Source organism: Spirillospora sp. NPDC029432 (assembly GCF_040703975.1).
Taxonomy (GTDB): domain Bacteria; phylum Actinomycetota; class Actinomycetes; order Streptosporangiales; family Streptosporangiaceae; genus Spirillospora.
Genome location: NZ_JBEZWH010000007.1, coordinates 109,633 through 164,635, shown reverse-complemented (window position 1 = coordinate 164,635; position 55,003 = coordinate 109,633). Strand labels below are relative to the sequence as shown.

The 55,003-nt window shown below is 73.0% G+C and carries 54 protein-coding genes and 1 pseudogene (1 of these 55 cut by a window edge); 22 read left to right on the top strand and 33 right to left on the bottom strand.

Going from position 1 to position 55,003, the window contains the following annotated elements; genetic code table 11:
• Positions 1-11: 11 nt before the first annotated feature.
• The 5 genes and pseudogenes from AB0881_RS08200 to AB0881_RS08180 form a co-directional block, all read right to left on the bottom strand.
• A pseudogene (locus tag AB0881_RS08200) lies at positions 12-293 on the bottom strand (NUDIX domain-containing protein); the annotation flags it as partial.
• Between the two features lie 47 nt (positions 294-340).
• Entirely contained in the window at positions 341-778 is a 438-nt protein-coding gene (locus AB0881_RS08195) for a hypothetical protein (RefSeq protein WP_366615291.1), read from the bottom strand.
• 463 nt (positions 779-1,241) lie between these two features.
• Complete coding sequence (locus AB0881_RS08190) at positions 1,242-1,436, bottom strand: DUF397 domain-containing protein (protein WP_366615289.1); 195 nt, start codon at positions 1,434-1,436, stop codon at positions 1,242-1,244.
• A gap of 95 nt (positions 1,437-1,531) precedes the next feature.
• Positions 1,532-1,666, bottom strand: coding sequence for a DUF397 domain-containing protein (locus tag AB0881_RS08185; RefSeq protein WP_366615288.1), 135 nt, complete (start codon positions 1,664-1,666; stop codon positions 1,532-1,534).
• Between the two features lie 40 nt (positions 1,667-1,706).
• A complete protein-coding gene (locus AB0881_RS08180; protein WP_366615287.1) occupies positions 1,707-2,543 on the bottom strand; it encodes a helix-turn-helix transcriptional regulator in 837 nt (278 codons plus the stop codon).
• A gap of 82 nt (positions 2,544-2,625) precedes the next feature.
• On the opposite strand from AB0881_RS08180, the gene AB0881_RS08175 reads away from it, so the two are divergent.
• From AB0881_RS08175 to AB0881_RS08160, 4 genes are all read left to right on the top strand, one after another.
• Complete coding sequence (locus AB0881_RS08175; RefSeq protein ID WP_366615285.1) at positions 2,626-3,072, top strand: ATP-binding protein; 447 nt, start codon at positions 2,626-2,628, stop codon at positions 3,070-3,072.
• Positions 3,073-3,729: 657 nt separating this feature from the next.
• The gene (locus AB0881_RS08170) at positions 3,730-3,888 is read left to right on the top strand and encodes a hypothetical protein (protein ID WP_366615283.1); all 159 of its coding nucleotides are present in this window, start codon (positions 3,730-3,732) and stop codon (positions 3,886-3,888) included.
• Positions 3,889-3,940: 52 nt separating this feature from the next.
• On the top strand, positions 3,941-4,354 hold the full coding sequence (locus tag AB0881_RS08165; protein ID WP_366615281.1) for a thioesterase family protein: 414 nt from the start codon (positions 3,941-3,943) through the stop codon (positions 4,352-4,354).
• 106 nt (positions 4,355-4,460) lie between these two features.
• Positions 4,461-5,585 (top strand): zinc-dependent alcohol dehydrogenase family protein, encoded by a 1,125-nt coding sequence (locus AB0881_RS08160; RefSeq protein ID WP_366615280.1) that lies wholly within the window; start codon positions 4,461-4,463, stop codon positions 5,583-5,585.
• On the opposite strand, the gene AB0881_RS08155 is transcribed toward AB0881_RS08160, so the two are convergent.
• From AB0881_RS08155 to AB0881_RS08120, 8 genes are all read right to left on the bottom strand, one after another.
• On the bottom strand, positions 5,572-6,987 hold the full coding sequence (locus AB0881_RS08155; RefSeq protein WP_366615278.1) for an amino acid permease: 1,416 nt from the start codon (positions 6,985-6,987) through the stop codon (positions 5,572-5,574). The two genes, AB0881_RS08160 and AB0881_RS08155, sit on opposite strands and share 14 nt — an antisense overlap.
• Positions 6,988-7,075: 88 nt before the next feature.
• On the bottom strand, positions 7,076-8,590 hold the full coding sequence (locus tag AB0881_RS08150) for an ATP/GTP-binding protein (RefSeq protein ID WP_366615277.1): 1,515 nt from the start codon (positions 8,588-8,590) through the stop codon (positions 7,076-7,078).
• Positions 8,591-8,604: 14 nt separating this feature from the next.
• Complete coding sequence (locus tag AB0881_RS08145; RefSeq protein ID WP_366615276.1) at positions 8,605-9,873, bottom strand: hypothetical protein; 1,269 nt, start codon at positions 9,871-9,873, stop codon at positions 8,605-8,607.
• Positions 9,870-11,351, bottom strand: coding sequence for an SCO6880 family protein (locus AB0881_RS08140; protein ID WP_366615274.1), 1,482 nt, complete (start codon positions 11,349-11,351; stop codon positions 9,870-9,872). Before AB0881_RS08140 ends, AB0881_RS08145 begins: the two co-directional genes overlap by 4 nt.
• The gene (locus AB0881_RS08135) at positions 11,335-12,906 is read right to left on the bottom strand and encodes a hypothetical protein (RefSeq protein ID WP_366615273.1); all 1,572 of its coding nucleotides are present in this window, start codon (positions 12,904-12,906) and stop codon (positions 11,335-11,337) included. The genes AB0881_RS08140 and AB0881_RS08135 overlap by 17 nt, the downstream gene beginning before the upstream one ends.
• Complete coding sequence (locus tag AB0881_RS08130) at positions 12,906-13,568, bottom strand: hypothetical protein (protein ID WP_366615271.1); 663 nt, start codon at positions 13,566-13,568, stop codon at positions 12,906-12,908. Before AB0881_RS08130 ends, AB0881_RS08135 begins: the two co-directional genes overlap by 1 nt.
• A gap of 86 nt (positions 13,569-13,654) precedes the next feature.
• The gene (locus AB0881_RS08125) at positions 13,655-13,963 is read right to left on the bottom strand and encodes a hypothetical protein (RefSeq protein ID WP_366615270.1); all 309 of its coding nucleotides are present in this window, start codon (positions 13,961-13,963) and stop codon (positions 13,655-13,657) included.
• Positions 13,956-14,477: a DUF6668 family protein gene (locus tag AB0881_RS08120; RefSeq protein WP_366615269.1), complete on the bottom strand. Its 522-nt coding sequence runs from the start codon at positions 14,475-14,477 to the stop codon at positions 13,956-13,958. The genes AB0881_RS08125 and AB0881_RS08120 overlap by 8 nt, the downstream gene beginning before the upstream one ends.
• A 343-nt stretch (positions 14,478-14,820) precedes the next feature.
• Here AB0881_RS08120 and AB0881_RS08115 point away from each other — a divergent pair, with 343 nt between their 5' ends.
• From AB0881_RS08115 to AB0881_RS08105, 3 genes are all read left to right on the top strand, one after another.
• Complete coding sequence (locus AB0881_RS08115) at positions 14,821-15,774, top strand: bifunctional lytic transglycosylase/C40 family peptidase (RefSeq protein WP_366615268.1); 954 nt, start codon at positions 14,821-14,823, stop codon at positions 15,772-15,774.
• Positions 15,771-16,454, top strand: coding sequence for a hypothetical protein (locus tag AB0881_RS08110; RefSeq protein WP_366615266.1), 684 nt, complete (start codon positions 15,771-15,773; stop codon positions 16,452-16,454). Before AB0881_RS08115 ends, AB0881_RS08110 begins: the two co-directional genes overlap by 4 nt.
• A 135-nt stretch (positions 16,455-16,589) precedes the next feature.
• Positions 16,590-17,090, top strand: coding sequence for a hypothetical protein (locus AB0881_RS08105; RefSeq protein ID WP_366615264.1), 501 nt, complete (start codon positions 16,590-16,592; stop codon positions 17,088-17,090).
• Here the strand turns inward: AB0881_RS08105 and AB0881_RS08100 are convergent.
• The 8 genes from AB0881_RS08100 to AB0881_RS08065 form a co-directional block, all read right to left on the bottom strand.
• Complete coding sequence (locus tag AB0881_RS08100; protein WP_366615262.1) at positions 17,071-19,929, bottom strand: HAD-IIIC family phosphatase; 2,859 nt, start codon at positions 19,927-19,929, stop codon at positions 17,071-17,073. The two genes, AB0881_RS08105 and AB0881_RS08100, sit on opposite strands and share 20 nt — an antisense overlap.
• Positions 19,919-20,764 (bottom strand): TauD/TfdA family dioxygenase, encoded by an 846-nt coding sequence (locus tag AB0881_RS08095; RefSeq protein WP_366615261.1) that lies wholly within the window; start codon positions 20,762-20,764, stop codon positions 19,919-19,921. The genes AB0881_RS08100 and AB0881_RS08095 overlap by 11 nt, the downstream gene beginning before the upstream one ends.
• The gene (locus tag AB0881_RS08090; protein ID WP_366615259.1) at positions 20,761-21,714 is read right to left on the bottom strand and encodes a 2OG-Fe(II) oxygenase family protein; all 954 of its coding nucleotides are present in this window, start codon (positions 21,712-21,714) and stop codon (positions 20,761-20,763) included. Before AB0881_RS08090 ends, AB0881_RS08095 begins: the two co-directional genes overlap by 4 nt.
• Before the next feature lie 31 nt (positions 21,715-21,745).
• Entirely contained in the window at positions 21,746-22,597 is an 852-nt protein-coding gene (locus AB0881_RS08085; RefSeq protein WP_366615257.1) for a radical SAM protein, read from the bottom strand.
• A 52-nt stretch (positions 22,598-22,649) separates the two neighbouring features.
• Positions 22,650-23,945 (bottom strand): radical SAM protein, encoded by a 1,296-nt coding sequence (locus tag AB0881_RS08080; RefSeq protein ID WP_366615255.1) that lies wholly within the window; start codon positions 23,943-23,945, stop codon positions 22,650-22,652.
• Positions 23,945-25,438, bottom strand: a complete 1,494-nt coding sequence (locus AB0881_RS08075; RefSeq protein ID WP_366615254.1) for a radical SAM protein — start codon at positions 25,436-25,438, stop codon at positions 23,945-23,947. The genes AB0881_RS08080 and AB0881_RS08075 overlap by 1 nt, the downstream gene beginning before the upstream one ends.
• Before the next feature lie 27 nt (positions 25,439-25,465).
• A complete protein-coding gene (locus tag AB0881_RS08070) occupies positions 25,466-26,563 on the bottom strand; it encodes an asparagine synthase-related protein (RefSeq protein ID WP_366615252.1) in 1,098 nt (365 codons plus the stop codon).
• 190 nt (positions 26,564-26,753) lie between these two features.
• Positions 26,754-26,906: a hypothetical protein gene (locus tag AB0881_RS08065; protein ID WP_366615250.1), complete on the bottom strand. Its 153-nt coding sequence runs from the start codon at positions 26,904-26,906 to the stop codon at positions 26,754-26,756.
• 299 nt (positions 26,907-27,205) lie between these two features.
• Between AB0881_RS08065 and serS the strand changes: the two genes are divergently transcribed.
• Together serS and AB0881_RS08055 are read left to right on the top strand one after the other, a co-directional pair.
• The gene (gene serS / locus AB0881_RS08060; RefSeq protein ID WP_366615248.1) at positions 27,206-28,486 is read left to right on the top strand and encodes a serine--tRNA ligase; all 1,281 of its coding nucleotides are present in this window, start codon (positions 27,206-27,208) and stop codon (positions 28,484-28,486) included.
• 41 nt (positions 28,487-28,527) lie between these two features.
• Entirely contained in the window at positions 28,528-29,568 is a 1,041-nt protein-coding gene (locus tag AB0881_RS08055; protein ID WP_366615247.1) for an alcohol dehydrogenase catalytic domain-containing protein, read from the top strand.
• A gap of 6 nt (positions 29,569-29,574) precedes the next feature.
• Here AB0881_RS08055 and AB0881_RS08050 read toward each other — a convergent pair whose 3' ends face one another.
• Positions 29,575-31,398 (bottom strand): TraM recognition domain-containing protein, encoded by a 1,824-nt coding sequence (locus AB0881_RS08050; RefSeq protein ID WP_366615246.1) that lies wholly within the window; start codon positions 31,396-31,398, stop codon positions 29,575-29,577.
• A gap of 144 nt (positions 31,399-31,542) precedes the next feature.
• Positions 31,543-32,289 carry a PaaX family transcriptional regulator C-terminal domain-containing protein gene (locus AB0881_RS08045; protein WP_366615244.1) on the bottom strand — a complete coding sequence of 249 codons (747 nt, stop codon included), beginning with the start codon at positions 32,287-32,289 and terminating at the stop codon, positions 31,543-31,545.
• 70 nt (positions 32,290-32,359) lie between these two features.
• On the opposite strand from AB0881_RS08045, the gene AB0881_RS08040 reads away from it, so the two are divergent.
• The 5 genes from AB0881_RS08040 to AB0881_RS08020 all read left to right on the top strand — a co-directional run bounded on the left by AB0881_RS08040 (position 32,360) and on the right by AB0881_RS08020 (position 37,703).
• A complete protein-coding gene (locus tag AB0881_RS08040) occupies positions 32,360-32,872 on the top strand; it encodes a VOC family protein (protein WP_366615242.1) in 513 nt (170 codons plus the stop codon).
• A 55-nt stretch (positions 32,873-32,927) separates the two neighbouring features.
• The gene (locus tag AB0881_RS08035; protein ID WP_366615241.1) at positions 32,928-34,709 is read left to right on the top strand and encodes an acyl-CoA dehydrogenase family protein; all 1,782 of its coding nucleotides are present in this window, start codon (positions 32,928-32,930) and stop codon (positions 34,707-34,709) included.
• A gap of 161 nt (positions 34,710-34,870) precedes the next feature.
• Positions 34,871-36,121: a cytochrome P450 gene (locus tag AB0881_RS08030; protein ID WP_366615239.1), complete on the top strand. Its 1,251-nt coding sequence runs from the start codon at positions 34,871-34,873 to the stop codon at positions 36,119-36,121.
• A gap of 6 nt (positions 36,122-36,127) precedes the next feature.
• Positions 36,128-37,219 (top strand): NAD(P)-dependent alcohol dehydrogenase, encoded by a 1,092-nt coding sequence (locus tag AB0881_RS08025; RefSeq protein ID WP_366615238.1) that lies wholly within the window; start codon positions 36,128-36,130, stop codon positions 37,217-37,219.
• Between the two features lie 13 nt (positions 37,220-37,232).
• Positions 37,233-37,703 (top strand): DUF4334 domain-containing protein, encoded by a 471-nt coding sequence (locus AB0881_RS08020; protein ID WP_366615237.1) that lies wholly within the window; start codon positions 37,233-37,235, stop codon positions 37,701-37,703.
• A 29-nt stretch (positions 37,704-37,732) separates the two neighbouring features.
• On the opposite strand, the gene AB0881_RS08015 is transcribed toward AB0881_RS08020, so the two are convergent.
• The gene (locus tag AB0881_RS08015) at positions 37,733-38,641 is read right to left on the bottom strand and encodes a 2-hydroxyacid dehydrogenase (protein ID WP_366615235.1); all 909 of its coding nucleotides are present in this window, start codon (positions 38,639-38,641) and stop codon (positions 37,733-37,735) included.
• Positions 38,642-38,685: 44 nt separating this feature from the next.
• Here AB0881_RS08015 and AB0881_RS08010 point away from each other — a divergent pair, with 44 nt between their 5' ends.
• The gene (locus AB0881_RS08010) at positions 38,686-39,693 is read left to right on the top strand and encodes a nitronate monooxygenase (protein WP_366615233.1); all 1,008 of its coding nucleotides are present in this window, start codon (positions 38,686-38,688) and stop codon (positions 39,691-39,693) included.
• A 26-nt stretch (positions 39,694-39,719) separates the two neighbouring features.
• On the opposite strand, the gene AB0881_RS08005 is transcribed toward AB0881_RS08010, so the two are convergent.
• Positions 39,720-40,070, bottom strand: coding sequence for a nuclear transport factor 2 family protein (locus AB0881_RS08005; protein WP_366615232.1), 351 nt, complete (start codon positions 40,068-40,070; stop codon positions 39,720-39,722).
• An 85-nt stretch (positions 40,071-40,155) separates the two neighbouring features.
• Between AB0881_RS08005 and AB0881_RS08000 the strand changes: the two genes are divergently transcribed.
• The 4 genes from AB0881_RS08000 to AB0881_RS07985 all read left to right on the top strand — a co-directional run bounded on the left by AB0881_RS08000 (position 40,156) and on the right by AB0881_RS07985 (position 43,568).
• A complete protein-coding gene (locus AB0881_RS08000) occupies positions 40,156-40,770 on the top strand; it encodes a helix-turn-helix domain-containing protein (RefSeq protein ID WP_366615231.1) in 615 nt (204 codons plus the stop codon).
• 106 nt (positions 40,771-40,876) lie between these two features.
• Positions 40,877-42,973, top strand: a complete 2,097-nt coding sequence (locus tag AB0881_RS07995; RefSeq protein WP_366615229.1) for a catalase — start codon at positions 40,877-40,879, stop codon at positions 42,971-42,973.
• Between the two features lie 36 nt (positions 42,974-43,009).
• Positions 43,010-43,348 (top strand): DUF3140 domain-containing protein, encoded by a 339-nt coding sequence (locus AB0881_RS07990; RefSeq protein ID WP_366615227.1) that lies wholly within the window; start codon positions 43,010-43,012, stop codon positions 43,346-43,348.
• Between the two features lie 28 nt (positions 43,349-43,376).
• Entirely contained in the window at positions 43,377-43,568 is a 192-nt protein-coding gene (locus tag AB0881_RS07985; protein WP_366615225.1) for a hypothetical protein, read from the top strand.
• A gap of 63 nt (positions 43,569-43,631) precedes the next feature.
• Here the strand turns inward: AB0881_RS07985 and AB0881_RS07980 are convergent, their stop codons facing one another.
• Complete coding sequence (locus AB0881_RS07980) at positions 43,632-43,826, bottom strand: hypothetical protein (protein ID WP_366615224.1); 195 nt, start codon at positions 43,824-43,826, stop codon at positions 43,632-43,634.
• A gap of 59 nt (positions 43,827-43,885) precedes the next feature.
• Between AB0881_RS07980 and AB0881_RS07975 the strand changes: the two genes are divergently transcribed.
• The 3 genes from AB0881_RS07975 to AB0881_RS07965 all read left to right on the top strand — a co-directional run bounded on the left by AB0881_RS07975 (position 43,886) and on the right by AB0881_RS07965 (position 47,753).
• Positions 43,886-44,422 carry an AAA family ATPase gene (locus AB0881_RS07975; protein ID WP_366615222.1) on the top strand — a complete coding sequence of 179 codons (537 nt, stop codon included), beginning with the start codon at positions 43,886-43,888 and terminating at the stop codon, positions 44,420-44,422.
• Between the two features lie 10 nt (positions 44,423-44,432).
• On the top strand, positions 44,433-47,159 hold the full coding sequence (locus tag AB0881_RS07970) for an AAA family ATPase (protein ID WP_366615221.1): 2,727 nt from the start codon (positions 44,433-44,435) through the stop codon (positions 47,157-47,159).
• A gap of 81 nt (positions 47,160-47,240) precedes the next feature.
• Positions 47,241-47,753 carry a hypothetical protein gene (locus AB0881_RS07965; protein WP_366615219.1) on the top strand — a complete coding sequence of 171 codons (513 nt, stop codon included), beginning with the start codon at positions 47,241-47,243 and terminating at the stop codon, positions 47,751-47,753.
• Here AB0881_RS07965 and AB0881_RS07960 read toward each other — a convergent pair.
• From AB0881_RS07960 to AB0881_RS07930, 7 genes are all read right to left on the bottom strand, one after another.
• Positions 47,719-48,936 (bottom strand): erythromycin esterase family protein, encoded by a 1,218-nt coding sequence (locus AB0881_RS07960; RefSeq protein ID WP_366615218.1) that lies wholly within the window; start codon positions 48,934-48,936, stop codon positions 47,719-47,721. The genes AB0881_RS07965 and AB0881_RS07960 overlap by 35 nt on opposite strands.
• A 57-nt stretch (positions 48,937-48,993) precedes the next feature.
• Entirely contained in the window at positions 48,994-49,908 is a 915-nt protein-coding gene (locus AB0881_RS07955; protein WP_366615217.1) for an alpha/beta fold hydrolase, read from the bottom strand.
• A gap of 110 nt (positions 49,909-50,018) precedes the next feature.
• On the bottom strand, positions 50,019-52,730 hold the full coding sequence (locus AB0881_RS07950; protein WP_366615215.1) for an AAA family ATPase: 2,712 nt from the start codon (positions 52,728-52,730) through the stop codon (positions 50,019-50,021).
• Between the two features lie 25 nt (positions 52,731-52,755).
• The gene (locus tag AB0881_RS07945) at positions 52,756-53,214 is read right to left on the bottom strand and encodes a carboxymuconolactone decarboxylase family protein (protein WP_366615213.1); all 459 of its coding nucleotides are present in this window, start codon (positions 53,212-53,214) and stop codon (positions 52,756-52,758) included.
• An 83-nt stretch (positions 53,215-53,297) separates the two neighbouring features.
• Entirely contained in the window at positions 53,298-53,780 is a 483-nt protein-coding gene (locus AB0881_RS07940; protein WP_366615211.1) for an Rrf2 family transcriptional regulator, read from the bottom strand.
• Positions 53,777-54,646 carry an arylamine N-acetyltransferase gene (locus tag AB0881_RS07935; protein ID WP_366615210.1) on the bottom strand — a complete coding sequence of 290 codons (870 nt, stop codon included), beginning with the start codon at positions 54,644-54,646 and terminating at the stop codon, positions 53,777-53,779. The genes AB0881_RS07940 and AB0881_RS07935 overlap by 4 nt, the downstream gene beginning before the upstream one ends.
• 59 nt (positions 54,647-54,705) lie before the next feature.
• On the bottom strand, positions 54,706-55,003 hold the final stretch of the coding sequence (locus tag AB0881_RS07930; RefSeq protein ID WP_366615208.1) for a tetratricopeptide repeat protein. The gene runs 506 nt beyond the window's last position; only the last 298 of its 804 coding nucleotides appear in the window; the start codon falls outside the window, past its right edge; its stop codon occupies positions 54,706-54,708.

The window sequence follows — 55,003 nt, the reverse complement described above, 5'->3', positions numbered from 1 at the left end:
GCATGGACGCCGAGTTCCTCGGCGAGTTCGCGGGAGGCGGCCGCCGGATAGGACTCGCCCACGCCCACGGCACCACCGACCAGCCAGTTGTACCGGCCAGGGAAGCGGGAGGCGTGGCCGGGGCGCCGGTGGACGAGGATCCGGCCATCAGGGTCGCGGCAGATGGTGGTGGCGACACGGTGCAGCCACCCGCGGCGGACGGCTTCGCCTCGATCCACCACCCCGACGACGCGGTCCTGCTCGTCCACCCGCTCCACCGGTTCCGCCACGGCTCGTCGCCGTCGGGCCGGCATGGTCATCGCGTGGATCACCGCTCTCGGTTGGGGGGTACCGGCGGGGTTCAGGCTCGTTCGAAGGTGAGGTCGTAGTCCTTCCGCCAGGTCCTGCCCTTGTCCTCGGACGCCTCCCAGCGCCCGAGGATGCGGTCCTTGCCGACGTCGGCGACGAAGCGCTGATGGAAGTCGGGGTCCTCGCGGAGCATGGTCCAGCGCGCGCCGTCGAAGGTCATGGCGTACTGGCGGCACACGCCACGGTCGTCCTCGTAGAGCGCGACGTAGGCGTCGTTCGGGTCGCTGCGTCCGATGACCAGGTTCATCTGGGATTGACCCTCACCGCCTTCCAACGTCGTCCGCACGACCAGGAAGGATTCCCCGATCAGCTCCACGATGGTCTTGCCTGGCACCTCGGTGCCCGGCGGTTCGAGGAACCACGCGTCCGACAATGTCGTCGTCCACTCACCGATGAGCCCGTCGAGCTTCGCGAGTTCGGTATTGCGCATCCGCATCTCCGATCGGTTCGACCTCTCAACGCTACGCGGCCCACGACCACCCACCAAAGGCATGCAGTGACCGTACCTGCGCCATATGGGGACGCTCACGTGGCAGCCCCCACCTCGTCCAACTGTCGGCGTCCTCATCGATATGCAGCCGACCGCTGAGCTCGAGAACGCCGCCAGCCGAGGAATGGGTGCGTTCCATCAGGGCTCGGAACCGGCTCAGGGAGTCCGGCCGCGGCCAGTCCGCAGGCCAGTGCGGGCTGCTGGCCGTGCTGAGGAGTTCCCGCCCGCACAGGGCGTCCAGCGCGCCTGCGATGTCGGGCTGAAAGGGGACGAAGTACGTCCATGATTCGGCGCCCATGAGTCTCCGCCTCCCAGCCGGCCCGCCCTCTCCCCCCCGAAACTTGGCAGCCACCCCCGACCCCATGGCGACGGCCGCCGCACTGGGCACGGGGATGCATCGGGCCTAGCCGTTGAACTGGCCGCGCTTCACGTACTGGACGAGCCGTGCGAAGGACGCGCTGGAGAGCGTGAGGTGGCCTGCGCCGGGATCCTTGCTGTCGCGGATGCCGATGCCACTGCCCAGCGCCGCTAGTTCAACGCAGGCGCTCTCATCGGTGCCGCTATGGCTGGACTTTCGCCATGTGATCACCGGAGCCACTCCAATGTTCTCTGAGCAGGTGCAGATCGCGAGGTGATGTCGTACTCGCATGGCCACGGGGGAGCCGCTGGGCGAGTGCCTTGGCCTGGGACGGCCTAGAAGTTGAGCCGGTCCTGCTTCGCGTGGTGGACGAGCCGTGCGAAGGCCCCTGCGGAGAGAGTGATGTGGCCGGCGTCGGGGTTCTTGCTGTCGCGGACGCCGATCGCGTTGTCGAGTCGGGCGACCTCCACGCAGTCGGAATGAACCGTGGTGCCGCCGCTACGGCTGGACTTACGCCAAGTGATCAGCATAACTGCTCCAGTGTTCTCTGAGCAGGCTCAGTGATGCGTCTTTGGGGAGTGCGACATCTCCAATTAGGTCAAACCATACGCGAAACGACGATACCTCACTCAGGTCGTGAACGAGTCTGCCGCCACCGGGTGCGACGGTGTAGACCAGGTCGGAACCGTCCACGGTCATGATCTTGAATGAGCCGTCCCGGCCCGGATGGGCGCCTACGGATCGAGGGACGATCCTTATCGTGATGTTGGGGAGCTGGGCCAGTTCTATAAGGCGATCAAGTTGTTCTCTCATGATTTCGCCGCCACCTACCGGCTGCGTCAGGACGCCCTCGTCGAGGAAAGCCCAGAGTCTGGGGCAGGGCTTCCTCAGGAGGCAGGCTTGTCGATTCATGCGTTCCGTGACACCTTCCTCGACTTCTTCGACGCCGCATGCCGTGAAGACGGCACGAGCGTAGTTCTCGGTTTGGAGGAGGCCGGGTATCCATGCGAGTTCCCAGATCTTGTGCAGCGAGGCTCTGGCCTCGTGGTCGAGGTGGGCCTTGAACCACTCGACGTTGTGGCCGGCCTTCGCGAACTTGATCAGGCGCTGGAACAGGCCGCCGAGTTCCCAGGAGCGGTCGATCTTGATTGCGTGGGCTTCCTGGAGCCGGGTCTCGCCGGACTCAACGCGCGCGACTAGTGATCGATCCCGGTCGATTATCTCGCCCACCGCGGCGAGTGAGAGGTCGCGCTCCAGGCGCTGTCTCCGCAGCTCGAACGCAGCGAAGTCCCAGAGGTTCCCGTCAGGGTCGAACGCTGCTCGCATGCGCACGGGGTGCTCCTCCATGTTGAATTCCAAGAATTCGCGTAGTCAAGGTAGCCGGGTGTTGCCAATCTTGTCCCAAGCAACGAGAAAATGGGCAGGTGGGATGAGTGGCAATAGCGGCATTGCCGATGAAATGGACATGACGTGTCTTGCCGCGTGGACGGTGGCGGGGCAGGTTCGGGCGGTGATCGGGCTTCGGCTCGCGGGGTGGGGGCTCGAACGGCTGGTTCCGGACGCGGTTCTGGTGGCGGGGGAACTGGTCGCCAATGCGGTACGGAGTACGCCGGAACGGGAAATCCGCGTCAGGTTCGTGCGGGAGAACGGGGCCGTGCTGTTCGGGGTTTGGGACTCGTCCGATGAAATGCCGGTGGCCGCTCCCGTCAAGGAGTTGGAGCCGGACGATGTCGGGCCCGACGCGCGGGCCTTGGACGTCGGGTACGACGACGGGACGGGTGGGTGGGGGCTGCCGATCGTTCAGGCTCTCTCGGCGGAGTGCGGGGTGTGCCCGACACGGCCCGGCAAGTGGGTCTGGGCGCGGCTCAAGGTCTGATGGCGGAAGGTCAGCCCGTACGGGCCGCGATCACCGTCGTGAGGAGGAGGGAGAAGCGCACGCGACCGCCGCCGCGGCGTCCTCGACGCGAAGGATGGGAATGACTTCCTCGTTCATGGAGCCGTCGTCGCAGGCCGATCCGCTGGGGCGCGGCGGGATCTGAGGGCCTTGCGGAGGCGGCGGGAGGCGCCCGGGAGGGTGGTCAGGGCGAGGATCTCGGGGGTGGTGAGTTCGTCGCGTTCGGACAGGGCGAGGGCGGCGGCGTACGGGCGGTCGTCGGGGGTGCTCAGTTTGGACGTGACCGTGTTGAGGATCTTGAGGAGGGTGGGGCGGCCGGCGTTGGGGTGGCGGGCGAGTAGGAGCAGGAGCCGGTTGTCGTTCCAGGTGGTGTCGCGTTTGGCGCAGAGGCGTTCCAGGACGGAGGCCGGGGTCGCCGGGTTGGTCGCGAGGGCGTGCCAGACGAAGGGTACGGCGTTCCGGCGAGGGCGTGCAGGGTGTCCGCGGCGGTCGCCGGGTCGGCGGCGCGGGCCTGGTGGTCGGCGGGAGTCGGCATCGACACGGGAACATAACCCGCGGGCTCGCAAACTTTGGTCGTGAGGTGTTCGTTGTGGGGGTAGGGCTCTGGTCCCCGACCGGGGCCGTCTGTCAGGAGGAGTTATGGCGCTCATCGACCGGATCAAGCGCTTCTTGGGTAGTTCCAAGGGGCAGCAGGCGCGTGCGCGGGCCGAGCGGATGGCGCGTGATCCCCGTACGCAGGCCAAGGTGCGCGGGCTGCTGGCCAAGTTCAGGGGCGGAGGCAAGGGCCGTCCGATGTGACGGGTGATTTCGCCGATCATGGGGTTACCCGCGGGTACGTAGACTGGCGGCCGTGAACGCGGACTACGGGCACTGGGTGAGCATCCAGACGCGGTGGAAGGACAACGACCTCTACGGGCACGTGAACAACGCCGTCCACTACTCCCTGATGGACACCGCCATCAACGAGTGGATGATCGAGCGCGCGGGGTTCCGGCCGGGCGAGTCGGATGAGATCGCGCTGTGCGTGGAGTCGCACTGCTCCTACAAGGCGGAGGTGTCCTTTCCGGACACGATCGACCTGGGCCTGCGGATCGGCAGGCTCGGGTCGTCCAGCGTGCGCTGGGAGGCGGGGCTGTACCGGTCGGACGGGACGCTGGTCGCGGAGGGCTACTTCGTGCACGTCTTCGTGGGACGGGACGCGCGGCGGCCGACGCCGATCCCCGAGCCGATCCGGGCCGAGATGCGGAAGCTGGTCCCCGCGTGAGCGAGCCGGAGGGTGCGGCGGTGCCCGGACTGAGGAGCGAGGTACGAGTGACGAGGGAAGGCGCCGCCGAGAGGGCGCCCCGGAGGCGAGCGGGGAGCACCGAGTGATGGAGACGCGCGCGGCGGTGCTGGTGGAGGCGGGGCGGGAGGCCCCGTACGCCGGGTCGGCGCCGATCGAGGTCGCGACGCTGGAGCTGGAGCCGCCGGGGCCCGGTGAGCTGCTGGTGAAGGTGGGCGCGGCGGGGCTCTGCCACTCGGACCTGTCGGTGATCAACGGGTCGCGGGTGCGGCCGCTGCCGATGGCGCTCGGGCACGAGGCGGCCGGCGAGGTCGTGGCGGTGGGCGAGGGCGCGGAGTTCGAGCCCGGCGACCATGTGGTGCTGGCGTTCGTCCCGGCGTGCGGGAGCTGCGAGCGGTGCGTGGGCGGACGTCCCGCGCTGTGCGGGCCGGGCGCGCAGGCGAACGGGGCGGGGACGCTGCTGGGCGGCGGAATGCGGTTCACGGCGCAGGACGGGAGCCGCCCGTTCCACCATCTGGGTGTTTCGGCGTTCTCCGAGTACACGGTCGTGTCGAGCAGGTCGGCGGTGAAGGTCGATCCGGAGCTGCCGTACGAGATCGCGGCGCTGTTCGGCTGCGCGGTGCTGACCGGGGCCGGGGCGGCGTTCTACAGCGCGGACGTCAAGCCGGGGGACAGCGTCGCGGTGTTCGGGCTGGGCGGCGTCGGGCTGGCGGCCCTGATCGCGGCGAAGGCGGCGGGGGCGGCCCGGGTGGTGGCGGTCGATGTGGTCGAGGCCAAGCGGGAACTGGCGCGGAAGCTGGGCGCGACCGATGTCGTCGAGGGCGGTGCCGGGGCGGTCGAGGCCGTACGGGAGCTGACCGGCGGTGGTGCCGAGAAGGTGATCGACACGACCGGGGTGGTGCCCGTTCTGGAGCAGTCGTACGCGGCGACGCGGCCCGGCGGGACGACCGTGACGGTCGGCCTGCCCGCGCCGGGCGTGCCGGTGTCGCTGCCGGCGCTGAGCCTGGTCGCGGAGGAGCGCACGCTGAAGGGCAGCTACCTGGGGTCGAGCGTGCCCAGGCGGGACGTGCCGCGCTTCATCGACCTCTACCGCGCCGGGAACCTGCCGGTGGATGCTCTCTTGTCGCACCGGCTGACCCTGGACGACATCAACGCGGGCTTCGACCGCCTGCACGAGGGCGAGGCCGTACGGCAGGTCGTCACCTTCGGTTGAGCAGGGAGTGGCGGCGGCCGTACGCGAAGTAGATCACCACGCCGAGCGCGAACCAGGCGGCGAAGCGCGCCCAGGTCTGCCACTGGAGGAACGTGATCAGCCAGAACGAGAAGACCACGCCGACGGCGGGCACGACCGGCATCCACGGCGTGCGGAACTCGCGGGGCAGGTCCGGCTCCCGGTAGCGCAGCACGATCACCGCGATGCAGACGACGATGAACGCCAGCAGGATGCCGATGTTGGTCAGCTCGGCGGCCTCGGCGATCGGCAGGAAGCCGGCGATGAGCGCGGAGCCGATGCCGAGCAGCCAGGTGATCCTGGTGGGCACCTTGCGGGTCGGGTGGGTCTTGGCGAACCAGCCGGGCAGCAGCCCGTCCCGGCTCATCGAGAACCACACCCGGGCCGCGCCCATCATGAACGTGAACAGCACGGTCAGGATGCCGAGGATCGCGCCGACCGCGATGATCAGCCCGACCGTCTCCATGCCGACGTCGTCGAACGCGGAGGAGAACGCGGCGTTCGGGTCGATGTCGCGGTAGTCGACCATGCCGGTGAGGACGAGGCAGGCGAGCACGTACAGGACCATCGAGATCACCAGCGAGTAGATGATCGCCTTGGGCATGTGCTTGCGCGCGTCGTGCGACTCCTCGGCGGCCGTGGACATGGCGTCGTAGCCGAAGACGGCGAAGAAGACCGTCGCGGCCCCGGTGATCGCGCCGCCGACGCCGAACGGGAAGAACGGCGAGTAGTTGCCCGTGTTGATCTTGAAGACGCCGACCACGATGACCAGCAGCACGATGCCGACCTTGAGGTAGACCAGCGCGGTCTCGAACCGGGCGGCGCTCTTCATGCCCAGGTTCAGCACGTACGCGATCAGCAGGCACAGCAGCACGGCGAACAGGTTGACCTTGTAGCTCCCGGACGTGACGCCCTCGGGTTCGGTGCCGGGGGCGCCGGACATCCACAGCGGCAGGTCGACGTTCAGGAAGCCGAGCAGGTCGTTGAAGTAGCCGGAGATGCCGATCGCGACCACCGCCACGATCGCGGTGTACTCCAGCAGCAGGTCCCAGCCGATCGCCCAGCCGGCGAACTCGCCGAGCACCGCGTACCCGTAGGTGTACGCCGATCCGGCCTTCGGGATGAGCCCGGCGAACTCGGCGTACGACAGCGCGGCGGCGGCGCTGGCGATGCCGGCGACCAGGAACGAGATCAGCACGGCCGGCCCGGCCTTCTCGTTGGCGACGGCGCCGGCCAGCGAGAAGATGCCGGCGCCGATGATGCCGCCGATGCCGATTGCGGTCAGCTGCCAGAGACCGAGCGTCCGTTGCAGCCCGGTGGTGTCCTCGTCGATCTGCTCGATGGGCTTGCGGCGGACCAGGTCGTGCAGCGCCTTGGGAGCCATGGCCCTTTCATCCCCCGAACCGGGGGAGCGGGCAAGGGGCCGGTGATCACGATTTCGGCAAGGGTTTGTTCAGGGACGCCACCCGAGGTCAGCGGAGGCCGGCCGTCAGGTGGCGGGTCGTGGAGTGGTCCCAGCGCTTGTTGGTGTCGTTGACGGAGCGCTCGGCGGCGGTCAGCTCGACCTTGAACGGGATCCCGGGGCGGCCGCCCACCTTGACGAGGAACTTGCCGCGGCCGGGGGGCTCGCCGTCGCGGTTGAGCATGGGGTCCCAGGACGGCGGCGTGGACCAGTCGACGATCATGTTCTGTTCGGCCTGGGACAGCCGGACGATCTGGTTGAGCGAGGTCATCTCGGCCTGCGGGAGGCCGCCGCAGATCACCATGCCGGCGCGTTCGGCGAAGCCCTTGGCCTTCATCTGGTCGGCGGGGTCGGGCAGCGCGAGCAGGTCGGCCATGGTGTGGGTGATCATGGCCTGGCCCAGGCCGCGCTGCCGGTTGAGGCGGGTGAGCGCGTCGACCCGGTCGACCAGGCCGCGCCCGGCGCGGAGCACGCGCCACAGCTCGTCCAGGACGACGAAGAAATGCCGCTGGACCGCCAGCCCCTCGTCGGCGAGCGCGTGCGCGGACTCCACCGCGCCGAACCCGTCCGACCAGCAGGCGAGCAGCACCGCCGCCTGCAGTTCCGCGTCCGCGTCGTCGATGCCGGAGATGTCGATGCAGACGCCGCCGGGAGCGTCCAGGCGGATCGGGGTGGTGGTGGGGCGGGCGAACGTCTCCCCCATCGCACCGTCGACGAGCCCGAGCAGGGAGGCGTGCAGCGGGTCCACGGCGTCCCGGTAGCGTTCCTCGCTGCCGCGCGCCAGGGTGATCGCCCGCACCTGGTCGGGGCCCTCGTCGATGACGCGGATCAGGTCGGGCAGCACGGGCACGCCGTGGTGGCGCTCGTCCAGGACCCGGAGCGAGGCGTTGAGGACGGTGCGTTCGGTGTCGGCGATCGGGTGGCCGCGCAGGACGGTGACCAGCGCGGCGACCATGTTCAGGCGGCGGCCGTGGGCGTCGGCCTGGAGCTTGCGGCGGGCCTCGCCGCTCAGCCGGGCGGCCGCGGCGGCGCTCTCGCCCGGGTCCAGGACGTTCAGCGAGCCGAGCCCCCGGCCGAGCTTGATGATCTGCCCGCCCATCGCGCTGATCAGGTCGACGTAGTCGGGCTTGAGGTCGCCGAGGATCATCGGGAAGACGCCGTAGCCGGCCAGCCCCAGGACCTTCCGCCGGATCAGGGTGGACTTCCCGAGCCCGGGCTTGCCCAGGACCAGGGCGGACGGGTTGTGGATCAGCCCGGCCCGCTGGAACCACGAGATCGGGTCGCAGCAGAGGGTGGCACCGCTCGACAGCTCCCGGCCGACGGGCACGCCCAGCATCGGGGTGCCGGATCCGGCGCCGAACGGCCACAGGCCGCACACCTGGACGGTGGTGCCGCGCCATTCCGGCACGGCCTCCACATAGGAGGCCCGGCCACCGCCCCTGCTCGCGAAACCGCGAGGCCCGGGCACGCGGGCCGCGGGGGCGCGGCCGGGGGCCTCTGGGTCGTTGTCCTTGGCGTTCGACATGGTTCCTCTCCAGGTCATCCGGTGGCGGGATGGAAGCGCGGACGGTCCCGGTCGTCGAGCGCCAGGGCGCCGTAGGGGCCGACGGCGATGGGCCGGACGCCGGGGGCCGCCTCCCGGACGCGGCCCGTCCGGGCGTCGAGGACCACGGGGCCTCCGCTGAGCGTGCCGTACACGGCGCCGTGCCAGACCGCGCCGACCCGCGGGGCCTCCCGCCCGCCGGCGGGCAGCCTCCACAGGCGGCGGCCGGTCGCGGCCTCGTACGCCGACACCTCCGTGCCGCCGTGGCAGATCGTCACGGACCGGGCGTCGTAGGCGCAGGTGGTGGCGTGTTCCACGGAGCGCGGCCAGCCGGGGGCGGCCTTGCCCGTGGCGGCCTGGACGATCCGTACGGACTCGACCTCCGGGTCCGGGCCGTCGGGGTCGTCGATCGTGGTGCGGCCGCCGATCGCCACCACCCCGGGCGCCGCGGCCGCGGCCGTGCCGGCGGGAACCCGCCAGGCCACGGTCCGGGACGCGATTCGGCGGGCCGTTCCCCGGCCGATGACCAGCCCGTCCGCGACGAGTTCGGGTACGAGGTCCCGGGCGAACCACCGGACGCGCCGCGCGGCCGGATCGGTGACCAGGACGCCCGGCGCCGACACCCCGCGGTCCAGCCGGATGACGGCCGCGGTGTCGTCGGCGGCCACGACGGTCGCGGTCAGCCCGTCGTTCCACAGGGCGGTGTCGGCGCCGAGGTCCGGGAGGACCTGGACGTCGTCGAGGACGACCCGGCCGGTGTCCCGGGCGGCCGCGACGAGTTCCACGCCGGGCCGTCCGGCGCCACCGCCTTCCGCCGGGACGGTCACGGGGAAGGCGGCCAGCACCACCGGGCGCCCGCCGAGCGTGGCGGCCAGCGGCCGTCCCGTGTCCCCCTGCCGCATGCCCGGTGTGCGCGGCGAGACCGACCAGGCGGGCGCGCCTGCCGCCACCGGGACCGCGGTCAGCGCCCCGGCCGCCGCGGTGTACACGGTGGCCTCCACCAGGGCCGCCCGGCCGGCGGCGGGGGCCGGGCCGGCCGCGCCGGGGACCACCGGGTTCCCGTCGCCCGGTGCCGCCGCGGTGGGCAGCGGTCGGCCGGCCGGGTCGAACCGCACCGGCGGATCGAACCGGGGCGGTGCCGGCCTGGCGTCCGGCGCGGAGGGCCGGGCGCCGGGCGCGGCCGGCTCGCCGCAGCCGCCCAGCGCCGCCGCCGCGAGCATCGCGGCCACCGGCACCGGCCAGCCGTGGGAGCGGCGGTCCCTCACAGGCTCTCGCGCACGATCGAGGGGACCTGGAGGTGGCTGGGCAGGACGACGCCCAGGGGCAGCGCCGCGGCGAAGGCGGCCGCCTGCGCGCCGTACACCCGCCGCAGCTGGACCCGCGCGGGGGGCGCGAGCGTGTCCATCGCCGCGGCCGCCGTCTTGAGCTCCTCGGACGAGTGGACGGTGGCGGTGACGAGCATCCCGAACCGGACGATGCCCGCGCCCTTGGCCTCCTCGCGCGCGGACTGGTCGGCCGCGGCGACGGCGACCGCGTCGCGGGCGGCCGCGTTGGCGCCGGTGATCCGGAACCGGGCGTCCTTGCGGTCGCGTTCGACCAGGCGCGCCGCGGTCCCCGGATCGTGCGGGCGGTACAGCAGTGTCACGCGCTTGCGGGCGATGTCGCGGTGGGGGGCGACGAGCCCGTTCAGGACGTTGCTGAGGACCTCGCCGCGCGGAGCCTCCGACATGCCCCAGGTGATGGAGTAGCCCGAGTCGTGCCGGTAGTGATCCCAGGCCTCCTGCGCCGCGGACGGCCCCGCGTCGTTCCAGGACGGCTCGTCGCCGGCCGCCGTGCTGATCGTGGCCTGGGACTCGGGGTCGTACGCGACGCGGACCGACGCGGCGATCTGCGGCGCCGTCATCGGCCTCGCCGTGCCCGCCCCGGTCATGGCCAGCCCGGAGCTGAGACCGGGAAGGCGGGTGCCGATCTCGCGGGCCATCTCCTCCAGCGTCCGCTTCTTGGCCCCGGGACGGGGCGCGGCGGAGTAGGTGACGGCGATGCGCGTGGACACCTGCGCCGAGCCCGCCGGATAGGTGGCGATGATCTCCCGCAGCGCCTGGCGGGCCATCTCGGGGGCATCCGGATAGAGATTGGCGGTGATCTCCCGCTGGAGCCGGTGCCCCAGGTCGGGGGCCGTCTCGATGGTGACGCTCGCCGCGACCAGGCCGGGCTCGAACGCCAGCGCGGCCAGCCACTGCCCCCAGTGGGCGACCCAGGTGTCGATCTGGTCCTGGTCGACGAGCGCGGCGCCGTCGGCCCCGCACTCCAGCACTGCGGTGTAGTGGCCGGCCTGCGGCATCACCACCATGCCGAACGGCCGGCCGTACGAGTCCTGCGCCGTGATCAGCCGGGACGGCGCCAGCAGCCCGGGCAGCCGGAACGATCCGTGGGCGGCGATCCCGAGGGGCCCGGACCGGTAGAGGTGCCAGCCCTTCGACTTGCCGCGCCACCAGGCGATCCGGGCGGTGGCCGCCTGCAGCGCGGTGCGGCCGTGCCGGTCCTGGACCAGCAGCGGCAGCAGGACCACGCCCAGCGTGACCGCGACGACGAGGCCGGCCACCAGCGAGATCATCATGGCCAGCGACGTCACGACCAGGCCGATCAGCAGGATCATCGTGCCGAGCATGCCCAGCCTGCCGATGCCCGGAGACACCGGCTTGCGCCAGTTGCCGTACGTGCGGACGCTACTGCTTCGCGCCATCAGCGCTCTCCCCGGTCGCGTTTTCGGCCGCGCCCTTGGCGGCGTCGTGCCCTTCCTGGGCCGCGGTGGCGGCCACGCCCACACCGGCCGTGGCGGCGCCGCCGGCGGCGGTCGCGCCGGCGCCCGACGCGGCGGTCGTACCGGAACCGGACGCGGCGGTCGTGCCGGCGCTGGAGGACGCGGTGCCGGCCTCCGAGGTCACACCGACGGCTCCGTCCGCGCCGGCGGCTCCCTCGCCCTCGCCGGACTGGCCGCCGCCGTCGCCGGTCGAGGACGGCGTGCCCTGGTCGGCTCCGTCGGGCGTGCCGCCCTGTCCCGCCCCGTCGTCCGACTGGTCCGGGGACGGGGGAGGCGCGGAGCCGGTCGCGCCGCCGCCGGAGGCGTCGGCCGGGCGGGCTCCCGTGGGGCCGCCGCCGTCACCTCCGCCGGAGCCCGATTCGCCCATGCGGCCCATCAGCGAGCCGCCCGCCCCGCCCGCGGCGGTGGCCCAGCCGCTGCCGGTCTCACCGGCGGCGGAGACCATCGGCACCACGAACCGCATCAGCGCGGGCAGCGCCACGACGGCGAGGATGATCAGGATGATGCCGACGATCTGCGAGGTGCCGTCCGGGGCCTTCAGCGAGATGAACGCGTACGCGTAGATGCACGCGGCGACCGGCTTGTACAGCAGGAACGCCACCAGCCAGCCCAGCATCTTTTTGAACCACGCCTTGCCCTCCGGCACCACCGTCATGCCGGCGGCCAGCGGGAGGAACCCGACCAGCAGGCCCAGCATCGCGAACCTGATGTAGAGCAGCGCGATCTGGGCCAGCGAGGCCAGGATGCACAGCAGGAAAAGGATGATCAGGAGTCCGGTGGAGCCCAGCGCCGCCTGGCTCCACAGCATCTGGTTGATGGCGCCGCCGAAATCGGTGTCGGCGCCGATGGCGGCCTCGATGATCCACTCGCTGAACTCGTCCCCGGCCTCGGTCGCGATGGTGATCGCGGCGACCGAGCACCCGGTCACCACCGCCAGCGTCAGCAGCCCGCTCAGCGCCTGCTGCAGGGGCTCGCCGCGCCGGTGCCACGCCATTCGCCCCGCTGCGAGCAGCAGCCCCAGCACCGCGGCGGCGCCCACGAACCAGGTGAGCTCTCCCTGGAGCCAGGCCACCGATCCGGTCGCGGTGACGCCGCTCGTCTGGGTCATCGGATCCTGGTTGCTGATCGCCGGGGTGTCGATCTCCACCCAGAAGGAGGCCAGCTTCTCCAGCATCCAGATCGTGCCGTCGCGCAGCGAGTTGGCGAGGTCCCCGATCGGGTCGAAGCCGAGGAAACCGCCGCCGGAGTCCACCTCGGGCGGTTCGCAGGCCTGCGGGTTCGCGCAGCCGCCGCCACCGTCCCCGCCGCCGCCATCGGGGTCCGACGAGGGGCCCGGGGTGACCGTGGACGTGGGTTCCGGTGTGGGGGACGGCGGGGCGGGGGTCGGTGTGCTGGGCGGCGGGGCGCCCGGTGAGGGCGCCGGGGTGGGGTCCCGCAGCGGCATCGCCGGGTGGCCGAGCGCGGACGCGATCGACATCAGAGCCCTCCCCAGCGGACGAAGCCGTCCAGCGAGGGCACCCGCTGCGCGGGGGTGCCGGTGCTGCCCTCGGGGGTGACCTGCAGCTTCCAGTCACCGCCGGCCCAGACCATGGTGGCGGTGCTCGTCCACAGCCCGCCGTCGGGCGCCCTGGAGACGTACTGGATCACGGCGGTCTGCGGAGAGTAGGTGACGTAGCGGAACCCTGCCGTCTGCATGTACCTTCCCGGCTGGCCGTGGGGGGTGAACCGCGCCCGCGTCCGGAGGAACCGGTCACGGCCCGGGCCCGGCGCCAGCTGCAGCGCGGCGATGTTCCGCCAGGCGGGGCCGAACCCGGCCCGGATGCCGATCTGGAGTTCGGCGATGAGCGCGCCCGTGGGCGTACGCGCGAAGCAGCGGGCGATCCCGTTCTTGACGATCAGCGGCCCGGCGGTGCGGGAGGCGGGGATGGCGATGCCCTGGAAGATCTCCCAGGTGACCCCGGCCGGCGCCGTCCGCGGGACGGTCTGGTCGGCCGCGGTGGGACGGCACCCGCCCTGGGCGGCCTGGGCCGGCGGCGCCGCCGCGGCCGTGCCGGCGGGGGACGGGGCGGCGCTCGGCGAGCCCGCCGGCGCGTCGTCGCCGCGGGACCCCAGGACGGTGACGACCGCCCCGATCAGCACGATGGCAAGGAAACCCGCCGCGACCAGGAACCCCGTGCTGCGCAGGGGCCCGGGACGGGGGTCGCCCTCCGAAGCGCGGCGTGCTCTCACACGATCGCCCCGACGATCGCCGCCGCCGAACCGACCAGCACGCACGCCCCGCCGACCCAGGCCAGCCCGGAGGCGTGCTCGCCGCCTTCACCGCGCCGGTGCATGACGGCCATCCGGCCGCCGACCATGAGGACGCCGGCGACGCACAGCCCGGTCACGGTCCAGGCCACGAAACCCAGCAGGACCCGCACCTTGTTCTTCAGTTCCTCGGGGACCGGCGCCTGGTTGGGCTTGAAATCGTCGGGATTGGCCATGGCGAGCAGATGGCTGGCGGCGTCGCTTGCGGACGCGAGGAAGCTAGACACCGGAGGCTCCAGGGATGAGTTGCTGCAATTCGGTGGACATCTTCAAGTAGGCGGACGGCATGGACGTCCGGTCGACCGGATCGCCGAGGCGCCAGGCTTCGACCCAGGGCAGCTGCCAGAGGTTCGGGACACCTCCGGAGATCAGGTCCAGCAGTTGCTTCAGCGGCTTGGGAAGCCGCCCGGGGGCGTCGGCCACCGCGGCCAGGCCGAGCAGGTTCACCGCGGGCGGGATGGAGCCGTCGGCCCATTGGCGGATGGCTCCCTGTGCCCACCGCAGGCCGTCCGCGTGCGTGCGGGCCACGAGGACCGCGTTGACGAAGCCCGATTGCGGGGCCGGCCAGTAGCGCCCGGCGTCAACGCTGTTCGGCAGCAGCCGGTGCAGCGTGCTGGTCCCGGCGCCGCCATGGCAGCCGATGAAAAAAACAGGTCCCTGACCAGTGAATCCGTTGGGCAAGGGCCAGAGCGGCAGGCCGCTGAAGGGCCCGGACGCGGCTATCGCGCCGAGCACGTGCATTCCATTTCCGGTCCGTCCGTTACCTGGTCCGGGAGGCGTAGTAGTCAGGGAGCGCCACCCTCAACGCATGTGAGTGCTGGGACGGCAGTGATCGTAGGAGATCAGTCTGACCGAGACCACCGGTTTGATCAAAAGTAGATCAATATGATCAAGAGTGACGCTAAAGACCGCTTGGGTCGATATGTTCTTGAGCCCATGCCAGTGCGTTCGAACGGGAAGGTGCGATCACGTGTCCGTCCACACCGCCCATGACCAAGCCGACCGCTGAATGGACGCCGGTAAGGGGTGCCTGTTCTCCCTGGGCGGAGGGGTCGGCGCACTGGTACTCGCCATGCTTTTCCTGGTGGTGCTTCTCGGGGACGCGGAGGCCGCGTGCACTCCGGGACCCTCGGCCGCGCAGCCGGGTGTGAGCGAGGCCGGTGAGAACACCATCCCGGCCAACTACCTGCGCCTGTACCAGAAGGCCGGCCAGGAGTACGGCGTCGGCTGGCACGTGCTCGCCGGCATCGGCAAGGTCGAGACCGACCACGGACGTTCCAAGCTCCCCGGCGTCCATTCCGGGGAGAACGGGTCCGGTGCCGGCGGGCCGATGCAGTTCATCGGCCCGACCTGGGACGCGTACGGCGTCGACGGCAACGGCGACGACAAGAGGGACCGCTACAACCCCGAGGACGCCATCCCGGGCGCCGCCAACTACCTCAAGGCCAACGGCGCCGGCGACCCCGCCCGGCTCCGCAAGGCCATCTGGCACTACAACCACGCCGACTGGTACGTGGACCTGGTGCTGGAATGGGCCCGCAAGTACGGCTCCAACAAGTTCACCACGGGCGGCGACAACACGGCCGGGACCCAGACCTGCGGCGGCGCCGTGAGCGGCCCGGCCGGCCCCGTGGTCGGCAGGGTGCTGGCGTTCGCGCGGGCGCAGCTCGGCACCCCGTACCAGTGGGGCGGAACCTGCACCAACGCGCGCAAGGACTACGCGTCGCCGCAGAACTGCGACTGCTCCTCGCTGACCATGCGCGCCTACGCCTCGGCCGGGATCACCATCCCCCGGGTCACCTACGACCAGTGGGCGATACCCACGCGGGTCCCCAGCGGTCAGGAACGGGCGGGCGACCTCGTGTTCTTCCGGCCGGGGACGCGCGGCCCCGAGCATGTGGCGCTCGTCGTCGACCCGGTCAAGCGCACCATGATCCACGCCCCCCAGACCGGCGACGTCGTGAAGTACGACAGCTACATGACCGGCCGTACGCCGATGGGGTTCATCCGTCCGCAGGCCAAGGGAGGTGCCTCGTGATCAGGTGCGCGCCCCGCGCCCCCCGTACGCCCCGTACGCCCCGTCCGGCCGGAGCCGCCGCGCCCGGCCGCGCCGCGCTCGCGGTCCTGGTCGCGCTCGCCGCCGCCGGTGGCTGCGGGGGATCCGGCGGCGATTCCGGTGCGGGGGCCGCGGGGGGATCGCGGCAGGCGTCCCCGTCGGGCGGGCCGACCTCCACCGCCGCCCCCGGTACGGCCGCCTCCCCGCCGGGCGCCTCGCCCGGCGCGGCCCCGGCCGGCGGGGCGGTCGACCCCGCCCGGGTCGACCACCGCGACGCCACGGCGGTGTCCAGGGCGGCCGTCCTCACGATGTGGAGCGTCGACTCGGCGACCGACGGCGCGCAGCGCGACGCCTACCGCCGCGCCCGCCCGTTCCTCACCCCCGAGTACTACACCGCCATCGCCGGCGAGACGTCCGGGAAACTCTCCAACGAATGGCTCCGGCACCGCGCCTACGCCAAGGTCCGCGTCGCTCCGCAGCAGGTCGACAGTGGTGCGGGAACGGACACCTCCACCAGTGCCCGCCGCCAATGGGGCATCACCGTGATTCCCACCGGCCGTGACGGCTGGCGGGGCGGAAAGGTGCGCGCGGTGGCATTCGTCAATCTGACCAGGCCCGACGCCTCGGCGCCATGGCGGGTTTCCGCCGTGACGACCGGATGAAGGCGGCGGGCGGGTCGTACGGGCCATTCCGGCCCTTGGCCGGAAGACGCCCCGGCCACTCGTTGAAGAAAAAACGATTCAGCCGGTGAGAGCGCCGGGAAAACGCGGCGGCGGAAGACAGGGAGTGCCTGGGTCATGGACATCGCCCCGGTCGAACGAATGGAGCTCCTGGAGCTGCTGAAAAAGCAGCAGAAGGTGCTGGAACTCCTCGCGGAGCGGCTGGAGCCGGCGGCACCCGCGGCACCGGAGCGGCCGGCCGCGCCCGCGCCGGGACCGATCGACTGGCAGGCCGTCACCGGTGAGGAGCGCCGCCGGCTGCTGCGCGGGCTGGCCGACTTCGTCGACGGGCTGGTCCACCACTACCGGCTGCAGCTGGCCATCCTGCCGTGCTGGTGGCGGCACGCCGACGCGATCGAGGAGCTCTCGGCGCTGTGGCAGGTGCGGCAGGAGACGTTCAAGGCGGGCGTGCGGCCCGGGGCGGCCATGTCCTGGCAGGACACCCTGTACAAGGCCCGCGACCGGACCGCCAACATCCTGAGCTCCTGCCGCGAGGGCCATGTCGAGGCCGTCCTGCCGCTCTGGATGAACGACGGGATCAAGGCCGAGCTCGACGCCTTCATCGCCGGGCAGCGCTGACCTCGTCGAGCAGCGCGGCGACGTCCGGGGCGAACAGGGCCACGTTCTCCGGCTCCATCATGGCCGAGTGCGCCCGCAGCCCGGCCACGGGACGGATCGGGTAGAAGGTCGTCTCCGCCCGGCCCGCCAGGACGCGGTCGAGGACGTGCTCCCGGCCCGAGTCGCTCGCGACCCGGAGGACGTGGCCGTGACCGCTGAACCCGGGCGTGGGCCGGTAGGCGTCGGCGAGGCTCTGGTTCTTCTTCCACACGCACGCCCCGCGCAGCACGTCCATGGGTTCCAGTTCCGGGATGAGCAGGCGGTTGCGCTGGTGCTCGCCGGCGCCGTCGAGGAGCCGGTCGAGCAGCTCCCGCCACACCTTCTCCCGGCCGGCGGCGGGATCCAGCGGTGCCCGGCCGGGGAAGATCCGCCCGTGCAGCGCCGCGAGCGATGCCGCGTCGGTCCGCCACGGGTCGAGCAGGCGGAAGAACCGCGACAGCGCCGGTTCCGGCGCGCCGTCCGGTTCCGGTCCGGGGTCCCGCGGTGCCGCCGGCCGCCGCTCGGGCGGATCGAACAGCAGCAGCGCCGGGACCGGGCCGCCGTCGCGTCCCATCGCGACCGCGGTCTCGTACGCCAGGACGGCCCCGAACGACCAGCCGGCGAGCATGACGCGGCCGCTCCCGGCGGCCCGCGCGATCTCGTCGCGGTAGACGCGGACCAGCGAGGGCAGGTCGAGCAGGCGGTCTCCGTGCCCGGTCAGCTCCGGGGCCTGGGCGAGCAGGACGCCGTGGCGGCCGCCGAGGCCGCGGACGAGCTCCAGGTAGCCGTAGCCGAGCCCGCCGGCCGGGGGCAGGAAGACCAGCGGCACGCCGCCGTCACCGTGCAGCCGGGTGAGGACCGGGACGCGGGACGGAGCCCGGTCCTTAAGGGCTTCGGCCTGCCGCGCCACGGTGGGCAGGGCCAGCACCTCCCCGAGCGTGAGGAGGATGCCGCAGCGCCGGTCGATCTCGGCGCACACCTTCAGCACGTCGACCGAGGTCGCGCCCCAGACGGCGAAGAGGTCGTCGTGGTGCCACAGGTCCTCGATCCCCAGCGCGTCCTCCCATGCCTGCTTGAGGAGCGCCGCCCAGAGTCCGTAGGTGCGGGTGCGGGTGCGGGTGCGGTCGTCGCCGGCGTCCTCGTCGCGGGTGAAGAGCGCGCGGTGGAGCGAGCGCGCGTCGGTCAGCCGTTCGGCGAGATCGGCGAGGAAGGCCCCGGCCCCGGTCTTGTTTTCGCTCCCGTTCCGTGACGCGGGCGAGGCGGGCTCCGGCGCGGGCCGCAGGGCGGGGCGCCGGGGTGACAGGGCCGCCTCGACGGTCAGTTCCGCGCGCGCGTCGTGCCCGTCCCCCTCCGTCCAGGTGGCGCCCGCGGCGGTCAGGAACGACCTCGCGGGCAGGTTGCGGTCGGTGCGGACGACGTCGAAGACCAGCCGGTCGAGGCCGTGCGCGGCGGCCCGGCCGGCGAGCTCCCGCAGCAGCCGGTCCTCCACCTCGCGGTGCAGGACGCGGCAGCTCAGCATCCAGGTCCGCACATGCAGCGCGGCGGGGCCGATCGCGTACTCCAGCACGCCCGTCAGGCCGTAGTCCCCGAAACGGTCGGACACCTCGGCGACCAGGCACGCCCGGTCCGCGCCGGCGATCGCCTCGGCCACCGAGGCCGCGGTCCCGCGCCGGGGCCGGGTGGTGAACTGCGTGACGCGGTCGCTCATCTGGACGATCCGCGCGACATCGCCGGCGGTCGCCTCCCGCAGCTCGACCCGCAGATCCAGTTCGGCGCGGAACCGTTCCGGGTCGCCGGCCAGCGCCTGCGCGCGGCGCCGTCCGGCCTCGGCCCGGTGGTGCTCGGTGCGGTCGATGCCTGCGGCGGCCGCCGGGGGCGGATCGAGCATCCAGGCGTGCCGGAGGAACGCGCCGGCCGCCGCGTCGTCCTGCGGGAAGCGCAGGGTGTGGACGGCGGGAAGCCCGGCCCTCATCCGGGCGCACTCGCCGGGATTGTCGTCGATGAAGACGAACGCGTCGAGGGCGAAGCCCAGCTCCGCGGCCGCCGCGGCGAGCATCTCGGGCTTGGGCCGCCAGCCCGCGTCGATGATCACGAAGTCGTCGGGCGACAGCGGGAAGTCGTGCGCGGCGAACGCGGCCAGCACGTCCCGGCGGTCGTTCTGGGACAGCAGGCACAGCAGGACCCCCTGCCGCCGGCGCTCCAGCAGGAGCTCCTGGAACGCGGCGCGTCCCGGGCCGAGCCGCAGCCCTCCCGGCTCCGTCTCCGCGCACGCGCCGTCCCACAGCGTGTAGTCGGCGTCGACCGCGATCGCCTTGACCGGCGGCCGCGCGCGGGCGTGCAGGACGCGGGCGACGCTCGCGGCGAACGCGGTGTGCAGCTCGTTGCCGTAGACCGGCTGGCCGTCCACGGTGTCGCAGGCCGCGTCGCCCACCGAGTAGAGGCCGATCGTCTCGGCGGGCGTGATCAGGACGGTTCCGTCGATCGGCTCGATCCGGGCGGCCAGCTCCGCGTCGCGCGCGGCGGACCCCGGCGACGGGTAGAGGCAGACGATCGTGCCGTCGCCGGGCCTGTGCGGGCCGTGTGCCAGGCCGGCGGCGAGCGCGTCGGCGTTCTCCTCGAAATCGCTCTCCCAGTCCGCGGTCCGGAGCACGATGACGTCCCAGTCTGGCGGCCGTTCGCGGGCCTCGTGCCGGAAGTGGACCAGGCCGGCGGCCTGCTCCTCGAACCGGACGTCCAGCCCGAGCCGGTCGCACAGCCGGCGCAGCGGGCGCAGCAGCGGGCTCGCCGGGAAGCTCGCGGAAACGGTGGCGTCAATCGTCATCGGCGGAACGCGATCCGATCAGTTCGTGGGCCCGGGGCCGGTAGCCGGGAATGTCGACCTTGGCGTGGCGCAGTTCCCGTACGGAACCGGCGGCGTCGGTGATGGGCTCGCGGGCGTGCAGGACGAACCGGTTGGCGATGATCAGCAGGTCGCCCGCGGCGAGCGGGAACCGGCGCACGGACCCGCTGCCCGCCAGGGCCGCGTCCACCCGCCGCAGGAAGTCCATCGTGTCCGGTGCCGCGCAGCGCGCCCCGTCCCGCTCGACGGCCTGCGCGACCCGGAAGAGCTGCCAGCGCATGCCGTCCCCGGACAGCGCCGGCGCCCGGACCACCCCGCCGCCCAGGCCGGGATCGATCGCCCAGGGGAGCGGCTCCTCGCGCAGCCGGTCGATCGCGGCCGCGCCCAGCCGGGTCCTGATCTCCCGGACCGCGTCGTCCAGGGGAAGGACCAGCGACAGGCCCTCCCCCCGCTGGTCCGGGCGCGTGCACAGCATCAGCGTGGCGTCGTGGCAGGCCGGCCAGTTGGTGCTGTCGGTGTGCAGGTGCTCGGTGAGGACGCCCCAGCCCTCGGCCCGCGACGAGTCCCGCGGCCGCAGCGGCCGCACCGTGAGGAAGCCGGGGTCGGGGTACGGCTGGAGCAGCCGTCCGACGCGGGCGCTGAGAGCGCTGAAGAGCACGTCCTCCGGGTCGAAGTCGAGGCCGCGCAGCACGGTGAAGTAGGGAGGCCGGCGCAGCCGCGCGCGGATCTCCGCGGCCAGCCCGTCGAGCACGTCCGGCGGCGGGCCGTGCCTCCCCGCCGTCGCCTCCGGGCTCTCCGCGAACAGGAACGGGATCATCGCGCGGGCACCCGCTGCCGCAGGGTCTTGTCGGCCAGCCACCGCCGTGTGGTGATCGGGACGGGCGGCGGCGCGCCGGGCCGCGCCGCCCGGTCCAGCGGCTCGATGACGGCGTCCAGGTTGGGGTTGTGGAAGAAGACGAGGCTCTGCCGGCGCGTCTCCGGCCCCGAGCCCGGGGGCGGGTTGACGACCCGGTGGACGGCCGACGCCCACCGGTTCCCGGTCCAGTACGCCATCAGGTCACCGATGTTGACCACGAACGTTCCGGCGGGCGCGGGCACGTCGATCCACCTCCCGTCCGGGTCCCGCACCTGGAGCCCGCCCGGTGCGTCGTCGGCGGCGATGACCGTCAGCGCGCCGAAGTCGGTGTGGGCGCCCGCCCGCAGCGCCCCGGGCGGGGGCTCGACGGCCTGCCGGGGGTAGTTGATCACGCGCAGGAAGTCGGCGCTGCGGTCCAGCTTGTCGGCGAAGAAGCCCGCGGGCGCGTCCAGCGCGTCGGCGAGCAGCGCCATCAACCGCCCGGCCAGGAGATGGGCGGCCCGGTAGTAGGCGAGCAGGGCGTCCCTGAACTCCGGCGGGCGCCGCGGCCAGACGACCGCGGTGAGTCCGGCGCCGGCCCAGGCCGCCCGGTTCTCGGGGACGTCGACGGCGCCGAACGCGAACGCCTCCTTCACGTCCGGCGGCGTCTCCGCGCCCGCCGTCGCCGCCAGGCTCTCGGTGCTCATCGGCGCGTACCCCCGCGAGGAGCCCGGGACACGGAACCGGGCCTTGTAGTCCTCCCCGGCGGCGAAGAACTCCTCGGCGGCCCGTTGGGCATCGCGCACCAGCCCGGGCCGGACACCGTGCCCCGTCAGCAGGAACAGCCCGGTGGTCCGGCACGCCTCGGCGGCCAGGCGCGCGGCCTCCCGGCGCTCCGCGGCGGTGCCCGACCCGTGGTCCCGCAGGTCCACGACGGGGAGCGTGGGCTCGTTCCGCACCGGATCAGGCCGATCGCTCGGCCAGCAGCTGCCCGCACCCGGCCTGGATCTCGCGGCCCTTGCTGGGCATCGCCTTGGCCATCAGCCCGGCCTCGGTGAGCAGCTCCCGGAAGTCGTGCACGCGCTCGTCCCCGATGCGGCGGAAGTCGAACCCGGGGATCTCGTTCCACAGCAGGAGATGGACCTCGAACAGCGCGGGATCCAGCAGGTCGATCAGCCGGTGGGCGTCCTCGATGGCGTCGTTGACCGACTCGAAGAGCAGGTAGTTGACGATCACGCGCCGCCCCCTGGTCCGGGCGAAGTGCCGGGACGCCTCCAGGATCTCCTCGATCCCCCACTTCCGGGTCGTGGGGATCAGCTGCCGCCGCGTCTCGTTCAGCGTCGCGTGCAGGGAGACGTGCAGCTGGACGTAGGTCTCCTCCTCGGCGAGCCGGTAGATGCGCGGGACGACCCCGGACGTCGTCGCCGACACGACCTCGATGCCGGTCCACTCGTACAGCCGGCGGGACGCCTCCAGGGTGTTGTCGTAGTTGAGCAGCGGCTCGCCCATCCCGGAGAGCGTGACGAAGCGCCACGGCACCTCCATGCCGCGCTCCCGGCAGTCCCGGTCGACCTCGACGGCCTGCGCCACGATCTCGTCCGCCGTCAGGTTCCGCGCGGGACGCTGCAGCGCCGTGGCGCAGAACGTGCAGCCGACGGCGCAGCCGGTCTGCGTCGACAGGCACTGCCCCGGCCCGGCGTGGTGGGAGAAGAAGACGGTCTCGACCCGCCGGCCGTCATGGAGGGTCCACAGGTACTTGACCGTCCCCTCATCGTCGACATGCCGCTCGGTCAGCTGAAGAAGACTGTCGGTCATGGTCACTCCCGTCGGATCCGGCCTGTCCGGCCGTGCGCTGGCTGCTGTCGCCCTACAGGAAGAAGCTGTGCGCCGGTTGCGGCAGCACCGCGCGCAGGTCGTCGATCCACGAGCGCACCTCGGACAGGCGGCCCTGGCTCCGAAAGGCCTCGATCTCGCGGAACAGCCGGTTGAAGAAGTACCCCCTCCCGTTGCTCGGGCAGTTGGTGGCGTAGCAGTCGGTGCTGCGCACCATGTCCAGGACGGCGCGCCTGCCGGGCCCGTTCCACAGGGCGTCCACGCTGTTCTTCGCGACGTTGCCGATGAAGTAGTCGGGGTTGCCGTACCGGTCGGAGCAGACGACCATGTCGCCGTTCGGGGTCACCTCGGAGAACCAGCCCGCCGACAGGCAGCCGAGCCCGTCGGCGGTCGCGCCCGCCCGGCCCTCCGCGCCGCCCGCGGGCGGCGCGTCGTCGGGGACGACGACGTCCACCCCGGCCCGCTCCAGCCTCCGCCGGCCGGGCGCGTCCGCGCCCATGACGCGGAGGAAGCGCTCGGCCGTGTCGTCGCGGACCTCCAGCTGCGCGGTGTAGAACGGGAAGGCCGGCCGGAAGATCGCGTAGTCGATGCTGCCCTCGCCGTACTCGTCGACCAGCCGGCAGAGGTGGTCGACGGTGTCCTCCAGGTCGCCCAGGTTGCGCTCGTCCACCACCACCGACACCCCGACGAGGGTGTCCGAACGGCGCTGCGCCCGCACCTCCGCCAGCCGCCGCAGGTTCTGCATGACCCGCTCCGCGTAGCCGCGCCGCGGATCGTAGTCGTGGTGGACGCGGTGCACCTCCGGATCGACCGCGTTCAGGCTGACCCTGACGAAGACGAGGTTGGCGTCGAACAGCTCGTCGATCCGGCGGCGGTTGAGCAGGCTGCCGTTGGTGAACAGGCACTGCGGCAGGCCGAGCCGGTCGGCCTTCAGGGCCGCCGGGTACAGCAGCGGGTTCATCGTGGGCTCGCCGCCCACCCACATGATCCCCACCCCGTGCGGAGCGAGGTGCTCCAGCACGTGGTCGATCTTGTTCTCCCGCATCACGGTCAGCGGGGTGGCGCGCGGATGGCTGAAGACGTCGTCGTCCGACCAGTCCTCGCGCGCGCTGCGGCAGCTGCACCACGGGCACGCGAAGTTGCACAGGTACGTCGGCGACAGCTCCACGTGCAGCGGCCGCACCTCGTCGTAGCGGCCCTCCAGGACCAGGTCCACCCGGTCCTTCCAGAAGACCCACTGGCCCGCCTCCTTACGGGCCAGCCGGAACTCCTCCGCGCTGCCGTACCCGCCGACCCGGTGCGGCAGCGGCCACCTGGTTCGTGCTCCCATCAGACGAAGAACGAGTGACCGAGCGGGTGGGTGACCTCGCGCAGGTCGTCCATCCACTGCCGGACCTCCGCGAGCCGGCCCGCCTGGCGCATCCGTTCGATCTGGTGGAAGACGCGGTTGTGGTGGTGGCCGCGGGAGTTGTGCGGGCAGGCGGTCTTGAAGCACTGCTTGGCGTTGATGCCGTCCAGCACCTCCTGGCGCCGGTCCGACCGCCAGATCTCGTCGAGGGTGTTCTCGAAGAGGTTGCCGATCGTGTACTCCGGGTTGCCGTAGGAGTCCGAGCAGAGCTGGACGTCGCCGTTGTGGCGGATCTCCCCGTACATCCCGTACGACAGGCACTCGGTGGCCTCGTACTCGGTGTCCTCGGGCGGCTCCTCGTAGGAGTCCTTGATGAGGATCAGCGGGATGCCGAGATCGTTGAAGATCTTCCAGACCTCGCCGCCCTCGCTGACGAGCTCCTGCGCCCGCTCCTTGGTCCCTTCGCGGACCTTGGCCCAGTCCTTCTCGAAGTGGCTGTAGTTCATGACCGGACGGGCGATGACGTAGTCGATGCCCGGCCCCGCCTCGTCCACCACCGCGCGGATCTCCTCGGCCGCGGCGATGGTGTCCTCCATGTTCCGCTCGTCGGTGATCAGGGAGATCCCCACGAGCGTGCGCGCGCCGCGCTCCAGCTTGCGCTTGGCGAGCGCCCGCATGTTCTGCTTGACGCGGTCGAAGTAGTCCCAGTCGCGCGGGTAGCCGTGGAACTTGCTGTACGCCTCCTCCGTGCCGCAGTTGAGGCTGATGCGGATGAGGATGGGGTCGGCGTCGAGGCAGCGGTCGACCTCGAGGAAGGTGCCGTTGGTGAGGAAGCTGGCGGAGATGCCCTTGCGGCGGGCGTAGGCCATGCCGTCGTAGGTGAACGGGTTGGCGGTGGGGTCGCCGCCTCCCCACACGATGCCCATCTGCTCGTCGGTGCGCTGCTCGGCGAGCTGGTCGATGACCCGGCGCAGCCCCTCGGGGTGCATCGTGTTCTTCTTCTCGACCTCGGTGTTGTGGTCCCAGGTGCCGCCCTCCACCCACTTCGTGCGGGTCACCCGCCGGGTGCAGTGCGGGCACTTGAAGTTGCACACCAGGGTGAAGATGCCCTCGAAGTGGGCGGCCGGAATCTCGTGGTAGCGGCCCTCCAGGACCATCTCCGCGCGATTCTTCCAATGCACCCACTGGGCCATGTACTTGGGCGCCTTGAGGAACTCGGAATACGTGCCGTACTCGCCGACGCGGTCGGGCATCGGGTACGCCGTACGTCCGGCGATCTTCGGGAGCCAGGCCCCGGCGTACGGCTGGAGCGGGGAGATCAGCTCTTCATTGGAGAAGAGCGCCTCGTGGTCATTGACCTGGAAGATCTGGTGGCCGTCGACGACCCCTTCGGGACGGAGCGGTTCGACCGTGCGGGCGTCGACTATCGGAAGGCGGCGATGGGGGCTGCGCTTGTTTCCGGCGGGGGTTGCCATATCAGTACTCCAGCTTCCGCGTCGCGTTCACCTGTCGATCCACCCGTGCCGGTCCAGTAGCCGGCAAACGTCGCACCAGCCGGACCAGGTATCCGATCCCGCGGTTTGCAGCGCGACGGAACCGCCGCAGTTTCCGCATTGCTCATGGCGCGGTGCCGTATCGGGAGCGGTACGCGCGTGAGCGGTGAACATCCAGTTCTCGATGCCCGGCCAGTACCACTGCATTTGGTCGGCCATGTAGTAGTAGAAATTGCGGTCGGTGGGGTTGAACTCCCACTGGTTGGGCGTGGTCTGCTTCGGCGTGTGCCCCGTCCGGTGCGTGTAGTACAGGTGCAGCTCGCGTTTGGGAGTGAACGCCAGCGGCAGGACGTACGTGTACGGGCCGACCCGCCGGCTCGGCGCGGGGCCGACGGAGAAGCCGGTGGTGTACGCGTTGAGCAGCCCGGCGAGCAGGTCGGTCGTGTGCAGCCCCAAGGCGATCTTCTTGACGCCCAGCTCGTCCGCGTAGACCTCCAGCACCCGGCGGGTGGAGTGGTGGTCGGCGTACATCGCCAGGTGGGCGTCGTCGGTCTCCATAAGGTGCATGAGGATCTGCGCCATCGGGCGGTTGAGGTGGAAGACCTTCTCGGCGTACCCGGCCTCGATGACGTGGTGCGAGACGGAGTGGCGCTCGGCGAGCCCGCGCGCGAAGTCGAAGGTCTCGGACCACTTGCTGTCGAAGTCCTGGAACGTCGCCGCGTGGATGAGCGGGCCGTCGGCCCCCATGGCGTCCCGGTAGGCCGCGAGGAGCATCAGGAGGGAGCCGCTGTCCACGCCGCCGGACAGTCCCAGGAGGATCGGCTCGTTCGGCTCGAGGAGCCCGAACTCGCCGATCGTCTCGCGCACGATGCCCTCGACGTGGGCCGCGGCGGTCTCCAGGGTGAGCGGGGTGGTCTCCATGTTCAGAGCGCCGGTCGGGGCGACCGACAGGCGCCTTCGCACGTACTCGGCGCTCGAATCGTGGCTCTGGAAAAGGCGGCGGATCCCGGTGATGTCGTAACCCTCGATCAGCCGGCTCACATAAGAGCTGTCGGGGTCCATGACATGGTGGTCGGGGACGATGACGTCATCATCGCGATAGGTCACGGTCGAAGTGGGGGGAATCGCGTTGCGCAGGAGAGCGGAGGCGACGGTGTCCCCCGGCTGTGCGATCAGGCTGTGCAATCCGCCCCGTCGGTCGAGCAGGGAAAGAATAGGCACGGGTCTCCGGTGGGTCAAGAGCGGCGAGGACGGCGGGCCGGGCGCCCGATGGAAACGGTTCGAGCGCCCGGACCGTTCACTTACTGGCGCGCGGGTCCGCGCAGCACGTGCGGAACCGAATGAGGTCCGCGTCGCGCTTGGCGGCCACCTCGCTCAGCGCCGATAGGAGCGTCGTCGGGCGAACGGGGGTTGTGGTCGTGGCTTTTTCGGCCAGGGTCGAGACCGTCATCGGGAGCCATCCTTCCCTTGTGAACATGACCGATGATCAAGGGCAGTGTCACTGTAAGTCGGCGGGCTGGGATCAACAAGATGTCCGGGTAAACATTATTTTTCCCCGAAGGATAGGTTTATCCCGCTGACCTGCGGGCGGGCGCCGGAGGCCGTTCCCCCTTCCCTTCCGCGGCACCCGCCGGGGCCGGCCCGCGATCCCGTGTGACGGCGCGCACGTCCCGATGCCCGTATGTCGTTAGCGGTGCTCGGCGACTGTCACTAGAGTCAAGGTGCTCGATAAGCGCCTTGGAGGGGCAGATGATCGACCCGAACCTGTTGCTGGACGACACCGAAGCCGTCACCGCCGCCTTGGGCAAGAAGGGCGTCTCGGCGGAGTCGGTGTCGGAGGCCAGGGACGCCCTCGTCGAGCGGAGGTCGCTGCTCAGCGCCCTCGAACGCGACCGCGCCGAGATGAACCGCCGTTCCAAGCAGGTCGGCAGGCTGATGGCCACCCGGGACCCGGCGGCGGAGGAGGAGCGCCGGCTCCTCGGCGACCTCAAGACCAGGATCGGCGAGGCGGAGGACGCCTACCGCGCGGCCAACGAGCGGTTCCGCGACCTCATGCTCCGGCTGCCCAACCTGCCGGACCCCGCGGCGCCCGAGGGCTCGGACGAGGCCGACAACGTCGTCGTCCGCTACGAGGGGCCGCCGGCGGAGCAGTTCAAGGCCGGCGAGTACCGGCCGCACTGGGACATCGCCACCGACCTCGGCATCTTCGACGCCGACCGCGCCGCGAAGCTGAGCGGGTCGGGCTTCGCGCTGCTCTACGGGGACGGGGCCCGGCTGCTGCGCGGGCTGGTGCAGTTCGGCCTGGACCTGCACCGGGAGACCTATACCGAGGTGCTGGTCCCGCACATGGTGCGCGGCCCCCTCATGGTCGGCACCGGCCACCTGCCCAAGTTCGCCGACGACGCCTACAGCATCCAGCCCGACGACCTCTGGCTGATCCCGACCGGCGAGGTCCCGCTGACGGGCCTCCACCAGGACGAGATCCTCGCGCCGGACGAGCTGCCCAAGCGCTACATGACGCACACGGCCTGCTTCCGCCGGGAGGCGGGCTCGGCGGGCAAGGACACCCGCGGCTTCCAGCGCGTCCACGAGTTCCACAAGGTGGAGCTGGTCCGCATCTGCACGCCCGACACCGTCCAGCAGGAGTACGACGAGCTGCTCGCCGACTGCGAGCGCGCCCTGCGGACGCTGGAGCTGCCGTACCGGGTCGTCGACCTCTGCGGCGGCGACCTGACCTTCTCCTCGTCCCGGATCTTCGACCTGGAGGTCTACGCGCCCGGCGTCGAGCGCTGGCTGGAGGTCTCCTCGGTCGGCAACTTCACCGACTACCAGGCGCGCCGCGGCAACATCCGGTACCGGACCGAGAGCGGGAAGACCGCGCCGGTGTTCACGCTGAACGGTTCGGCGATCGCGACCCCGCGCCTGTGGGCGGCGCTCATCGAGCACGGGCAGCGGCCGGACGGCTCGGTCGAGCTTCCCGAGGCGCTGGAGCCCTACGTCGGCACCCGCGTGATCGAACCGCGGCGGTGAGGCCCGCCGGCCGGGCCGGCGCGCGGCGCTAGGCGGCGCGGATGAGGGCGGCGGTCCTGTACGGCCCCGGCGACGTGCGCGTGGAGGAGGTCCCGGACCCGCGGATCACCGCGCCGACGGACGCGCTGGTGCGGGTGCTCCTCGCCGGGGTCTGCGGCAGCGACCTCTGGGCGTACCGCCGGGGGGCGGCGCCGGGTCCGGGCATCCGGATCGGCCACGAGTTCGTCGGTGTGGTGACGCGGGTCGGGGACCGGGTCGGCACCGTCCGGCCCGGCGACGTCGTCGTCGCGCCGTTCCGGTGGTCCGACGGCACCTGCGAGTTCTGCCGTGCGGGCCTGCACACGTCCTGCCTGAACGGGGGGTCCTGGGGCGGCGCCCTCGACGGCGGCCAGGGCGAGGCGGTGCGGGTCCCGCTGGCCGACGGGACGCTCGTGCCCGTTCCCGCCGGTCCCGACGATCCGCGGCTGCCCGCCGTCCTGGCGCTCGCCGACGTGATGTGCACCGGCGAGCACGCCGCGCGCGCCGCCCGGGTCGGCCCCGGCGGCGACGTCGCGGTCATCGGTGACGGAGCGGTCGCGCTGTGCGCCGTCCTGGCGGCCGCCAGACACGGCGCCCGGCGGATCGCGGTGGCGGGCGCGCACCCGGACCGGCTGCGGCTGGCGGAGGCGTTCGGCGCCACGGACGTGCTGACCGCGCGCGGCGGCGAGGCGGTCGAGTGGCTGCGCGGGCTCTCCGGCGGGCACGGCTTCCCGTCGGTCCTGGAGTGCGTCGGCACCGGCCTGGCCCTCCGCACCGCGCTGGACGCCGCCCGGCCCGGCGGCGCGGTGGGCTACGTGGGGGTGCCGCAGGACGGGGAGGGCGTCGACGTCCGCACCTTCTTCCGCCGCAACGTCACCCTCGCCGGCGGAGTCACACCCGCGCGGGCCTACATCGCCGGGCTCCTGCCCGAGGTCCTGAGCGGTGCCCTCGACCCGTCGCCCGTCTTCGACCGCACGGTCGGCCTCGACGCGGTGCCCGACGGGTACGCGGCGATGGCGCGGCGCGAGGCGCTCAAGGTCATGGTCGATCTGCGCGGCGGCTGAGCGGCGTCAGGGCCGGTCCGTGGTGAGGTCTCCGGCGGCCGGTGCGGAGGTGATGCCGGGCGCCTCGGACGTGTACTGCACGATCAGCCGTTCGGTCTCGCTCTTGCCCTTGGCGATCTCGTCACCGTCCTCGCGCTTCCACCAGGGGGTCAGCCGGACCTCGACGGGGCGGGCGGAGCGGGCGACGACGACGGCGGTGCCGAACTTCATCGTCCGGATCTCCTCCGGTGACAGCACGTCCTTGTCGGTGTCGCGGACCTTGCCCATGAGGCGGGAGACGTCCTCGAGGTCGTCGACGTTGCCGGCCCCGCCCATGATCACGCGTACCGCCGCGTTGTCCCACATGATCATCGCCTCGTGCTCGCCCCACTTGGCGCGCGCCTGGGAGAGCGACTGCAGGTAGACGTGCAGCGCGATGGAGAAACCGCCGGAGTCGCCCATGTACCCGGGCAGGCTCGGCATCGGCGAGATGTGGGCGGCCTCGTTCAGCTCCACGGTGAGCGGCGGGTCCAGGCGGCTGGACGGCATCTTCGTCGCCTCCTTGCGGGCGGAGTCGAAGAGGTCCTCCATCATCGCGGTCACCACGGGGGCGATCCCGCCGGTCTTCTGCTCCTTGCCGAGGACGTACAGCGTGTTGCGGCCGGAGAGGAACGCCTTCATGTCGAACTGCTCGTCCGGGCCCGGCGAGCAGGCGTCCAGGACGCTCGGGTCGGAGAAGCAGGCGAGGATCTGGATGAGTCCCGGCCAGATGCGCCCGCCCATGCTGTTGTTGGCCACCATCAGGGACTCCAGCTGGCCCGCCCACCCGACCGCTGCCTTGCCCTCGCTCTCGCCCTTGCGCAGCAGGTTGAGCGGTTCGGTGTTGTTCGGCTGGTAGGCCCAGCGCATGATGTCGCGCATCGTGTGGCCGCCGATCGCGGCCGCGTGCAGGTAGCAGCGCAGGATGGACGTCTGCCCCGCCACCAGGAACGCGGCGTCACCCGTCACCTCGAACCCGCTGGCGTCGACGAAGGTGCCCGCCCGGATGGCGGCCGTGTTCGGGTTCTCGCAGCCGTTGATCGGTGACCAGCGCAGCCGTTCCGGCCAGCGGGTCATGCCGTTGGGGTCGAACACGTACACGTCGCCGAGCTTGGCCCGCATGGCGTAGGTGTTGGTGAACGCGTCGGACCGGGTGGACGTCACGATGCAGGCGCCGGGGGCGTCGATCGTGAAGGGCGCGCAGAAGTGCACGTCCTTTCCCTGGCGGGGCGGCGCCAGGATGATGAACACGTCCTCCACGGAGGAGTAGAGCTTCTGCCGCGAGCGGATGTCGCGTCCCAGGTAGAAGCCGATGTCGCCGGGCTCGACGCGGCGCCGCCAGTTCTTGGTGGACGGCCGTACCGAGCCGGCCTTCTTGGCGAGGGCCTCGACGCCGAGCATCTTGCGGATCTCGTTGCCGGAGGCGAAGCCCAGGCGCAGCCGCCGGAACTCCCGGCGGCGCCGCCAGTTCAGCGCGAACCGGACGAGGCGGTACGAGGCCCAGCCGGTCATCACCATGAAGACCAGGAGGACGGCGAGGAAGAGCCACCCCGGTCCCAGCGCGGCCGCGGCCCCGGCGGGCCACGCGGCGGCGAAGTCGCCGGGGTCCCGCACGAGCCGCAGGGCGATGCCGAAGGAGTCCAGCGGGCTGGAATCGGGCCATCCCGCGCCGCTCAGCACGCCGGACAGCTGGCCGGCCAGCCAGATCACGAGGCAGCAGAAGGCCGCGATCGCGACGACGACGTTGACGATCGTCATCAGGAAGGCGAAGGTGGCGTCCTCGAGGTCGTCGCCTCTTCTGTCATCCCGCACGAGGTCTCCTCCGGCCGGTATGGAGCGACTGCGTCGGTATCGCGTGGGGAACGCGACTTCATGATCACGTCAGTGTAGGGGCGCCGCGGCCGCGCGGGCGGTGGATTCCGGGCAGTACGGGGGCTTGCGGGCTCCGCGTTCCGTTCAGGTGGAGATGTGCTCCGTCAGCACCTGTTCGAAGCCGGTCTCGAAGCGTTCGTAGTGCGCGCGGAGCTCCGGGCCGGGCCACCCGGCGGGCAGCAGGTCGGCGGGCAGCAGCGGGTCGCGGAGCAGGTGGCGCAGCACGGCGGCGGAGACGGTGAACTGCTCGGCGAGCGAACCCGCGGCGTCGAGCGCGGCCCGCAGCTCGCGCGCCGTGCCGGCCCAGCCGTCCAGGTCCCAGAGCGAGGCCGCCAGTGCGGACGGGTCCTCCTCGGGACGCCCCGAGAGGAACGCGCACTGCCGCTGGACGATCTCCGGCCGCGACCGGCCGAGGTTGGCGGGCCGGAGCCAGGTCCCCTCGCGCAGCTCGGCCAGCCGCAGCGCCGACATGGCCTGGCGGAGCGCGGCGCGTTCGGCGGCGGGGCGGCGGCGCTCGGCGGTGACGACGGCGATCTCCCAGGTGCCGTCCCAGGGGCGGGTGCGGGGGAAGCGGCTCTCGTCCTGCCGGGCCTGCCGCTGGACGAGCCGCTCGGTCAGCTCGTAGACACCGCCCCGTTCCGGGATCTGGACGAGGTCGCCGGCGGCCACCATCCGCGAGAGGGCGACCCGGATCGTCCCCTCGGCGATCCCGAACAGCTCCCCCACGCGGACGGCCTGCCGCGCGCCGATCCGGGGCGGGTGCGAGCCCAGCAGCGTGCTCAGCACGACCGAGCGCGCGGTGAGGGGACGCAGGTCCGGAGCGTTCGCCATGCACGCCAGCATGCACCAACCGGCGGCGGCGCGGAGTCTAGGACAGGAACCGGCCTATACGGCTCCTAGCGTGGACGAAGACGCGAACAAGGAGGCACGCATGTCGGTCAAGGCGATCCCCGAGGGCTACACCGCCGTGACGCCGTGGATCATCAACCGGGACACGGCCGGGGTCATCGACTACCTGGAGCGGGCGTTCGGCGCCGAGGAGCTGGGCCGGGTCGTGGACGAGAACGGTGTCATCGGGCACGCGGAGGTGCGGATCGGCGGCGCGGTCGTGATGCTGTTCGACGCGCGGCCGGAGTGGCCGGCGACGCCGGCGTTCCTGCGGCTGTACGTGGCGGACGCGCGGGCCGTCCACCGGCGGGCGGTGGAGGCGGGCGGCACGGCGGTCTCGGAGGTCACGCACCTGGCGTTCGGGGACCTGGTCGGGCGGGTGCGCGACCCGTTCGGGAACCTCTACTGGATCCAGACCAGGATCGAGGACGTGACCGAGGAGGAGATGGCCGGGCGCTGGAGCGACCCGGTCTTCGCCCGGAACATGGAGTACATGCAGGGCGCGGACTTCTTCCCCGGACGGTGACGGTCTGGCGATTACAGGATTTCATCACGTGTCATAAGAGTGTAATGTCCGGGGCATGGCGTCCTATCTGATCGAGCCCGTGGACCGGCTGCCGTTCGGCGGACCGGAGAAGGCGCGGCGGTACGCGACCGAGCGGTACCAGGGGGCCGTTGGCCTCAACTGGTACACCAGCGACCCGACCCTCCGGTTCCTGATGCGCCGCCACCTGGGCGCGGCGGGGCTGGAGTGGGCCGAGCCGCGGCTGGCCGAGCTGGGGGCGCTGATGGGCGGGCCGATCGCCGAGCGCGCCGAGGAGACCGACCGGAACCCGCCCCGGCTGGAGAAGTACGACCGGTGGGGGCGGGACGTCAGCCGGGTCGTCATGCCGCCGTCGTTCGAGGCGGCGCGGGCGGACCTGGTCGCCACGAGCTTCACCCGGCCGGAGTTCGTCGCCGCGGCGAAGGCGGCCGGGGTCGATCCGGCGCCGCTGGGCGTGGCGTGGAGCTACCTGCTCGACCAGGCCGACATCGGGATGGCGTGCGCGCTCGGCACGGGCGGCGACATGGTGGTGGGGCTGACCGAGCTGTTCGCGCCCGAGGACGTCAAGGCCCGGGTACGGGAGATCTTCGCGGCCGGGGAGTTCTCCGGCGAGGCGGCGCAGATGCTCACCGAGCGGTCCGGCGGCTCCGACCTCGGCGCGCTGGAGGCGACGGCGGTGCCGGACGGGGACGCCTGGCGGCTGGACGGCTTCAAGTGGTTCGCCTCCAACGCCAACGGGTCGGCGTTCGTGGTGCTGGCCAAGCCCGAGGGCGCGGTGGACGGGGTGCGCGGCATCGCGCCGTTCCTCGTCCTGACCGAGCGGCGGGACGGCTCGCGGAACGGCGTGCGGATCCGGCGGCTCAAGGACAAGCTGGGCACCCGGTCGGTCGCGTCCGCCGAGATCGAGTTCACCGGCGCGGAGGCGTTCCTGCTGGCCCCCGCAACCAGTGCGCCCGTGGAGGGGCAGGCCGGGGACGGCAAGGGGCTGGCCCGGATGATGGAGCTGACCAACGGCGCCCGGCTCGGGATTGCGGCGATGGGGCTGGGCTGCGCGCGCCGCTCGCTGGTCGAGTCGCTGTGCTACGCGCGGGCCCGCGAGGCGTTCGGGGCGCCGCTGTACGACCAGCCGCTGATGCGCCGCAAGCTGGCCGAGCTGATCGTGGAGACGGAGGCGGCGCAGGCGCTGGTGTTCGACGGCTACCTGGGCCGGCCGCGGCTGCGGATCGGCGCGGCGCTGATCAAGCTGCGTACCGCGCGGCTCGGTGTCACGGCGGCCAGCGACGCGATCGAGATCCACGGCGGGAACGGCTACATCGAGCAGTGGCCGGTGGCGCGGATCCTGCGGGACGCGCAGGTCAACCCGATCTGGGAGGGCGGCGACAACATCCTGTGCCTGGACGTGCGGCGCGGGATGGAGCGGGAGCGGGCGCACCTGCCGTTCCTGGAACGGCTGGACGAGGCCGCGGCGCGGGCTCCGGAGGGCGACGACGCGACGGCGGATCTCGTCCGGCGGCGGATCGGCGACCTGCGCGAGGCGATCGGCCGCTGGCACGGCCTGGACCGGGCGACCGCGGAGGCGCGGCTCTACCCGCTGGCGCTGTACATGGCGGACGTGTACGCGGCGGCGCTGCTGCTGGAGCAGGCCGGCTGGGAGCGTTCGGAGCTGGGCACGGACCGGAAGGCGCTGGTCGCGCGCCTGTACGCCGGCGCCCGCCTGGCCGACCGCGGGCCGCTGCGCGGGATCGACGGCCCGGCCGAGGATCTGGAGCGCTTCAAGGACCTGGCGGACGGGGCGCTCGTGGACACCCGCCCCGAATGAGGAGCGAGGGACGAGGGAAGGCGCCGCCTGGAGGAGCCCCGTAGGCGACCGGAAAACACTGTGATTGGGTGATCTTCGGCGATATGTGATCGAGACGGTTGACCGAATGGGATTCGGGTTCTAGGTTCCGTTGCGGGCGGCCACCGTCGAAGGAGCCGGAGATGACTCTCACGCTTGACGAGGCGGGCCGTGCGCTCGCGGACCCCGCCGCGTACGCCGACGACGCGCGGCTGCACGCGGCGATGGCGCTGCTGCGCCGGGAGGCGCCGGTGCACTGGGTCGACCGGCCGGGCTACAACCCGTTCTGGGCGATCACCAGGCACGCGGACGTGCTGGAGATCGAGCGCAACCACGAGATCTTCCTGAACGCGCCGCGGCCGCTGCTGGCCACGGCCGTCCAGGACAGGATCAACCGGCAGCGGGCCGAGCAGGGCGTGGGGCTGCGCACCCTGATCCACATGGACGACCCAGACCACCGGGTCGTCCGCGCGATCGGCGCCGACTGGTTCCGCCCCAAGGCGATGCGCGACCTGGAGCCGCGGATCAGGGAGCTGGCCCGGCGGTACGTGGACCGGATGGCGATCCTCGGCGACAGCTGCGACTTCGTCCAGCAGGTCGCGGTGCACTACCCGCTGTACGTGATCCTGTCGCTGCTCGGCCTGCCCGAGTCCGACTTCGACAGGATGCTCAAGCTGACGCAGGAGCTGTTCGGCGGGGACGACACCGAGATGCGCCGCGGGGAGACCCCCGAGGAGATGCTCGAGGTCCTGATGGAGTTCTTCGCCTACTTCCAGGAGCTCACCGCGGCCCGGCGCGCGCACCCGACCGACGACCTCGCCTCCGCCATCGCCAACGCCGCGGTGGACGGCGAGCCGCTGAACGACTTCGACACCGCCTCGTACTACGTGATCATCGCGACCGCCGGGCACGACACCACCAGCTCGACGATCTCCGGCGGGCTGCACGCGCTGATGGAGCACCCCGACCAGCTCGCCCGGCTCCGCGCCGACCCGTCCCTGATGCCGCTCGCGGTGGAGGAGATGATCCGCTGGGTGACGCCGGTCAAGGAGTTCATGCGGACCGCGACGCGCGACTACAAGCTGCGCGACACGACGATCCGCGAGGGCGACTCGGTGCTGCTGTCGTACCCCTCGGCCAACCGGGACGAGGACGTCTTCGACGACCCGTTCGCGTTCGACGTGGGGCGCGACCCCAACAAGCACCTGGCGTTCGGCTTCGGCGTCCACTACTGCCTGGGCGCCGCACTCGCCCGGATCGAGGCCCGCGCGTTCTTCGAGGAGTTGCTGCCGCGGCTGGAGTCGATCGAGCTCGCCGGTACGCCGGAGAGCACCGCCACCACCTTCGTCGGCGGCCTGAAGCGGCTGCCCATCCGCTACACCCTGCGAGGCTGAGACCTGATGCGCATCGATGCCGCGGTGCTGCGCGCCGCCGACGCCCCGTACACGATCGAGCCGCTGGAGCTGGCCGACCCCGGGCCGGGCGAGGTGGTCGTGCGGGTCGCCGGCGCCGGGATCTGCCACACCGACCTGCTGGGCCGCCAGCCGGGCGGGTTCCCGCGGCCGGTGGTGCTCGGCCACGAGGGCTCCGGCGTCGTCGAGGCCGTCGGGCCCGGCGTGACCGGCGTGTCCGTGGGGTCGAACGTCGTGCTGTCGTTCGACTCCTGCGGGGCCTGCTCCGACTGCCGGTCCGCGCGGCCGGGCAGCTGCGAGCAGATGGTCGTGCTCAACATGGCGGCGATGGCGATGGACGGGCGGCAGCGGCTGCGGGACGGCGCGGGCGAGACCGTCCACAACCGGTGGTTCGGGCAGTCGTCGTTCGCCACGCACGCGCTCGCGACCGCGCGCAACGTCGTCCCGGTCGGGGACGACCTGCCGCTGGAGAAGCTCGGCCCGCTGGGATGCAGCATGCAGACCGGCGCGGGCGCGGTGCTGCTGTCGCTGGGCGTGCGCGCCGGCGACAGCATCGCCGTCTTCGGTACGGGCGCGGTCGGCCTCGCCGCCGTGATGGCCGCGGGGATCGCCGCCGCCACCACGATCATCGCGGTCGATCTCAACGAGGACCGCCTGCGGGTGGCCGCCGAGCTGGGCGCCACCCACACGATCAACGGCGCGGACGAGGGCCTGGTGGCCCGGATCCAGGAGATCACCGGCGGCGGCGCGGACTACGCGTTCGACACCACCGCGATCCCGGCCGTGGTGTCGAACGCCGTGGCGAGCCTGCGGACGACCGGGGTCTGCGGCCTGGCGGGCGTCGGGAGCCGGGAGTACCGGCTCGACCCCACCCTGATGCTGATGGGCCGGACGGTGAAGGGCATCATCGAGGGCGACGCCGTACCGCAGACGTTCATCCCCCGGCTGGTCGAGCTGTGGCGGCGGGGCCGGTTCCCGTTCGACCGGCTGATCGAGACGTACCCGCTGGAGAAGATCAACGAGGCCGAGGCGGACATGCTGGCCGGCGAGATCGTCAAACCGGTGGTACTCCCCGGATGAGAAGAGGAAGTGCTTGACCTCCCGCGAGACCGCCGAACCCGCCGCCCAGGACCGACTGCTCGACCTCGTCCGGGGCGGCGGCCCGGCCGGGCCGGATGAGCTGGGACGGCTGTACGACCGGCTCCAGCCCGTCTCCGCGACGTTCATGCTCGGCGCGTGGCGCGGCGGGCTGTTCGACGAGACCGGCGCCATGGCCGCGCTGCTGGTGAAGATGCGCTGGTACGGCAAGCGCTTCACGAGCGTCGAGGACGTCGAGCCGCTGCTGTGCCGCGACGACGAGGGCGCGATCTACTCGTACACCGGGATGGGCATGGCGCGGCTCCGCGAGATGTCGTTCCGGGGCACGGTCTCGGCCGCGATGATCTACGACGACCGCCCGATCATCGACCACTTCCGGCGGGTGTCGCGGGACGTGGTGATGGGCGCGATGGACGCCAAGGGGACGGACTCGACCCTCTACTTCCACCTGACGCGCACGGACTGATCGGCACAGACTGATCCGCACGGGGCCGCTCAGCGCACCCGGTGCAGGAGCTCCTCGCCGGCGGCCAGACGGCGGCAGTTCTCCTCGGCGACGGCGAAGTAGCGGTCCCAGGTCTCGCGGGTCAGCCAGGCAACGTGCGGCATGACCACGACGTTGTCCAACGCCGTCAGCGGGTTGGACGCGGGGACGGGCTCCCGCTCGAAGACGTCCAGCCCGGCGCCGCCGAGCCGTCCCGAGGACAGCGCCTCGACCAGGGCGGACTCGTCGATGACGGCGCCGCGGGCGGTGTTGACCACGATCGCGCCGGGCGGCAGCAGGGCCAGCCGCTCGCGGTCGAGGAGGTGGTGGGTCTCGGCGGTCAGCGGGATGTGCACCGAGACGATGTCGCTGGCCCGCAGGAGATCGTCGAGGGGGCGCCACGACGGGTCCTCGGGGCGCGGGCGGCGCGAGGTGTACAGGACGTTCGCGCCGACGGCCTCCAGCATGCCGCGCAGCAGGCCGGCGATCTGGCCGCCGCCGAGCAGGCCCACCGTCCGGCCGTTCAGCTCGCCGCCCACCAGGGCCCGGTCCGCGGGCCAGCCCCGGCCCTCGCGCGTCCGCGCGTCGAACGTGACCACCCGCCGCAGCGCCGCCAGCATCAGCAGCAGCGCCGTCTCCGCGACCGCCTGCGCGTTGGTGCCCGGCATGTTCGCCACCGCGATGCCGCGCTCCTCGGCGGCGTCCAGGTCGATGGTGTTCACGCCGGTGCCGAGCTTCTGGATCAGCCGCAGGTTGGGGGCGCGGTCGAGGTCCGCCGCGGTGACCGGGCGCAGCACGTGCCAGAGGACCTCCGCCTCCGGCAGCAGCTTGGCGAACCGCTCGTCGTCCTCCTCGGGACAGCTCACCACGTCGAGCCCGGCCACCGTGTGCTCGTAGTCGTAGTGCAGCAGTACCCGCATCCCGGCGCTCCCCCTCTGAACGGCTCTTTCGTAGTATTCCGCACATGCTCGAACGGCTGGAACGCCCGATCGTCCAGGCGCCCATGGCGGGCGGCGGCTCGACGCCGGAGCTGGCCGCCGCGGTGTCCGGGGCGGGCGGCCTGGGCTTCCTCGCGGCCGGGTACAAGACGGCCGACGCGATGCGGGCGGACATCGCCGCGACGCGGGCGCTGACGTCCCGGCCGTTCGGCGTGAACGTGTTCATGCCCGCGACCGGGACCGCCGATGAGGCCGCGGTCGCCGCGTACCGGGAACGGCTCGTCCCCGAGGGCGAGCGGCTCGGCACGGAACCCGGCCGCCCCGCCGCCGACCGCACCGACGCCTACGCCGCCAAGATCGAGTGCCTGGTCGCCGACCCGCCGGCGGTGGTGGGCTTCACGTTCGGCTGCCCGGACGCGGAGACCGTCCGGGCCCTGCGCGACCGGGGCGCGTGCGTGATCGTCACCGTGACCGCGCCCGAGGAGGCCGTGACCGCGGTCGAGGCCGGTGCCGACGCGCTCTGCGTCCAGGGGGCCGAGGCGGGGGCGCACCAGGGGTCGTTCACCGACGCCGGGCTGGAGCCCGCCGCGCTCCGCCCCCTGCTGCGCGACGTACGGTCGGTGACCGGCCTGCCGCTGATCGCCGCCGGCGGCCTCGGCACCCGCGAGCACGTCGCCGAGGTCCTCGCCCTCGGCGCGGTCGCGGCCCAGCTCGGCACCGCCTTCCTGCGGAGCCCGGAGAGCGGCGCCAGTGCCGTGCACAAGGCCGCGCTCGCCGATCCCCGCTACACGCGCACGGCCCTGACCAGGGCGTTCAGCGGACGGCCCGCGCGCGGCCTGGTGAACGGCTTCATGACCCGGTACGACCCGTACGCGCCCGCCGCGTACCCGGACGTCCACTACGTGACCTCGCCGCTCCGCAAGGCCGCCGCCGCGCAGGGCGACCCCGAGGGCGTCAACCTCTGGGCGGGCACGTCCTGGCGCCTGGCCGCCGACTCCCCGGCCGCCGAGATCGTCCGCACCCTGACGCCGTAACCCCGGACGCCGTAACCCCGGACGCCTCAGGCCCGCGGGTCCGGCCCCTGGGTGACCCCCCACGTCTCCGCGAGCCGGCCGCCGTCGACGCGGAAGATCTCGATCAGCGTGGCGGGCGGGCCGCCGGCCCCCTCGACGGACGAGCGGACGGCGACCCTGTCGCCGTCGACCAGGATGTCGTCGGCCGCGACGCGCATGTCCGGGAACATGGCCACCACCTCGCGCCACGCGTCCCGGCCCGCCTCGAACCCGTTGGCGCCGAGCGGGTGGTTGCGGTAGCCGGGCGTGAACAGCTCCTCGGCCTCGTCGAACCGCCGGGCGTTGAAGCACTCCTGCATCCGCAGGACCAGGGCCTTCGCCTCTTCGCGTGTGGTCATCGGAGTGATCCCTCCTGAACAAGCGGGGCGCCGCCCCGGTTGTTCGCCAGCATACGGGGCGGCGCCCCGGTTATGCTAGGGCGCGATGTCCAGCCGACCGCGCGAGCGCGCCCCCGCCGGGTCCCCGGAGAACGACCGGGGGCTGCGGGCCGACGCGCGCCGCAACCGGGAGGCGGTGCTGCGGGCGGCGCAGCGGGCGTTCGCGGACGAGGGCCTCGGCGTCCCGCTCGACGAGATCGCCCGCCGCGCGGGGGTGGGGCCCGGCACCGTCCACCGGCACTTCCCCACCAAGGAGGCGCTCTACCTCGCCGTCTCGGTGGACCAGCTCAGGCGGCTGGTGGCGGAGGGCGACGCGCTCGCCGCCGGGGACGATCCGGCCGCCCTGTTCACGCTGCTGTCCCGGATGATGGCCTCGGGCGCGGAGAACGCGGCGGTGAAGAGCGCGCTCGCGGCCGCCGAGTTCGACCTGCGCAGCGCCGCCCCGGACGTCGCCGCGGACCTCACGGACCGGGTCGCGGCCCTGCTCGGCCGCGCGCACGCGGCCGGGGTCGTGCGTCCCGATCTCGCCGTGGACGAGGTGATGGCGCTCGTCGCCGGCGCCTTCGCCGCGATCCGCCACGCCGGCGCGGAGACCGGCCGCGAACGCTCGGCCCACCTCGCCCAGATCATCCTGGACGGCCTGCGGCCCCGCCCCCGGTAGCGCGCCGCGGCCCGGGGCCTCTTTGCGGGGTGTTGGGCATAGGGGGCGATCTCTCGGGTAGGCGGGGCGAAGTACCAGGTGAACCGACATCGAGGGCAGGACGGCCATGGCGGACTCCGCCGACAATGAGAAGCAGCGGCAGCTCGACGCGAACCGGGTGGGGCCGGAAGGGGCTGCGCTGACCACCGACCAGGGCATCCGGGTCGATCACACCGACGACTCCGTGACGGCGGGCGAGCGCGGCCCGACGATCATGGACGACTTCCACTTCCGGGAGAAGCTCACCCATTTCGACCATGAGCGGATCCCGGAGCGGGTGGTGCACGCGCGCGGGGCCGGGGCGTACGGCGAGTTCCGGGTGCACGACGACTGGCTGGCGGAGTACACGGTCGCGGAGTTCCTCACGAACCCGTCGATCACGACGCCGGTCTTCGTGCGGTTCTCGACCGTGGCCGGGTCGCGGGGATCGGCCGACACCGTACGGGACGTCCGGGGCTTCGCGACGAAGTTCTACACCCGGCAGGGCAACCACGACATCGTCGGCAACAACATGCCGGTCTTCTTCATCCAGGACGCGATCAAGTTCCCGGACTTCGTGCACGCGGTGAAGCCGGAGCCGGGCAGCGAGATCCCGCAGGCGCAGTCGGCGCACGACACGCTGTGGGACTTCGTCCAGCTCCAGCCCGAGACGATGCACATGATGATGTGGCTGATGTCCGACCGGGCGATCCCGCGCAGCTACGCGATGATGCAGGGGTTCGGCGTCCACACGTTCCGGCTGGTGAACGCGCAGGGGCGCGGCACGTTCGTGAAGTTCCACTGGAAGCCCAAGCTGGGCACCCACTCGCTGGTCTGGGACGAGACCCAGAAGATCGCGGGCAAGGATCCCGACTTCAACCGGCGCGACCTGTGGGACAACATCGAGGCCGGGAACTTCCCCGAGTACGAGCTGGGCGTGCAGCTGGTGCCGGAGGAGGACGAGCACAGGTTCGACTTCGACCTGCTCGACGCCACCAAGATCATTCCGGAGGAGGAGGTGCCGGTACGGCCGGTCGGGACGATGGTCCTGAACCGCAACCCGGACAACTTCTTCGCCGAGACCGAGCAGATCGCCTTCCACACCGCCAACGTGGTGCCGGGCGTCGACTTCACCAACGACCCGCTGCTCCAGGGCCGCAACTTCTCGTACCTGGACACCCAGCTCATCCGGCTCGGCGGGCCCAACTTCCCGCAGATCCCGGTGAACCGGCCGGTCGCGGACGTGCGCAACCACCACCGCGACGGCTACCACCAGATGGGCATCCACGGCGCGCGGTCGGCGTACCACAAGAACACGCTGTCGGGCGGCTGCCCGGCGATCGCGGACGCGGGCGTCTACCGGCACTACGCGGAGAAGGTGGACGGCCACAAGATCCGCAAGCGGAGCGAGAGCTTCAAGGACTTCTACAGCCAGGCCACGCTCTTCTGGAACAGCATGGCCGCCTTCGAGAAGGAGCACATCGTCGCGGCCTTCCGGTTCGAGCTGGGCAAGTGCGAGACGATGGCGATCCGCGAGGGCGTGGTCGAGCACCTCAACCACGTGGACCACGAGCTGGCCGTCCAGGTCGCCAAGGGCATCGGGGTCGCGCCGCCCGTGTCCGCCAAGACGCCCAACCACGGCCGCACCTCGCCGGCGCTCAGCCAGGCGAACGCGCCCAAGGACAGCGTCAAGGGCCGCAAGGTCGCCGTCCTGGTCGCGGACGGGGTCGACTCCGGCGCCGTCGCCGCGGTCGGCGAGGCCCTGGTGGACGCCGGCGCGGTGTACGAGATCCTCGCCGCCGCCGAGGGCGCCGTCCAGTCCGCGAACGGCGGCCAGGTGGAGATCACCAAGGCGATGAACACGATGGCCTCCGTCCTGTACGACGCCGTCGTGGTCCCGGGCGGCGCCGAGAGCGTGCGCGCGCTCAAGGCGGACGGCCTGGCGGTGCACTACGTCGCCGAGGCGTTCAAGCACGGCAAGGCGATCGGCGTCGTGGACGAGGGCGTCGAGCTGCTGGAACGCGCCGGGATCCGCGGTGTGGACGTCGCGACCGAGGGCGTTTTGTCCGACCGGGGCGTGGTGAGCCGCCGCGGCGGCTCGGGCGCGGACTTCCCGGGACAGCTGATCAAGGCGATCGCCGCGCACCGCCACTGGGACCGCGACACCGATTCCGTGCCCGCCTGACCGAGGAGACCCGAGGAGACCCGAGGGAGACGCGCGATGACCGAGAACACGCCCGTGGACGTCGAACTGCTCTGGGACGAGTTCCACGGCGTCGTGAACATGACCTCCGACGAGATCCGCACCTGGCTGCTGACCGACGCCTCCGGCGAGGACGCCTTCCCGGCGGACCCGCGGATGCTGCCCGAACTGGGCACCCAGGTGGTCGACCTGCTGCGCAAGCGGAAGGTCGACCTCACCCGGGAGGACACCGAGGTCATGCGGAAGGTCGTGGAGTTCGTCGAGGAGCGGACCGCGAACCGGCCCGCCGACGCGGCGCGGGACGAGCGGTGGCGGCACGCCCTGATGTCCGTGGGGCACGACCCGCTCAAGCCGTGAACAGGCCACAGAGAAAGGGGAGGGAAGCATGCCGAACCCGCAGCAACGCGAGATCAGCCGGTCCGAGCGCACGGCGGTGAACGAGCAGCCGCCGGCGGAGGCGACCGACCCGAAGAGCACCCGTTCCAAGGGCCACGCCCACGGGACCGACAAGGGCAAGAAGGGCGGCGGAAAGGGCGGTGGAGTCCCGCCGGACCAGCAGCCCGACCACCCGAGCTGAGCGCACATAGGAAAGGGCGCGGGCCACGGCCCGCGCCCTCCCTGTATGCCGGTATGCCCCGCCTCAGGGGATCTCGGTCTGCGGGCTGTAGCCCTCCTCCTCGCCGCCGGGCGCGTCCGCCGCGGCGTTGGGCGGGTCCGTGGGGCCGGGCTCGTGCTCGCCGGCGATGTCCGGATCGTCCTCCTGCGGCGCGCCGGCCTCCGCGCGCCGGTCGGCCAGCGGCTTGTCCTGGTCGTCGGCGCCCCTGCGCTCGGTCATGTCGCTCTCCCCTCGTCTGAACGGCGCGTACCCGCTCCGCCGCGGGAGAATCCGGGATCATGAACGACCGCTTCGTCGTGTTCACCGGCGGCCCCGGGTCCGGTAAGAGCACGCTGATCGATCTGCTGGCCCGGGAGGGGTACGCCCGTTCGGAGGAGGCCGGGCGCGGCGTGATCCGCGACCAGGTGGCGATCGGCGGCCGGGCGCTGCCGTGGGCGGACCGGGAGCTGTTCGCGGAGCTGATGCTGTCGTGGGAGCTTCGCTCGTACGGGATGGCCGGGGCGGCCGCCGGGACGGTGCTCTTCGATCGCGGCCTGCCCGACATCGTCGGCTACCTGCGGCTGGAGGGGCTGCCCGTGCCCGATCACGTGGCGGAGGCGGCGCGGCGGTTCCGGTACCACCGTCGCGTGTTCGTGGCGCCGCCCTGGCCCGAGATCTACGAGCGGGACGTCGAGCGGCGGCAGTCGCCGGAGGTGGCCGAGCGGACTCACGCGTCCATGGTGGAGACGTACGAGGAGTACGGCTACGAGCTGGTCACCCTGCCCCGGGCGCCGGTCGGGGAGCGGGCGCGATTCGTCCGGTATCACCTCGCTTAGGGTGGTCCGCATGCGCTTGCACGGCCGGGACGTCGAGATCGCCCGCATCGACCGGCTCGTCCGGGCCGCCCGCGACGGGCGGGGCGAGGCGCTGATCCTGCGCGGCGAGGCCGGGATCGGCAAGACCGCGCTGCTCGACCGCGCCGCCGCCACCGCCGCCGATGAGGGCATGGCCGTGCTGCGCGGCGCCGGGATCGAGACCGAGAGCGGCCTGCCGTACGCGGGCCTGCACCTGCTCCTGCGCCGCCACCTCGACCGGATCGGCGCGCTGCCGGACGGGCAGGCGGGCGCGCTGCGCGCCGCGCTCGGCATGGGCGCCGCCGGGGAGGCGGGCGGCGACCGGTTCCTGGTGGGCCTGGCCGTCCTGACGCTGCTGGCGGACCTGGCGGAGGAGCGTCCGCTGCTGTGCGCGGTGGACGACGTCCAGTGGCTGGACCGCGAGTCGGCGGCGGCGCTGCTGTTCGCCGTCCGCCGCCTGGAGGCCGAGCCGCTCGCGGTGCTGCTGGCCGAGCGTGACCAAGACCCAGCAGACCCGGCCGGCACGGCCGCCGAGCCCGCGGCGCACGGGCTCGCGGAGCTGCGGCTGGGCGGCCTCGGCCGGGACGCGGCCGCGGGCCTCCTGGCCGAGCGCGCGGCCGAACTGCCGCGCTACGAGATCAACGAGGTGCTGGCGGAGGCGGCGGGCAACCCGCTGGCGCTGGTGGAGCTGCCCGCGCTGCGGTCGGGCGGCGCCCGCGCCGGGTCGTCCAGGTTCGCCCGGATCCAGCAGGGCTACGCCGAGCGGGTCGCCGCGCTCCCCGAGGCGACCCGGACGCTGCTGCTGCTCGTCGCGGCCGACGACGCCGGCGATCCGGGCGTGATCCTGAAGGCGGCGGAGGCCCTCGGCGCGTCCGTGGCCGATCTCGAACCGGCCGAGCGGCGCGGGCTGCTGTCCGCGGCGGACGGGCGGCTGGAGTTCCGGCACCCGCTGGTCCGCACGGCCGTGACCGCGGGCGTGTCGCTGAACGCCCGGCTGGCGGCGCACCGGGCGCTCGCGGACGCGTACCTGGACCTCGGCGACCCGTGCCACCACGCCTGGCACCTGGCCGGTTCCGCGACCGGGCCGGACGAGCGCGTCGCCGCCGTGCTGGAGGGGGCGGCGGGCAGCGGCGGCGGATCGGCCGCGGCCACCGCCATGCTGGAGCGGGCCGCCGAGCTGAGCCCCGATCCGGTACGGCGCGGGCGGCGGCTGGCGGCGGCCGCGCGGGCCGCGGCCGACGGCGGCCTCCCGGAGAAGGCGGTCGCGCTGGCCGAGCGCGCCGGATCCGACCTCGCCGACCCGGTCGAGCGCGCCGAGCTGGTGCTGATCCGCGCCTCGCTCGCCGACGAGGGCGACCGCGGCCGGGAGGCGTACCGGATGCTGTCCGCGACGGCCGAGACCGTGGCCGGGACGGCGCCCGCCACCGCCGGCTACCTGTTCTTCAAGGCCGCCTCGGCCGCAGCCAACGCGGGCGACATCGGGGTGCTGCGCGAGATCGCCGGCCGCGCGGAGGGGCACGACCTGCCGAACGCGCACCTCGTCCGCGCCATGGCCACGATGTTCATCGGGCAGGACCCGCTCGCCGGGGACGAGGCCGGCGACGGCGCCGCCGCCCTGCGCGCGCTGCTGGCGGGCCGCGACGAGTGCCTCGGCCTCCGCGACATGATCAACGCGGGCTGGTGGCAGCTCCTCCTCGGCGACATCGAGGGCGCGCACGGCACCGCCGAGGACCTCGAACGGCGCTGCCGCGGCGAGGGCGCGATCGGGCTGCTGGCGCTCGTCCTGCCGCTGCTCGCGCGGACCCGCCTCATGCTCGGCCGGTACGGCGAGGCGCTGACCGCCGCGACCGAGGGCATGCGGATCGCCGGCGACACCGGCCGGCACCGCCTCCGGATCTACAACGCGACCGTCCTGGCGCTGCTCGCCGCCATCCAGGGGGACGAGGCCCGCTGCGCGGAGCTGGCCGCCGAGGCGCTGCGGCGCGGCCTGCCGCCCAGCGGAGCGCACGCCGCCGGGGCGCTCAGCCTGCTCGATCTCGGCCTCGGCCGCCACGAGCCCGCCCTCGCCCGCCTCGCCGACGTGGTCGCGGGCCCGGGCCGCCAGGGCGCCATCGCCAGCCTGCCCGACCTCGTCGAGGCCGCCGTGCGGTCCGGGACGCCGGAGGCCGGCCGGGACGCCGCCGCCCGCTTCCAGGACTGGGCCGCGCGGATCCGCCGGCCGTGGGCGGAGGCGATCGCGCTGCGCTGCGCCGCCCTGCTCGCCGACGACCCCGCCAAGCCGTACGAGCGGGCGGTCGAGCTGCACCGCGAGGGCGGCGCGTCACCGTTCGAGCGGGCCCGGACCGAGCTGCTGTACGCCGAGTGGCTGCGCCGCTCCCGCCGCCGCAACGACGCCCGGCCGCTCCTGCACTCCGCCCTGGAGATCTTCGACCGGCTGGGCGCCGCTCCATGGGCCGAGCGCGCCCGTTCCGAATTGCGCGCCGCGGGCGAGAGCGTCGCCGAGCGTGGATCGGCCGCGGGCCCGGCCGCCGCGCTGGTCGCGGGCCTCACTCCGCAGGAGCTCCAGGTCGTCCGGCTCGCCGCGGCCGGGCTGAGCAACCGCGAGATCGGCGCGCAGCTGTTCCTCAGCCCGCGCACCATCGGCTACCACCTCTACAAGGCGTTCCCGAAGCTCGGCGTCGCCTCCCGGGCCGAGCTCGCCCGCCTCGACCTCGCCTGACGGCCGCCTCCCCCGCGCGGGGGAGCGCACCGGCACCGCGGCGGGAGGCCGGGACCGGGGCGCGGCGGCAGGATCATGGGCATGAACCCGCTGAAGTCCTCGACGGCCGCCCGCGCCGGTGCCGTGGCCCTGCTCCCGTACGCGCTGATGAAGACCTACTGGGCGGCCGGCGGCACCGCCGGCAAGCCGGCCGGCGACCTCGCCGCCCAGCTCCGGGAGAACGGCGCGCCCGAGGCGCTGGTGTGGATGGAGAGCCACGGTCTCGACTTCACCGTCTTCGGGGCGCTGGCCGGCGCGCTGCTGCTGGCGGCGCTGGTCATGCCGTGGGGGGCCAGGCTGCCGCGCTGGTTCCTGCTGGTTCCGGGCTGGGCGGGCGCGGTGCTGCTGACCCCGTACGGGCTGGCCACCATGGTCGCCGCCCCGCTGGGGTTCACGGTCGGCGACGCCGCCGGCTGGTCGTGGTGGGTGGGCATGGTCGGCGGCCTCGCGTTCGCCGGCCTGGGCGCGGCCCTCGGCGTGTGCAGCCGCTCCTACCAGCGGAAGACCGCCGGCGCACGGTCTACGAGCGTGGAGGCACCGGGCGCGACGGCGTGACCTCGCGGGAGTGGACGGCCAGGTCGAGCCGGGTGCCGGGGGACCCGCCGGAAACGTGGTGGTCCTGGTCGTCCTCGGGACGGTAGCCGGGGCCGATCACCCGGAGCCGGGCGGGCGCGTCCAGCCAGGCGGCGGCCGCCGGATCGGCGGGATCCCGCAGGTCGGCGAGGTAGTGGGCGGTGGCGGCGGCCTCGTCCAGGACGGCGTCCGCGTAGCCGGCGGGCGGCGGCGGTACCGGGACGCCGCCGTGGACGGCGCCGCGCCCGAACGTGAACCCGATCGACAGGTAGCCGTCCCCGAGGGCCCGGCGGAGGTGCCCGCCCGTGTTGAGATGGGTGTCGAGGCGGGCGTCGCCGGGGGCCGAGTGGGCACTGCCGCCCCAGTAGGCGATCCGGGAGCCGGTCTCCTCGCGCCACCGGAGGAGGTTCTCGGCCATCCGCCGTTCCACGTACGGGAGCGCCTCCATCACCGGGCGGGAGTGGAACAGGTGGAAGTCCACGATCGCCTGCGCGTGCCTCAGGGCCGCGTCCCGGCCGGGGGCGGGCGGCAGCGCGGCGACCAGGTCGTACGCGCGGCGAGCGTGCTCGATGTACGGGTCCTTGTCGGCGAGCCCCCGGTAGCGGCCGACGTACTCGTCGATCCCGCCGGACGGGCGGAGCTGCCCGTAGTGGGCGTCCAGCTCGGGAAGCCGGTCCGGGGCCGTCTCCCGCACGTGCGCGGCGACGGTGTCGTACGCGATCGGGCCGGTGGCGGTGAGGTCCAGGCCGAGAAAGCGGATGGGGTCCTCCGGATGCCGCTCGTTGAACTCGCGCATCCACAGGAGGACGTCGAGCATCTCCTCGGTCTGCCAGGGAAGCCACATCGTCGCGAGCAGGTCGTGCGGGTCGCCCTCGCCGGTGAGCGTGTAGGCGTCCAGGGCGAGGCCGGTCGTCCAGTCCTCTTCAAGGGCGAGGGTGCGGAAGCCCAGCTCCTCCACCAGGAACCGCGCGGTCCTGTGCTGCAGGACGGACACCTCGTGCGCTCCGCGCGTCGCCGCTCCCAGCCCCACCACCTCGGCGCCGGCCGCGAGGCCGCGCAGGGGTTCGAGGTCGGTGAGCGGCGCGGCGGCGCCGGGCGCGTCCAGCGGGCGGGCGCGGGCGGCGATCCAGCGGGCCGCCGCCCGTCCCTCGTCGTTCCCGGTCATCGGGTTCTCCTCTCGTCGGTTCCGACGCTAGGAGCGGCGTGCCGGGCCGGGCATCCGTCACGTGACCGGGCGGGCACCGGTGTGGGCCAGCAGTGCGTCGCCCACCTCGCCGAGGATCTGGGGCGCGAAGAGGTGCCCCATCCCGTCGATCATGAGCAGTTCGGCGCCGGGGATCTCGGCGGCGATGAGCGCGCCGTGGCCGGGCTTGCAGGGCTCGCTGCCGCCCTCGATCACCAGGGTGGGCGCGGTGATCCCGCCGAGCAGGCCGGTGGGCTCGAAGTCCGGATACGCGCCGCCCGCCTTCCCGTGCCCGGCCTCGGAGCCGGGCCGGCGCGCGCGGTCGTGGATCCGCTCCTCCAGGCGGCGCTGCTCGTCCTCGTCGAACGGCAGATCCGGGCCGTTCAGCAGCCGGGCGGTCTCGATCGCGAAGTCGATCATCGACGCGCGGTCGGCGGGCGGCGGGGACGCCATGGCCTCGGCGTAGAACTCCACGAAGGCCGGGAGGGGCGGCGGCAGGTCGCCCGGCCGGGGCGGCTCGCCGGTCAGCGCCCGCATCAGCACCTGGCCCTCACGGCGGCCGAGCGGCGAGGAGCCGATCACCGCGAGGCTCAGCACGCGGTCCGGGTGCTCGGCGGCGATCCACTGGGCCACCAGGCCGCCGGCGGAGTGGCCGACGACGTGCGCGGCGGCGATGCCGTACGCGTCCAGGACGCCGAGCGCGTCGTCCTTGACGTCCGCCCAGCTGTACGGCTCCCGCTCGAAGTCGATCACGCTGGACCGGCCGGTGTCCCGGTGGTCGTACCTGATCACCCGGCGGCCGGCCGCGGCGAGCCGGCCGACCAGCGCGTCCGGCCAGGTCACGCCCTGCGACATCGAGCCCGCGATCAGCAGTACGGGCGGGTGCGCCGGGTCGCCGAACTCCTCGGTCCACAGCTCGACGCCATTGGTCTCGATCATGCGTCCGGTCGTCAAGACGTCTCCTCGGGGTCGTTCTCTTCAGGTGCTCTTCGCTCAGGTAAGAGCTTGCCGCCGCCGGGGCCACGTGGCTTCAGTAGGACCACTGGCCCTCAGACCACTGGCCCTCAGAGCACTGGCGCCACGAGGCGGGCCAGCTCGGTACGGGAGGAGACGCCGAGCTTCGGATAGATCTTGTACAGGTGGTACTCGACCGTGCGGGGGCTGAGGAACAGCCGGGCGGCCACGTCGCGGTTGGACGCGCCGTCCGCGACCAGCCGCGCGATGCGCAGCTCCTGCGGAGTCAGGGCGGCGAGCGCGTCGGGCGCCGGGGCGGCGGCCCGCTCACCGGCGGCGCGCAGCTCGTTCAGGGCGCGGCGGGCCCACGGGGCGGCGCCGAGCCGCTGGAACGTGTCCGCGGCGGTGCGGAGCGGCCCCCGGGCCTCGCTCGTGCGCTGCGCGCGGCGGAGCCGCTCGCCGTAGAGCAGTCCGGTACGCGCCGCCTCGAACGGCGAGCCGCCGCCGTCCGCCGCGTGCAGACGCAGGGCCTCCTCGTAGAGCGCGACGGCCTTGTCGCCGTCCTCCAGGAGCGCCCGGCAGCGGGCGAGCAGGGCTTGCGACTCGGGGGTGCGGGCGGCGGCCGACCAGCGCTCGTACGCCGCCACGGCGTCCCGCGCGGCGCCCGTCTCGCCGCACGCGGCGGCGGCCTCGACCCGGTCGGGCGTGGAGCGCCAGACGGACGTGGGGTGGCCCGCGCCGGGACCGGCGGTGACCATGCCCTGGAAGCGGGCGTGGGCGGCGGCGAACCGGCCGAGGCCCAGGTCGAGCAGGCCCAGCGCGTACGCGGCGACGCCCGCCCGCAGCCCGATCCGGTGCGGGATCGCGATGGCGAGGGCCTCTTGCGCGTACCGTTCGCAGTCCTCCCGGCGCCCCTGGACGGCCGCGACCGCCGCGAGGTTGGCCAGGTGCCCGGCGGGCGAGTTGGCGTAGCCGGTCTCCCGGGCGAGCGCGAGGCCCTCCTCGGCGATCGCGGCGCTGAGCGCGAACCGGCCGCTGATCCGCTCCGCCGTCGCCACGTACTCCAGGACCACCGGGAGCTGCCCGGTCATGCCGGACCCGCGGGCGGCCCGCCCGGCCCGGACGATCAGCGCCGCGGCCGCGTCCGCCTCGCCGAGGTAGCTCGCCGCGGCCGACGCCCACAGCAGCTCGGCCGCCTGCGTCAGCCCGTCGGCGGACTCCAGCGCCGCGCGCAGGAGCGGGGCGCCGCGGTCGTGATCGCCGGCGAGCATCGCCCCGGACCCGGCCACCACCTGGCGGAGGAAGCCGCCGGGCAGCGCCTCGGCGCGCCGCCCGATCTCGATGATCGCCGCGTGGTCGCCCACCTGGGCCGCCGCCTCGGAGGCGTCGGCGAGCAGCTCAAGGGAGCGTTCCGGGTCGCTGTCGCGGACGAGTTCCGCGGCGTCCTGGAGGATCCGGCGGGCCTCGTCGGCGTCGCCGGAGTTCAGCTCGAACCGGCCGCGCAGCCCGAGCAGGTCGGCGCGCAGCGCCGGGTCCCCGGCCAGCTCGCGGGCCGCGGCCAGGCAGGACTCGGCCTGCCCGGGACGGCCGCCGAGCCAGGCGGCGGTGGCGGCGTCGGCCAGCCGCCGGGCCCGTACGGCGCGGTCGGGGGTGAGGTCGGCGGATCGGGCGAGCGCGGCGGCCGCGTCGGCGTACCCGCCGCGGGACCGGGCCCGTCCGGCCGCGGCGGCGAGTCCGGCGGCCGCCTCCTCGTCCCGGCCGGCGGTCGCGGCGGCCCGGTGCCAGGCCGCGCGGTCCCGGTCGCCGGTCTCGCCGAGAACGCCGGCGAGGGCGGCGTGGGCGCGGCGGCGCTCGGCCGGCCCGGCGGACGCGTACACGGCCGAGCGGACGAGCGGATGCCGCAGCCGGAGCCGGGCGCCGTCCGCCTCGGCGAGCCCGGCGGCCTCCACCGCGTCCAGGGCGTCCGCGGAGGCGCCGAGGCGCCCGGCGGCGCGCAGCACGAGGTCGAGATCGCCCTGGCCTTCGACGGCGGCGGCGAGCAGCAGCGGGCGGGCGGCCGCGGGCAGCCGCGCCACCTGGTCGCCGAAGAGCGCGGGCCCGACCGGGAGCGGATCGGGGAGCGGGGCGCGGCCGGCGAGCTGGTCGGCGGTGAGCAGGTCGGCGGCCTCCCGCAGCGCGAGCGGGTTGCCGCCGGTCAGGGCGACGATCCGGTCCCGTACGGGGGCCGCCATGGGGGCGCGCTCGTCGAGCAGCTCGGCGGCGCTGCCCGGGTCGAGGTCGCCGACGCGCAGTTCCGGCACGTCCCGGACGAGCGGCCCGGCCCCGTCGCGCATGGCGAACAGCATCGCCACGCCCGTCCCGGTGAGGCGCCGGGCGGCGAAGAGCAGCGCGTCCAGCGACGCCTGGTCGGACCACTGGAGGTCGTCGACCAGGCAGAGCAGCCCGCCGCCGTCCGCCGCCGCCTCCGTCAGCAGCGACAGGGCGCCGGCCGAGACGAGGAAGCGGGCGTCGGACGCCGCCGGCGCGAGCCCCAGCGCGCCGCGTACGGCATCGCGCTGGGGTTCGGGCAGCGCGTCCAGCCCGCCGGTCACGGGGAGCAGGAGCTGGTGGAGCGCCGCGAAGGCCAGGCCCTGCTCCGGCTCGGACCCGGTCGCCCGCAGGACCCGCGTGCCGGGGGCGGCCGCGCCCGCCGCGTACTCCAGCAGTGCCGACTTGCCCACGCCCGGCTGCCCGCGCAGGACGAGCGCGCGCCCGGTCCCGTCCGCGGCGGCGGCCACCAGCCCGGCGACCGCCTCCCGCTCCGTCTCCCGCCCCCGCAACATGGGGGAATTGTCCCGCAGTCGGCGGTCAGCTCAGCCGGTAGGACCCGGCCTGGCTGCGGATGGTCACGTTGATCCGGTTCCAGGCGTTGATCTGGGCGATCGCCATGATCAGCGCGGCCAGCGTCTTCTCGTCGTAGTGGTCGGCGGCCTCGTCCCAGATGCCGTCCGGCACGCCCGCCGGGTTGTCGGCGATCCGGGTGGCGGCCTCGGCCAGCGCCAGGGCGGCGCGCTCCTCATCGGTGAAGTACGGGGCCTCCCGCCAGGCGGCCACCGACCACATCCGCTCGTCGCTCTCGCCGTCCTGCCGCATCTCGTGGGCGTGCATGTCCACGCAGAGGCCGCACCCGTTGATCTGGCTCACGCGCAGCTTGACCAGGTTGAACGTGCTCTTCGGAAGGCCGGTGTCGTGCAGGGCCTTCTCCACGCCCAGCATCGCCTTGTAGAGGTCGGGCGCGAGGGTGGTGATCTTCATCCGGGGTTCCATGGTGTGCTCCCTCTCGTGAATTGGATACTTGGTATCCAGTTTTTGGACCTGGAACGGGCCGTCCCGTCCAGGGGTCGGAAAGATCAGTTGCGGGCGTACCAGGCGCGGACGTGATCGCCCAGGCGCGGCGCGTTCCGCTCGGCATCAGCCTGCACGTCGGCCAGGGTCTGCCGGGCCAGCTCCCGGCGCCAGGCCAGCTCGGCGCGGCGCATCGCGGTGCTGATCGAGCACGGGACGCGGAACTCGCGCTCCGCCGTCCCGGCGCCCATGCCGCGCCGCCGGATCTCGGTGCACTGGAACGCCTCGTCCGGGCCCTCGATCGCGGCGACCACGTCCATCATCGTGATCTCGCTCAGCGGCCGGGCCAGCCGGAAGCCGCCGTGCCGGCCCGCGGTCGAGCTGGCGATCCCCGCCCTGACCAGCGCCTGGAGCTGCTTGTTGAGGTACGCGGGCGGCAGGTCGTAGCTCTTGGCCAGCGTGCCCGTGGACACGGGCTCGTCGGTCTCCAGCCAGTCGAGCAGCAGGCAGATGTGCGCCGCCCACTCGACGCCCTCGTTCATCCTCATGGCCGTTCCAGATGGGCGACGACGGCGGCGGCGTCGGCGGCGTCGAGCTCGATGCCGAAGAGCGTCGCCAGGATCTTGGGGACCTCGCCCGGCTCCAGGACGCGCTCCTCGACCGAGCCCGCCCCGCCGTCGGCGACCGTGCTGATCAGGCGGGCGCCGTCCAGCTCGTGGTGGAAGTCCGGGCCGTACCTCTGGCAGAAGATCCGCCCGGTGAACGGCGACCTCGGGTGGGTCGAGATGTAGTAGTTGCCCAGGTCGTAGTCGATCCGGTACGCGGGGGCGATCGGGAACGTGTGCCGCTGCACCCGGCCCCTCGGCCCTTCCTGGACCAGTTCCCAGTGCTCGACGCCGGTCAGGCCGCCGAGCTCGGGGCCCAGCCGGTGCAGCTCGTACGCCCAGCCGCCCTGGCGGGACCGGACGCCGTCGGTGAGCGGCAGCGGCTCCAGCGGGCCGGCGCCGAAGCCGACGTCGCAGATCCACCGCCCGCCGCCGGCCTCCACGAGCGCGACGGCGTGGGTGGCGGGCAGCAGCTTCTCGATGCCCATCGAGACGCGGGCGGCCAGCGGCGCGAACGCGAACCCGAAGCGCTCCAGCGCCGCAGCGAACAGCTCGGTGTGCTCGAAGCAGTAGCCGCCGCGCCGGTGCCGGACCATCTTCTCCTGGACGGCCTCGACGCCGAGCGGTACCGGCCGGCCGAGGACGATCTCCAGGTTCTCGAACGGCATCGCCGTCACGTGCGCCAGCTGCAGCGCGCGGAGCGCCTCCAGGGTCGGGGCGCGGTCGCCCTCGTACCCGATGCGCTCCAGGTAGGCGTCCAGGTCGAGGAGGTCGCCCTGCCAGCCGAGATCCTCGGACGGGTACGTCATGGGTCCGCCTCCTGCCCTGCGCGCCGGTCTTAACCCGGATGCCTGTTATCTAGATTAAATCATGGCTCGAGCCCGCGCGCGAGGGCCGCGTCGAAGCCCCCGTCCCCGAGCGCGGCCCGCGCCGCGGCGGCGATCCGGTCCACGTCGCCGCGCTCGCCCGGCGGCAGCGGAGCCCCGGTCGACGCGCGCATCCGGGCGGCCGTGCCGAGCAGGCGGGCCGCGTGGGCGTGGTGGCCGGCCAGCGCCCGCGCGCCCGCGATCCCCTCCAGGCACAGCGCGACCGCCCGCGGATCGCCGGTCGAGCGCGCGGCGTCCAGCGCCTCGCGGTGCAGCGCGAGCGCGGCCGCCGCGTCGCCG

Coding starts and splice junctions, on each gene's coding strand:
- AB0881_RS08195 (WP_366615291.1), bottom strand. CDS start 778: ATGCGCAATACCGAACTCGCGAAGCTCGACGGGCTCATCGGTGAGTGG.
- AB0881_RS08180 (WP_366615287.1), bottom strand. CDS start 2,543: ATGGAGGAGCACCCCGTGCGCATGCGAGCAGCGTTCGACCCTGACGGG.
- AB0881_RS08175 (WP_366615285.1), top strand. CDS start 2,626: ATGAGTGGCAATAGCGGCATTGCCGATGAAATGGACATGACGTGTCTT.
- AB0881_RS08170 (WP_366615283.1), top strand. CDS start 3,730: ATGGCGCTCATCGACCGGATCAAGCGCTTCTTGGGTAGTTCCAAGGGG.
- AB0881_RS08160 (WP_366615280.1), top strand. CDS start 4,461: ATGGAGACGCGCGCGGCGGTGCTGGTGGAGGCGGGGCGGGAGGCCCCG.
- AB0881_RS08155 (WP_366615278.1), bottom strand. CDS start 6,987: ATGGCTCCCAAGGCGCTGCACGACCTGGTCCGCCGCAAGCCCATCGAG.
- AB0881_RS08150 (WP_366615277.1), bottom strand. CDS start 8,590: ATGTCGAACGCCAAGGACAACGACCCAGAGGCCCCCGGCCGCGCCCCC.
- AB0881_RS08140 (WP_366615274.1), bottom strand. CDS start 11,351: ATGGCGCGAAGCAGTAGCGTCCGCACGTACGGCAACTGGCGCAAGCCG.
- AB0881_RS08135 (WP_366615273.1), bottom strand. CDS start 12,906: ATGTCGATCGCGTCCGCGCTCGGCCACCCGGCGATGCCGCTGCGGGAC.
- AB0881_RS08120 (WP_366615269.1), bottom strand. CDS start 14,477: ATGCACGTGCTCGGCGCGATAGCCGCGTCCGGGCCCTTCAGCGGCCTG.
- AB0881_RS08105 (WP_366615264.1), top strand. CDS start 16,590: ATGGACATCGCCCCGGTCGAACGAATGGAGCTCCTGGAGCTGCTGAAA.
- AB0881_RS08100 (WP_366615262.1), bottom strand. CDS start 19,929: ATGACGATTGACGCCACCGTTTCCGCGAGCTTCCCGGCGAGCCCGCTG.
- AB0881_RS08095 (WP_366615261.1), bottom strand. CDS start 20,764: ATGATCCCGTTCCTGTTCGCGGAGAGCCCGGAGGCGACGGCGGGGAGG.
- AB0881_RS08085 (WP_366615257.1), bottom strand. CDS start 22,597: ATGACCGACAGTCTTCTTCAGCTGACCGAGCGGCATGTCGACGATGAG.
- AB0881_RS08080 (WP_366615255.1), bottom strand. CDS start 23,945: ATGGGAGCACGAACCAGGTGGCCGCTGCCGCACCGGGTCGGCGGGTAC.
- AB0881_RS08075 (WP_366615254.1), bottom strand. CDS start 25,438: ATGGCAACCCCCGCCGGAAACAAGCGCAGCCCCCATCGCCGCCTTCCG.
- AB0881_RS08065 (WP_366615250.1), bottom strand. CDS start 26,906: ATGACGGTCTCGACCCTGGCCGAAAAAGCCACGACCACAACCCCCGTT.
- serS (WP_366615248.1), top strand. CDS start 27,206: ATGATCGACCCGAACCTGTTGCTGGACGACACCGAAGCCGTCACCGCC.
- AB0881_RS08055 (WP_366615247.1), top strand. CDS start 28,528: ATGAGGGCGGCGGTCCTGTACGGCCCCGGCGACGTGCGCGTGGAGGAG.
- AB0881_RS08045 (WP_366615244.1), bottom strand. CDS start 32,289: ATGGCGAACGCTCCGGACCTGCGTCCCCTCACCGCGCGCTCGGTCGTG.
- AB0881_RS08035 (WP_366615241.1), top strand. CDS start 32,928: ATGGCGTCCTATCTGATCGAGCCCGTGGACCGGCTGCCGTTCGGCGGA.
- AB0881_RS08030 (WP_366615239.1), top strand. CDS start 34,871: ATGACTCTCACGCTTGACGAGGCGGGCCGTGCGCTCGCGGACCCCGCC.
- AB0881_RS08025 (WP_366615238.1), top strand. CDS start 36,128: ATGCGCATCGATGCCGCGGTGCTGCGCGCCGCCGACGCCCCGTACACG.
- AB0881_RS08015 (WP_366615235.1), bottom strand. CDS start 38,641: ATGCGGGTACTGCTGCACTACGACTACGAGCACACGGTGGCCGGGCTC.
- AB0881_RS08010 (WP_366615233.1), top strand. CDS start 38,686: ATGCTCGAACGGCTGGAACGCCCGATCGTCCAGGCGCCCATGGCGGGC.
- AB0881_RS08005 (WP_366615232.1), bottom strand. CDS start 40,070: ATGACCACACGCGAAGAGGCGAAGGCCCTGGTCCTGCGGATGCAGGAG.
- AB0881_RS08000 (WP_366615231.1), top strand. CDS start 40,156: ATGTCCAGCCGACCGCGCGAGCGCGCCCCCGCCGGGTCCCCGGAGAAC.
- AB0881_RS07995 (WP_366615229.1), top strand. CDS start 40,877: ATGGCGGACTCCGCCGACAATGAGAAGCAGCGGCAGCTCGACGCGAAC.
- AB0881_RS07990 (WP_366615227.1), top strand. CDS start 43,010: ATGACCGAGAACACGCCCGTGGACGTCGAACTGCTCTGGGACGAGTTC.
- AB0881_RS07985 (WP_366615225.1), top strand. CDS start 43,377: ATGCCGAACCCGCAGCAACGCGAGATCAGCCGGTCCGAGCGCACGGCG.
- AB0881_RS07980 (WP_366615224.1), bottom strand. CDS start 43,826: ATGACCGAGCGCAGGGGCGCCGACGACCAGGACAAGCCGCTGGCCGAC.
- AB0881_RS07975 (WP_366615222.1), top strand. CDS start 43,886: ATGAACGACCGCTTCGTCGTGTTCACCGGCGGCCCCGGGTCCGGTAAG.
- AB0881_RS07970 (WP_366615221.1), top strand. CDS start 44,433: ATGCGCTTGCACGGCCGGGACGTCGAGATCGCCCGCATCGACCGGCTC.
- AB0881_RS07965 (WP_366615219.1), top strand. CDS start 47,241: ATGAACCCGCTGAAGTCCTCGACGGCCGCCCGCGCCGGTGCCGTGGCC.
- AB0881_RS07960 (WP_366615218.1), bottom strand. CDS start 48,936: ATGACCGGGAACGACGAGGGACGGGCGGCGGCCCGCTGGATCGCCGCC.
- AB0881_RS07950 (WP_366615215.1), bottom strand. CDS start 52,730: ATGTTGCGGGGGCGGGAGACGGAGCGGGAGGCGGTCGCCGGGCTGGTG.
- AB0881_RS07945 (WP_366615213.1), bottom strand. CDS start 53,214: ATGGAACCCCGGATGAAGATCACCACCCTCGCGCCCGACCTCTACAAG.
- AB0881_RS07940 (WP_366615211.1), bottom strand. CDS start 53,780: ATGAGGATGAACGAGGGCGTCGAGTGGGCGGCGCACATCTGCCTGCTG.
- AB0881_RS07935 (WP_366615210.1), bottom strand. CDS start 54,646: ATGACGTACCCGTCCGAGGATCTCGGCTGGCAGGGCGACCTCCTCGAC.